Consider the following 53903-nt stretch of genomic DNA (forward strand, 5'->3'; position numbering starts at 1 on the left):
AGTTGGTGGCGCCGATGGACGGCACGTCGGCGCCGGGGTCGCCCGCCGGGTCCATCACCACGAAGGGGATGGAGCGGCTGGTGAGCAGGGCCCGCTGGGACTCGTCGAGGCCGGACAGGACCAGGATCACGCCGTGCGGGCGGCGGGCGGCGACCTGGTCGGCCCAGGTCCGGCCGGGCGTGAGGCGCCCCGCGCTCTCGGAGAGCACCACGCTGAGCCCGGTGTCCCGGGCCACGTTCTCCACGCCCCGGATGACCTCCATCGCCCAGGCGCTCTCCAGCTCGTGGAAGACCAGGTCGATCAGCGGCGAACGGGTCGACTCGGCCCGGCGGCGCCGGTAGCCGTGGGTGCGCAGCAGCTCCTCCACGCGGGCCCGGGTCGAGGGCGCGACGTCGGCGCGGCCGTTGAGCACCTTCGAAACAGTCGGCGCCGACACACCGGCCGCGCGCGCGATCTCGGCGAGGGTCGCGGTCTGCGCGGACCGCTTTGGCGTCCGGGTTTCAGCGGGCTGCGGGGATGTCATGGCGGCGATCGTATCCCTGCGGGGCCGCAGGACGAAGCCCTCGGCGGACCGGGGGCCGGATGGCCGCACCGAGCGCCCGCACCAAAACATTCGGCCAGTACACCAAAACATTCGAGACGCCCGTCCGGGCCCGTCGGCTCAGCCCTCCTCCGTCACCCGTTCGGCCAGCAGGAGGAACGCCTCCACCGTGGCCGGTCGCAGCCGGTGCAGCTGCCAGTCGGGGGACTGCAGGGCGGGGTCGAAGGGTACGTACAGGACCTGCCTGGGATCGACGCGCAGCCGCCGGGCGAACGTCTCCGGCGGCCTCCGGACCGAGGGCCCGCCGAGGTCGGTGGCGACGACGAGGGCCCGCCGCGCCTGCTCCTCCCGGCCGGCGCCGCGGACGATGGTGAGGGTGCGGACGGCCGCGTCCAGGAACCAGTCGGCGGTCCCGCAGCAGAGGATCAGCCGGTCGGTGTGGTCGAGGACCACACCGGCCGAGCGGTCGAGCCGCAGTGGGGACCAGTCGGTGAGGACGAAGGGGTAGTAGTGCGCCGTCTGCGCCAGCACGTGCGCGTACTCCTGCTGGTGGGCCGGGTTGGGGCTGAAGTGGCCACTGCGGTGGGCGACCACTTCGAGGCCGGACGGCAGCCGGGTCGTGCGGGCGCGGATCTCCTCGTATGCCGGCGTGGGCGGCAGGGCCGCCAGGTCGCGTACGACGGCCGGGTTGCGGTCGGTGAGGAAGGCGTCCAGCGAGCCCTCGGAGGCGGATCCGTCGAGAGCCAGGACGGGCTCGCCGCGCGCGGCGGCGAGGACGGAGCCGAGCACCATGGTGGTCGTGGCGCGTCCGCTGTAGTGGTAGGCGCCGATCAGGGTGAGGCGCCTGCTGTGCCGCAGGGGTGCGCTGCGCACCCGCTCCATACGGCTCTGCGCCTCCCGGCGGCCGGTACCGAAGCGCGGCAGCCGCAGCGTCGAGCGTGGCGCGGGGACGGCGGTGGCGGGCGGGGTGAGCGGCACGCGCGTGGCCGGGCCGCCCTGGGCGCCGCGTGAAACGGCCTCGCCGAGCTGGAGGCGGGTGCGGGCGACGTAGCGGGCGAGGACCTCGGCGACCTCGCCCGCCCCGGGCCGCACGGCCGGGTCCGGATCCATGCAGCGCAGTACGAGGCGGCGCAGCTGCTCCCAGGTGTCGCCCTGCCACAGGTGCATGCCCTCGGGCAGTCCCGGCAGGTCCCAGCCGGCCTTGGTGCTGATGACCTGGAGCAGTTCCCCGAGGGCCCGCACGTTGTCCTCGCGGGTGGGTGCGGCGCCCGAGCCCAGGTACGCGCCGTCGACGGCGCAGTCCGACAGGTCGCCCAGGACGACGGTGCGGCGCAGCACGTACACGCTGTCGGCGTCGAGGGTGGCGGGCACGAGGCCGTTGAGGTGGCAGAGGGCGACGGCGTTGGCGAGGTAGCAGGAGACGAGCAGGCCCCGGAGGATGTCGAAGGGGGCGGTGCCGTCGGTGAGGGCCCGGGCGAAGATCTCCGAGAGCCGCAGCGGCGGGGCGTCGGGCGCCGCCGCGTCCGCGATCGGGGTCATGGCCAGCCAGGGCGGCGAGTCCCGGAGCCCGCTGGCGAGCAGCACGGGCGCGTACTGGCCGTCCAGCCGGGACAGCGCCTCGGCCTCCACCGTGACGAGTCCGGCGTTGACGGCGGGCAGGTCGGGGCGCGGTATCCGCAGTACGGCCTCCCGGCCCCGCCGGTCGACGCCCCGGTAGACGATCGTGCGCCGCCCCCGCCGACGGCCGCGCAGCTCGTACCGGCCGATGCGGCGCGGGTCGTCCTCGGTGAGCGGCTGCCAGTCGTCCCGGCCGGTGCCGGGCCCCGGCGAGCCGGGACCGGGGGCGGGGCGCTCGCCGCCGACCGACACCCCGAACCGGGCGAGCAGCCTGCGCTCCACGCTGGTGAACGGCTGCTGGGAGCCGGGCAGGGCGTCGGAACCGTCGGGATGGAGCAGCCAGGCGGGGAAGTCCGGCGAGTTCCCGGCCAGCTCCTCCAGGCGGCGCCCGATCCGGCGGCCGGTGCGCAGGAGTTCGGCCTGCGGGACCGCGTCGAGCAGGACCGCCTTGGAGGTGTCGGTGAAGTCGAAGACCCGGTGCTTGGCGGGCAGCGGCCCCGACACGGGTGCCGGATGCGGGCGGACCAGGCCGCCGAGGAACACCTCCGCCAGGTGCGAGGTGGTGGCCGGCCAGTCCACCGCCGTCTGCACCAGCCGCATCACGGGCACCGACAGCGGGGCGACCGCCGCGAGGTGGGCGGCCAGGCGGTACGCCTCCGGGGTGGCGGCGTCGCGGAAGTGCTGGGCGCTGCTCAGGTCCCGCGCGGGCGCGACGGCGGCGTAGCGGTCGGGGCGGACCAGCAGGGGCAGCTCCACGGTGGTGCCCGGCGAGGCGAGCAGGCGGGACCAGACGCCGAGGGAGGCAGCCGTGGGTTCGAGGACGGGGACCGGGATGTCGTCGAACCGGCTCAGTTCGGGCGGCAGCACCGGGTCGACGACCTGCCACGAGGTGTTGGCGCCGCCGACGCGCCGGGTGGTGGCCTGCCAGCGTTCGGCACTGATGCCGGAGGCCTCCCACATGTCCGGCGGCAGGGTGTGCAGGAGCGCGACGGGACCGCGGGCCGCCCGCTCGGCGAGCAGCGCGTGCATCGCGCCGGACCGCCAGGCGGGGCCCATTCCGTCGCTGACGACCAGCAGCAGGGTGCGGCCGGAGGGGTCGTTGACGGTGCTCAGCGGCAGTTCGGTGCTGCCGGGGCGGAACGGCCGGGCGTGCAGGCGCGGCCGGCCCGGGGTGCGGGTGTCGAGGCCGAGGACGCGGGTGACCGCGAAGGCGCCGAGGCGTTCCAGGAGGGTGCGCAGTTCGGTGCCCAGGCGGTGCCACAGCAGCATCGACAGGCCGTCGTCGACGAGCAGTACGAGGTTGAGCCAGCGTTCGCGCACCGGCCGTACCACCACGTCGGGCAGGTTGGTCTCGGCGAGTGCGGCGGCCGTGCGGTCCTCGTCGATCTCCGTGCGGTGGCGGCTGTCGTGGCGGCGGCGCAGCGGCCTGAGTGACCGTCCGAGCGCCAGTTCGTTGCCGAGCGCCTTCTCCTCCGGGACGCGCACCGGCAGGGCCCGCCGGGGTTCCTGGCCGGTGGTCGCGAACCGGGGCGGGGGCTCGGGGGTGTTGCGGACGCCCGCGTGCAGGGTGCTGGGGCTGGTGAGGTCCGGCAGTTCCGGGTCGCCCGGCTCGGAGGTCCGCTGCGGCGCGGCGGGCCGGTCCGCCGGTTCCGGGGCGTCGGCGGGTTCGGGCGGCTGGGGGCGGGCGGGTGCCTGCCGGTGGAGGGGTGCTTCGGCGCCCGCCGGCAGCCGCCGGGCCAGCCACAGCACGTCGAGGACCTGGTCGGCGTCCAGGTCCACCCGGCAGACGCCGAGCAGCCGCAGCGCCTCGGCCAGCCGCTCTCCCCCGGCCGGCATGGTCACATCGCCCCGGTGAGCTGGTGCAGGACGGCGTCCAGCAGCCCCTCCGCGTCCAGGTCGACGCCGCCGGTGCGCAGGAACACCGCGTTGAGCAGCTGGTCGGTGGCGAGTTCACCGAGGGCGCGGCGGCGCAGGAACGCCTCGATCAGGTCGTCCGCCTCCCGCATCGCCTCCGGGCCGAGGTGGGCGGCGACGATGGTGCGCAGCCGCTCCTCGTCGGGCAGCGGCAGGTCGAGCCGCAGACAGCGGCGCAGGAACGCCGGCGGGAAGTCGCGCTCGCCGTTGCTGGTGATGACGACGACGGGGAACTCGGCACACTGCACGAGCCCCTGGTGCACCCGGACGGTGCCCCGGTGGTCGTGGGTCTGCACCTCGACGTCGGCCATGTCCTCCGGCAGCCGGGTCAGTTCCGGGATGTCGAAGAAGCCCTCCTCGAAGACGGTGAGCAGGTCGTTCGGCAGGTCGACGTCGCCCTTGTCCATCTCGTCGACGAGCAGGCAGCGCGGGCTGGCGGAGGGCACCAGCGCGGTGCCGAGCGGGCCGAGCCGGATGAACGTGCCGACGGGCGGTTCGCGTTCGCCGCGGTCCCGGCTGAGGGTCGTCTCCCGCAGCCGGCCGATGGCGTCGTACTGGTAGAGGGCGTCCTTGACGGTGGAGCGGCTGTTGACCGGCCAGCGCAGCAGTTCGCCCAGGCGCAGCTCGTGGGCGACGGCCCGGGCGAGGGAGGACTTGCCGGTGCCGGCCGGTCCGGTGACCAGCAGCGGACGGCGCAGGTGCAGGGCCGCGTTGACCACGTCGGCGTGCTGGGGCGCGATCACGTAGGGCAGTTCCGGGCGCATCGACCGGGTGGGGACGAAGCGGCGCCACGGCGGCGCCGAGGGCAGCGAGACGGACCGGGGGACGCCGTCGCCGCGGAAGAGGCGCCATTCGGCGTCGGCAGCGGATGTCATGTGCTCTCCTGGGGTTCGGTCAGGTGCAGGCGGGGCACGGTGCGGTCGGCGTCCGCCCAGGCGAGTACCGGGCGGCCGGGGTAGTCGGGTGGGCTGGCCTTGGCTCCGGCGCGGTAGTCGCGTACTCCGTCGGGCATCTCACGGGTGGCGACCTTCGCCATGTGGCGGACGGTGTGGGCGGCCCCGTCGCGGCCGCGGTCCCACACCACCACCGGTATGCCCAGGGCGAGGCAGGTCTGCACGATGCCGTCCCGCGGGCCGGGCGGTACGTCCACACAGACGCGTACGGTGTCGAGCTGGTTGACGAGGCGGGAGTAGATGGTGTCCCGGTCCATCGCCTCGGAGACGACGAAGGTCTTGCCCGAGTCGAGCCGGTCCCAGCGGCTGCGCCAGTGGCCCATGAAGCGCCCGTGCCTGCGCAGGAGTTCGGGGCAGTGCACCACCAGCGGGAACTCCACGCCGAGGACGCCCGGAACCAGCTCTTCCGGGTCCCGTACCGTCCACTCGTCCACGGGCAGGTTGAGGCCCGCCCGGTCGACCAGGACCTCCACGAGGGGCGGCCGTTCGTCCCGGGCGGGCGGGGTGAGGGAGTCGAGCACGCGCAGCACTTCGCCGGCCGCCTCGGCCGCGGAGTACGAGCGCACGCTGTCGGTGGAGACCTGGCGCGGTCCGGCGCCCTCGTCGCACCAGGTCCGCAGCCGGTGACGGCCCTGACCGGCCGGTGTCACCTGGACCAGTACGCGGACGCGGGCGGCGCGGGCGCGCAGGGAGCGCACCCACTCCTGGGCGTCGGCGCGTCGTTCGCCGAGCGCCGCCCGTTCGATGCCGAGCCGGGTCGCCACCCCGTCCGCCCACAGCCGCAGCTCGGCCCGTCGGGCACCGGGGCAGAGCGCGCCGATGTACTCCATCACCCGCAGCAGTGCGGGCACCCTGCGCTCCCCGCTGTCCGCACGGCCGTCGCCGGGCAGCGCCTCCAGCTGGTCGAGGAGGGCCTGAGCGGTGGAGCCGCCGGGCATGGCCGCCAGGTGCGGCAGGGCGGCGCGGACCGCCTCGGGGAACCGCGCGAGCACCTCCGGCTCCATCGTGCGCAGGTGCTTGCGGAGGGCGGTGTGCTCCTGCGGGGACAGCAGCCTGGGGGTACGGGCCAGTCCGCCCGCGGCCAGCACCCGGTCGGCGTCCTGCGGGGCGCCGCGCCGCAGGTTCCCGGCCAGCGCCGCGAGGGCCCGCGGGTGGGTGAGCAGGAACGCGGCGAACTCCTCGGGCGTGGGCGGGGTGACATCGCTGCCGGGCGCGACCCCGCAGGCCCGGGCCAGCCGCTGGGCGCCGGCGACCCGGCTGCTCGCCGAGGGGAAGGTGTCCTCGATCGCCTCCACCAGCAGCAGGAGGGCGGGGTCGTCCGGGTCGAGCTGCTCGGACACCGCGCCCTCCAGCAGGCCCAGCGGGCGCAGCTCGTCCTCGACGCGCTGCCAGGGCACGCCCCAGCTGCGCCGCACCAGGTGCTGGGGGCTGTACGGGAGCGGAGCGCCGCTGTCGGGGTTGCGGGGCGGCATGAAGTGGGCGACGACCAGGCCGACCACGGCCCGCTCGCTCGCGCACCACAGCGGGCCGCCGCTGTAGCCGGGGCCGACCGCCATGCCGGTGGGCGCCCCGTCCAGGTAGGCGCGGGAGCGGCCGGGCGCGTGCACGGTGAGACGGGCGTAGGTGGCCGCCGCGCCGGTGCCGTGCCAGGCGTCCACCTGCTGGCCGGCCGCCATGGCCGTCAGCCGGGGCCCGGCGGGCAGGCCGCCGGGCGGGCCGTCGACCCGGAGTACGGCGAGGTCGCCGAGCCACTCGTCGTCCTGCGGCGGCACCGCACCGCCGGCCGCGGTGCGCGGGGCGATCCAGTGGGCCACCCGGGCCGGGTACCTCACCACGGTGTCCCCGTCGTCAACCTCGACGGCGATCTCGTCCGGGCCGGGTGCGCGCGGCTCCAGCATCGGTCTGTCCAAAGCGGCGTTGACCACGTGCGCGCAGGTCAGCACGGTGTCGCCGCCGAGCACGAAGCCCGCCCCCACGGTCCTGCCGCCCTCGGGCCGCCGTATCGACACGACGTACCGGGAGGGATCGCCGGCCCCGTCCCCCGCGGTTCCGAACCACCCCACGCCTCACTCCCCGGCGGTCGTCGTGCCGGGTTCGGGTGCGGGTCTCCAGCTCGCGGTGACGGTGAGGTGGGCCGTGCCCGTGCCGCCCACGATCCCGAGCTTGAGGTCCTGACCCACCTGGACGCCGAAGGTGACGCTCAGTTCGGTGGGCGGGTCGGGGACGTCCGTGGCCGCGTCGTGGACCTCCTGGATGAGCGGCCCCAACGGGCTCAGCGCGCCGCGCAGCGCCCCGGTCGCGAACTGGGCGACGGAGCCCCTCTTGCGAGCCACCGGCACCGCCCGGCCCATGCCGTCCGGCAGGTCGTCGTCGTCCGGGACCGGCACCGTGCCGTCCGCGGGCGCCAGCAGGAACCGGACCGGCGTACCGTCGTCGAGTTCGAGGTCAGGTGAAGTGGACACCTTCATATTCTCGTCGGCGGGGCCCGGTTGGGCGGCGCCCTCGGCCAACTCGGTTACCCGATCGATGCATTGCGCACCGGATCAGTCACCGACCGACTCGAACCGCCACCGGTGCACCGCCCTCGTGACCAGGTCCCCGTCGGGTTCGGGCAGTTCCGGAAGTTCCGCGTCGTACGGGGCGTCCCACCAGGTGATGACCAGGACCCGGTCCTGCGGGGCGCGCAGGGTCTCGCGGCGGAGCGGGGTGCCGGCGAGCGGCTGGGCGCGGGTCCAGGCCAGCAGGTCCGCGCCCCGGCCGGGCACGGCCCGCGCCTCCCACATCAGGGCGACGGTCACGAGTACAGGTTCTCCTTGCCGACCTCGTGGACGTGGTCGTGCGCGTGGCCGTGGCCGTGGCCGGTCCCCGGCACGTGCGGGTCGGTCACCGGCAGCGACGAGTCCGCGGACAGGTCCCAGTCGGAGGCGGCCCGGCCCCGGGCGACCATCTCGGCGCCGAGGGCGGCCACCATGGCGCCGTTGTCCGTGCAGAGCTTGGGGCGCGGCACCCGCAGCCGGATGCCGGCCGCCTCGCAGCGCTCCTGGGCCAGCGCGCGCAGCCGGGAGTTGGCGGCGACGCCGCCGCCGATCATCAGGTGGTCGACGCCCTCGTCCTTGCAGGCGCGCACCGCCTTGCGGGTCAGCACGTCCACGACCGCCTCCTGGAAGGACGCCGACACGTCCCGCACCGGCACCTCCTCCCCCGCCGCCCGCTTCGCCTCGATCCAGCGGGCCACGGCCGTCTTCAGCCCGGAGAAGGAGAAGTCGTACGCCGGGTCGCGCGGACCGGTCAGCCCGCGCGGGAAGGCGATCGCGTCCGGGTCGCCCTCGCGCGCGTACCGGTCGATGACCGGGCCGCCGGGGAAGCCCAGGTTCAGCACCCGGGCGATCTTGTCGAAGGCCTCGCCGGCGGCGTCGTCGATGGTGGCGCCCATCGGGCGGACGTCGGAGGTGATGTCCGTCGAGAGCAGCAGCGAGGAGTGGCCGCCGGAGACCAGCAGCGCCATCGTCGGCTCGGGCAGCGCGCCGTGCTCCAGCTGGTCGACGCAGATGTGCGAGGCGAGGTGGTTGACGCCGTACAGGGGCTTGCCGAGGGCGTACGCGTACGCCTTGGCCGCCGAGACGCCGACCAGCAGGGCGCCGGCCAGGCCCGGACCGGCGGTGACGGCGATGCCGTCGAGGTCGCGGGCGCTGACCCCGGCCTCCTTGAGGGCGCGGTCGATGGTGGGGACCATCGCCTCCAGGTGGGCGCGGCTGGCCACTTCGGGGACGACGCCGCCGAAGCGGGCGTGCTCGTCGACGCTGGACGCGATGGCGTCGGCCAGCAGGGTGGTGCCGCGGACGACACCGACGCCGGTCTCGTCGCAGGAGGTCTCGATCCCGAGGACGAGCGGCTCGTCGCGTGAGTCAGCCATGGTGGTCGGTTCCTCGTTCGGTTCCCGGTACGGAGGTGGAAGGGTCGGTCAGGCGCATCACCAGGGCGTCCACGTTGCCCGGCTGGTAGTAGCCGCGCCTGAAGCCGATGGGCTCGAAGCCGAACCGCTCGTACAGCCGCTGGGCGCGGGTGTTGTCCACCCGGCACTCCAGCAGCACCTCGGTGCATTCGAAGGCGGTCGCGGCCCGCAGCAGCTCGGTCAGCAGCCGCGCGCCGAGGCCGGTCCCCCAGTGGTCGCGGGCGACGGCGATGGTCTGCACGTCGCCCTGCTCCCCGGAGGTGACGAGACCGGCGTAGCCGACGAGACGGCCGTCCTCCTCGGCGACCAGGTACCGCCGGGTCGCCCCGGGGCCGCGGGCGTGGGCCAGCTCGGACCAGAACATGCCCCGCGACCAGGCGTCCTCCGGGAACAGCTCCCGTTCCATGCGGAGCACGGCGTCGATGTCCCACCAGCGCATCTCGCGCAGCCCGGCGTCCACGGCCGGGGTCACGGGTTCGGTCGCTCCGGTCACTTGGGGGTGACCACCTTGTAGTTCTTGGGGACCTGGGCGTCGGGCCTGCGCAGGTACAGCGGCCGGGGCTCGGACAGCTTCTCGCCCGCGGCCAGCTTCTCGGCGGCCAGGCACGCGAGGGCGGCGGCGGACACGTGCTCGGGCTCGTGCGCCTTCGGGAAGGTGTCCGGGTAGAGCAGTGCGCCCGCGCCGACGGCCGGGACTCCGGCCACCTGCCCGGCGATGTCGGCGGGGCGGTCGACGGCCGGGTCGGTGAGGCGGGTGCGGGAGTCGGCGTAGCGCGCCCAGTAGACCTCCTTGCGGCGGGCGTCGGTCGCCACCACGAAGGGTCCTTGCAGGTCGGCGGCGTAGGCGAGGCCGTCCAGCGTGCACACGCCGTGCACGGGCACCCCGAGCGCGAGCCCGAATGTGTCCGCGGTCATCAGGCCGACGCGCAGCCCCGTGTACGGGCCGGGGCCGATGCCGGCGACGATCCCGGTGACGGCGTCGAGCCGCAGTCCGGCCTCGGCGAGCACCCGGTCGACGGCGGGCAGCAGCAGCTCGCCGTGCCGGCGTGCGTCCACCTGGCTCGACGAGGCGATGACGTCCGTACCGTCGTGCAGCGCGACGGTCACGGCGGGCGTGGCGGTATCCAGAGCGAGCAAGAGCACGCAAACAGCCTACGGCGCCGCGCGCCCCTCGGCGGACGCCCGGTCGGCGGCCCCCGCCTCTCCCCGTGTCGCACAGCGCGGTCACCACGTCACGTACTGCTACCGTCGCCCGGGAACGCAGGCACGACGTACGACGACGAGGTGGTCGCCCGTGGCAAGCAGCAGCGCCGGTTTCGTCACCGGCCTCACCGCGGCCGCCCTCGCGACCATCGGCTTCCTCGCCCACCAGGCGTCGGCCAACGTCCCGGCCGACCTCGGCCGGACCCGGGCCGACAGCACACCCGCCCCGGGCGCCTCCAAGGCACCGCGCGACCGCAGGCACCCCGAGGCACTGCCGACCGGATCCGGCCAGGGTGAACGGGTGGTGTACTCGGTGGACGACGACCGGGTGTGGCTGGTCGGCGCGGGCGGCGAGGTGCGGCGCACCTTCCGGGTCACGCCCAGCTCGGTCGATCCGGCGCCGGGCACCTACGCGGTCACCTCCAGGTCCAACCGGGTCACCGGGTCCGACGGCGTCCCGGTCGAGCACGTCGTGCGCTTCACCAGCACCGAGGGCGTGGTCATCGGGTTCAGCGCGGCGCTCGACGGCTCGACGGCGAAGCCCGATCCGGGCGAGCGCACCGGCGGCATCCGGGAGTCGCGCGCGGACGGCGACGCGATGTGGCGGTTCGCGACGATCGGGCAGCCGGTCGTCGTCGTTCCCTGAGTCGCCCCCTGGGTCGTTTCCTGAGTCGTTTCCTGAGGCGCTCCCCGAGTCGCTCCCCGAGGCGCGGAGCCTTGGGAGGTCAGGCGGCCTCGCGGTGCTCCCGGACGGGCCCGCGGGTCTCCGGCTCGGGTGCGCGCGGCGGCGTCGAGACCGCCGCGGCGGCGGCGCAGGACGCCAGCAGTTCACTCATGGGCACCCCGCCGAGCGCGGGCGGCTGCGGCCTGCGGCGGGTCTGCGGCTCGGTCTGGGACATGGACGCCTCCTGAAGGTCGGGGGCGGCGTGGTTAGGCATGCCTAACCACGAGCTGGGTACCATGTGACCACGCGCAAGACCCGGAACGCAATATTTTCCCGACGCCTTGTCGGAACATCCCGGCGGCGTCCGCCGCGGCGCCGACGGGTGCGGCGCTCAGCCGGCGAGCACGCTCATGTCGGCCTCGGCCCAGCGCGCGCCGACGCCGGTCACCGTCACGTGCCGCACCTCGTCCGTGGCGTCGCCGACGGCGCGGTGGATCCACAGCTGCAACCGGTCGTCGGTCAGCTCCTCGACCTTGCCCTCGCCCCACTCCACGACGATCACCGAGTCGGGCAGGGAGACGTCCAGGTCGAGGTCCTCCATGTCGTCCAGGCCGCCGGAGAGCCGGTAGGCGTCCACATGGACGAGCGGCGGGCCGTCACCGAGCGAGGGGTGCACGCGGGCGATCACGAAGGTCGGGGAGGTGACGGCGCCGCGCACCTCCAAGCCCTCACCGAGCCCCCGGGTCAGCGTCGTCTTGCCCGCGCCCAGCTCCCCGCTGAGCATCACCAGGTCACCGGCGCGCAGCAGCTTGGCGAGCCTGCGGCCCAGTTCCCGCATCTGCTCGGGGGAGGTGACGGTGATCTCGGTCTCGGGGGCGGGCCGGTCCGGCTCAGCCGGGCCCCGCGCTGCTGCTGGTGCTTCCATAGCCGTCCACGGTAGCCGCTGCCGGCACCGCGCCCGCGCGGGCGAGCAGGTCGGCCAGCCGGTCCGTGACCAGCTCCGGGTGCTCCAGCATCACCAGGTGCCCCGCGTCGGGGACCAGCACCAGCTCCGCGTCCGGCAGCAGTCCCGCGATCGCCTCGCTGTGCTCGCTGGGCGTCACCAGGTCGCGCACCCCGGCCAGCACCAGGACCGGCAGGCCGGCGAAGTGGGCGAGGGCCTCGGTCTTGTCGTGGTCGTTGAAGGCCGGGTAGTACTCGGCGACCACGTCGATCGGCGTCGACTCGATCATCCGCTCGGCGAACCGGGCCACGGCCGGGTCGACGTCCCGGGTGGCGAACGAGTACCGCTTGATGATCCCGGCGAACAGGTCCGCCGTCGCCCGCCGCCCCTTCTCCACCAGCTCGGCCCGCTGCCCCAGCGCCTTCAGCACGCCCGGCAGGACCCGCCGGACCGCGTTGACACCGGCCACCGGCAGCCCGAAGTTGACCTCGCCGAGGCGGCCGGAGGAGGTGCCGACCAGGGCGACGCCGACGACCCGCTCGCGGACCAGGTCGGGGAAGGCGTCGGCCAGGGCCATCACGGTCATGCCGCCCATGGAGTGCCCGACCAGCACGATCGGCCCCTCGGGCACGGCCGCGTCGATGACGGCCTTCAGGTCCCGGCCCAGCTCCTCGATGGTGACCGGGCGGCCGTCCCGCGCCTGGGCCACGCCCCGCGCGGACCGGCCGTGGCTGCGCTGGTCCCAGTGCACGGTGCGGACGACGCCCCTCAGAGCGGCCCGCTGGAAGTGCCAGGAGTCCTGGTTGAGGCAGTAGCCGTGGCTGAAGACAACGGTCACCGGAGCGGGCTCCTTGCGGCCGAACAGCCGCCGTCTGCGCCGGGTGAGCGCGGACTCCGCCGCCGGTTCGACGTCGTCGACCTCGTAGTACAGCTCGGTGCCGTCGCCGGCGTACGCCTTGCCGGGGTTGCCGCGCAGTCCGCCGTACGGTCCCGCCGAGTCCAGGGCGAGCCGGGCCTTCTGGCGCATCCCGCGGCCGACCGTCAGCCGCTCTATCGCCACGCCGGCCGCCGCACCCGCCGCGACCACGCCTATGGCGACGCCGGCGATGCCGGTCGCCCGGCGCCAGCCGCCGGCGGCGGCCTCGGTGGCCGCTTCCGTGGCGGAGGCGACGGCCGACGCGACGGCCTCCGCGTTGCTCTCGCTCACGTACACCGCTCCTCTTCGCCGGGCCGCTGTGCGGATACCCACTACTGGTTGCCGATTCACCTGAACGCGCGTCACGCCGTGCGCGGGGCGGCGCGTCCTCCCCTACGGACGGGTCACTCGTTCAAGTAGACGCGCGGCACGCGGGATCCGATCCGGGTGACGATCTCGTACCCGATGGTGCCCGCCGCCTGCGCCCAGTCCTCGGCGGTGGGCTCGCCTCGGTCGCCGGGCCCGAACAGCACTGCCTCGGCGCCCGGTTCCGGCCGGTCGCCGCCGAGGTCGACGACGAACTGGTCCATCGCGATCCGCCCCGCGACGGTGCGCCACTTGCCGTCGACCAGGACGGGGCCGGTGGAGGAGGCGTGGCGCGGGATGCCGTCCGCGTAGCCGAGGGGGACGAGGCCGAGGGTGGTGTCGCCGGGGGTCGTGTAGTGGTGCCCGTAGCTGACGCCGTGGCCGCCGGGGACCTGCTTGACCAGGGCCAGCGCGGCGGTCAGCGTCATCACGGGCCGCAGTCCGAGGTCGGCGGGGGTGCCGATCTCGGGGCTGGGCGAGACGCCGTACATCGCGATGCCGGGCCGCACCAGGTCGAAGTGGGCCTCGGGGAGGGTGAGCGTGGCCGGCGAGTTGGCGATGTGCCGCACGTCGGGGCGTACGCCCTGCCGCTCGGCGTACGCGGTCATCTCCCGGAAGAGGGTGAGCTGGGCGGCGATGGAGGGGTGCCCGGGCTCGTCGGCGCAGGCGAAGTGCGACCAGAGCCCGGTGACCCGGAGCAGGCCCTCGGCCTCGGCGCGCAGGGCCTGCCGGACCAGTTCCGCCCAGTCCGCACCCGGCTGGCAACCGCCCCGGCCGAGCCCGGTGTCGGCCTTGAGCTGCACGAGCGCGGTGCGCCCGGCGAGCCGTGCCGCCGCGGTGACCTCCGTCAGGGCCCACAGGGCGCTGACGGAGACGTCGAGACCGGCTTCCACGGCCTCCCGCCAGGGGCCGCCCGGCGTCCACAGCCAGCACATGATCCGTACGTCGTCCGGCAGTCCGGCCTCCGCGCGCAGCGCGAGCGCCTCCTGCGGGGTGGCCGTGCCCACCCAGGTCGCACCCGCCTCGACGGCCGCGCGGGCGCAGGGTGCCGCGCCGTGGCCGTATCCGTCGGCCTTGACGACGGCCATGAGAGCGGCCCCGGGGGCGCGTTCGCGCAGGGCGCGGACGTTGGCCCGCAGGGCGGCCAGGTCGATCTCGGCCCGGGCCCGCAGTACCGCGTCCCGCCGAGCAGCTGTCTCACTCATCGTGCCCACAGTCTCTCAGAGCCCCCGGCCGTCGCCGTGTGCCCGGCGTCACCGCCGGGCGGCGGCCGGCAGTGGTTAGGGTGCCCGGCATGAGCATCATCGGGGTCGGGATCGACGTGGCCGAGATCGAGCGGTTCGGGACGTCGCTGGAGCGCACTCCGGCCATGGCGGAGCGGCTCTTCCTGGAGAGCGAGCTGCGGCTGCCGAGCGGGGAGCGCCGGGGCGTCGCCTCGCTCGCCGCCCGCTTCGCGGCGAAGGAGGCACTGGCCAAGGCGCTGGGCGCACCGGCCGGCCTGCTCTGGACCGACGCCGAGGTGTACGTCGAGGACAGCGGCCGGCCGCGGCTGCGGGTGACGGGGACGGTGGCGGCACGGGCGGCGGAGCTGGGGGTGGCGTCGTGGCACGTGTCGCTCAGCCATGACGCGGGGGTGGCCTCGGCGGTGGTGATCGCGGAGGGGTAGCGCCCGCCTTTCTCCACGGGTACTCGGGGGCCGCCGCCGGTGCACTCTCCACGGGCGCTCCAGGGCCGCTCCCAGGGCCGTTCTCCACAGGTGCGCCGGCACCGCCCCGGGGGCGGTGCTCCACGGGCCCTCAAAGCCGCCCCCGGGGACACCTCTTCACCGGCGGTCAAGGGCCGCCCCCGGTCGGCTTCTCCAAGGGTCCCCGGGTCCCGCCGCCCCCGGTCGGCCGGACCCGGATGTGCATGCGCTCGCCCTGGGCGCCGTACAGGGCGATCCACTCGACCGGCCGGTCCCCCGCGTTGGCGATGCCGTGCGGGACGCGGGTGTCGAACTCCGCGGTCTCGCCGGCCGTCAGGACCAGGTCGTGGTCGCCGAGGGCGAGGAGCAGGCGGCCGGAGAGGACGTAGAGCCACTCGTGGCCCTCGTGGGACCCCTGTTCTGGGCGCGGGGCGCCCGGGGTCCGCGGGACGGGCGGGGCGGGGAGGATCTGCTTGTACGCGTGCAGCCCGTCGTTCGGGTTCCGGGTGAGCGGGACCCAGGTCTGGCCGTGCCGGGTGAAGGGCCGGGGGTGGACGCGGGGGTCGCCGGTGCTGGAGCCGACCAGTTCGTCCAGGGGCAGGCGGTGAGCCCTGGCCAGCGGCAGCAGGTGCCGCAGTCCGGGCTCCCGGCGCCCCGACTCCAGCCGGGACAGCGTGCTCACGGAGACGCCGGTGGCCGCGGCGAGCTGCGCCAGGGTGAGCCCGCGGGCCTGCCGGATCGCCCGCAGGCGGGTCCCCAGCGAGGTCATGACCTGTGCCGTCTCCTCGTCGCCCATGGGACAACTGTCCCGCATCGCGGGCGGCGGGCTCGTGCGTGTTCCGGGTGTACGGGGAAGACTCGACGGCATGCGGACTGCGTACAGCGTGGAGACGGTCAGGACGGCGGAACGCCAGGAGATGGCACGGCTGCCGGAGGGGGCGTTGATGCAACGGGCCGCCGCCGGGCTCGCCGCCGCCTGCGCCGAGGTGCTCGGGCGGGTGGCGGGCCGGGTCTACGGCAGCCGGGTGGTGCTGCTGGTCGGCAGCGGGGACAACGGCGGTGACGCCCTGTACGCCGGGGCGCGGCTGGCCCGGCGGGGGGCGGGGGTGACGGCGGTGCTGCTGGCGCCGGACCGCGCGCACGGACCGGGGCTGGCCGCGTTGCGCCGGGCGGGTGGCCGGGCGGTGGCGGTCGGGCCGCAGACCGGTGCCGGGTCGGCCGTGGAGCTGGTCACGCGGGCCGACCTGGTCGTCGACGGGATCGTCGGGATCGGCGGCAAGGGCGGGTTGCGGCAGGAGGCGGTGCCGCTCGCGGACGCGGCCGCGCGGTCCCGGGCCGCAGTCGTCGCCGTCGACCTGCCGAGCGGGGTCGACGCGGACACCGGGGAGGTGCGGGGGGCCGCGGTCCGCGCCGACCTGACGGTCACCTTCGGGGCGCACAAGCCGGGGCTGCTGGTCGATCCGGCGCGGGAGTACGCCGGTTCGGTGCGGCTGGTGGACATCGGGCTGCCGCTGCCGGGTGAGGCGGCCGAGCTGGAGGCCCTGCAGCACGCGGACGTGGCCCGGCTGCTGCCGGTGCCGGGCGCGGAGAGCGACAAGTACCGGCGGGGGGTCGTGGGGGTCGCCGCCGGGTCGGACCGTTATCCGGGCGCGGCGGTGCTCGCCGTCGCGGGTGCGCTGCGGGGCGGGGCCGGGGCGGTGCGGTACGTCGGTCCGGCGGGGGACGCGGTGATCGCCCGCTTCCCGGAGACGCTCGTGTCCGAACGGGGCCCGAAGCGGGCGGGGCGGGTGCAGGCGTGGGTGGTCGGACCGGGGGCCGGTGACGACGCGGGGACGGTGGCCGAGGTGCTGGCGGCCGAAGTGCCGGTGCTGATCGACGCGGACGGGCTGCGGCTGGCCGACGCGGACGCGGTGCGGGCACGCACGGCGGCGACGCTGATGACACCGCACGCCGGGGAGGCGGCCGCCCTGCTCGGGGTGGGCCGGGAGGAGGTCGAGGGGGCGCGGCTGGCCTCGGCGCGGGAACTGGCGGCGCGGTACGGGGCGACGGTGCTGCTGAAGGGCTCGACGACGGTGGTGGCGGGGGCGGACGGAGGGCCGGTCCGGGTCAACCCGACGGGCACGTCGTGGCTCGCGACGGCCGGGAGCGGGGACGTGCTCTCCGGGCTCGCGGGCTCCCTGCTGGCAGCGGGGCTGTCGGCCCTGGACGCGGGCAGCACGGCCGCCTACCTGCACGGTCTGGCAGGGCGCTTCGCGGCCGACGGCGCCCCGGCCGGGGCGCACGACGTGGCGGGGGCGATTCCGCGGGCTTGGCGGGATGTGCGGGAGGGCTGAGCAGGGGGAAGGCTGAGCAGGAGGGAAGGGCTGAGCGGGGGGAAGGCTGAGCAGGAGGGAAGGGCTGAGCGGGGGGCTGCGCCGCGACGCCCCGCGTAGGGTGGCCGCATGCCCCCCGGTCAGGACCCCGTGCCCACGGACCTCGGCTCGCTGCCCAAGGTCGAGTTCGCCTTCCCCGGCCCCCTGCGCGACCAGCTCGTCGCGGCGGTCCTGGACGGATCGAAGACCTCCACGACCGGCCTGCTCCTCGACTACGAGCACGAGGACGAGCCGCTGCCGCGGGCCGGTGACCGCGGGGTGGTCGTCGACTCGCACGAGCGCCCGGTGGCCGTCGTCGAGGTGACCGAGGTACGCGTGGTCCCGCTCGGCGAGGTGGATCTCGCCCACGCGGCGGACGAGGGCGAGGGGTACACCAGCGTGGCCGAGTGGCGGGCGGGCCACGAGGAGTTCTGGCACGGCGAGGAGATGCGCGCGGCCCTGGACGACCCGGAGTTCACCGTGGACGACACGACGCCGGCGGTGCTCGAACGCTTCCGGGTCGTCAGCGTGCTGCCCGCCCCCGCCCGCTGAGGCGCCGCTCCGTCACTCGACCGTCACCGACTTCGCCAGGTTCCGCGGCTGGTCCACCTCGTTGCCCCGGGCCGTCGCCAGCTCGCACGCGAAGACCTGCAACGGCACCGTCGCCACCAGCGGCTGGAGCAGGGTCGGCGTGGCCGGGACGCGGACCAGGTGGTCGGCGTACGGGACGACCGCCTCGTCGCCCTCCTCGGCGATCACGATGGTGCGGGCGCCCCGGGCCCTGATCTCCTGGATGTTCGACACGATCTTGTCGTGCAGGACGGAGCGGCCGCGTGGCGAGGGCACGACCACGACGACCGGCAGGTCCTCCTCGATCAGCGCGATCGGCCCGTGCTTCAGCTCCCCCGCCGCGAAGCCCTCGGCGTGCATGTACGCCAACTCCTTGAGCTTCAGCGCGCCTTCGAGGGCGACCGGGTGCCCGACGTGCCGGCCCAGGAACAGCACCGTGTTCTTGTGGGCGAGGGAGCGCGCCAGCTCGCGCACGGGCTCCATGGTCTCCAGCACCCGTTCGACCGCGCCGGAGATCCGCGCGAGGTCGCGGACGACGTCGCGGATCTCGTCGCCGTACTTGGTGCCCCGCACCTGCCCGAGGTAGAGGGCGACCAGGTAGCAGGCGACCAGCTGGGTGAGGAACGCCTTGGTGGAGGCGACGGCGACCTCGGGTCCCGCGTGCGTGTAGAGCACCGCGTCGGACTCTCGCGGGATGGTGGAGCCGTTGGTGTTGCAGATGGCCAGCACCTTGGCGCCCTGCTCGCGGGCGTGGCGCAGGGCCATGAGGGTGTCCATGGTCTCGCCGGACTGGGAGATCGCGACGACCAGCGTCTGCTGGTCGAGGATCGGGTCGCGGTAGCGGAACTCGCTGGCCAGCTCCACCTCGCAGGGGACCCGCGTCCAGTGCTCGATGGCGTACTTGGCGATCAGCCCGGCGTGGAAGGCCGTACCGCAGGCGACGATGACGACCTTGCCGACCTCGCGCAGCACCCCCGGCGGGATGCGCACCTCGTCCAGGCTCAGCGTGCCGGACCCGTCGATGCGGCCCAGCAGGGTGTCGGCGACCGCCTGGGGCTGCTCGGCGATCTCCTTGAGCATGAAGGAGGCGTAGCCGGCCTTCTCGGCGGCCGAGGCGTCCCAGTCGACGTGGTACGAGCGGACCTCGGCGGGGCTGCCGTCGAAGCCGGTGACCGTCACACCGTCCCGGCGCACTTCGACGACCTGGTCCTGCCCCAGCTCGAGGGCGTCCCGGGTGTGCGCGATGAAGGCCGCCACGTCCGAGGCGAGGAAGGCCTCGCCCTCCCCCACTCCCACCACCAGCGGCGAGTTGCGGCGGGCGCCGACGACCACGTCCGGCGCGTCCGCGTGCACCGCGACCAGGGTGAACGCGCCCTCCAGCCGCCGGCACACCAGCCGCATCGCCTCGGCGAGGTCGGCGCAGGCGGAGAACTCCTCGGCGAGCAGGTGGGCGACGACCTCGGTGTCGGTCTCGGAGGGCAGTTCGTGGCCGCGCTCGGCCAGCTCGGCCCGCAGGGCCGCGAAGTTCTCGATGATGCCGTTGTGCACCACGGCCACCCGGCCCGCGTTGTCGAGGTGCGGGTGGGCGTTGGTGTCGGTGGGGCCGCCGTGGGTGGCCCAGCGGGTGTGGCCGATGCCGGTCACGGCGGACGGCAGCGGGTGTTCGGACAGTTCCTTGTCGAGGTTGACGAGCTTGCCGGCCCGCTTCGCGGTGGCGAGGCCGCCGTCCGCGAGCACGGCCACGCCCGCCGAGTCGTATCCCCGGTACTCGAGCCGCTTCAGTCCGGCCATCACGACATCGAGCGCCGACTGCGACCCCACGTATCCCACGATTCCGCACATGCCCGGCAGCCTACGATCAGATTCGATCGCGAACCGGCCTTGTCGTGCCCGAAATCGGAAATTCCCACCGGGGTACGAACGCCCCGGCGGCCCGGATTCAGCCCAGCTTGGCGAGCTGCGCGTCGCTGATCTCCGTGGGGAACGGGAAGTCCTTGCCGGTGCCGGCGGAGGCCAGGTTGAGGACGGTGAAGGTGGCCACGGTGGAGCCCTTGCGGGTGACGGACACCTTGACCGGGAACTCGTCGCCGTCCTCCCCGACCATCGTCATCGTCATGGCGACGGACTCGTCCGCCCCGCCGGCCGGCTCTCCCTGCACCACCTTGGCGATCTTGGCCGGTTCACCCATTGCGGTGAAGGTGAAGCCGCCGGCGCATGTGTCGGCCGCCTCCTTCACGTCCTTCAGCACCGCCTCGGCACCGCCGTCGTCGTAGGTCGCCAGCGTCACCAGCGCCTTGTCCAGGTCGAACGCGTCACCGATGGCCTCCTCGGTGCCCGCGTCGCCGGACGGCTTCTTCGGACCCTCGGTCCAGCTCCGCTTGACGGCCGCCGCCGGCTCTCCCAGGGGGACGCCGGTCTCGGCGAAGGCGAGCGGCTCGCACTCCGCCTTGTCGCCCTTCACCTTGTCCTTGGCCACGTCGTCCGCCGCCGACACCTTGGTGACCTTGCCGTTCTTGACGTCCGCCTGCGCCAGGGCCGCCTTCTCCAGCTCGGCCGCGGTGAGCGCCGGGGCCGCGGCACTCGCGCCGCCGCCCTTGCCGTCGCCGGCCGCCTTGCCGCCGTCCCCCTCGCCCTTGCCGTCGTCGGAAGAGCCGCAGGCGGTGACGAGCAGGGCCAGGGCGGCGGCGGAGGCCGCGAGGGCGGTGCGGCGGATGACGGTCAGTGTCACGTCGGGGCTCTTTCTTCCAAAGGGCGAAGACTCCACAGCCTCCGCACAAACGTGCGAGAACTGTAGACACAGCGAACTCACAGATGATCAGGACGGCGCCATCCGGTACCCGACCGTGACGCCCACGTGATCTTGGCTGTGGCAGCCCCGCGCGGGCGTGACACAGCCCACCTGCCACCCGGTTCGAACTCCGTTAACAATGGACTGTGATCTCTCCGGTCCCCTCGATACCGCGGAGCGCCCACCGGCACCGGCCGGAGGCGACTCCCTACGTCGACCTCACCCGCCCCGAGTGGAGCGCGCTGCGCGAGAAGACGCCGCTGCCGCTGACCGCCGAGGAGGTGGAGAAGCTGCGCGGCCTCGGCGACGTCATCGACCTCGACGAGGTGCGGGACATCTACCTCCCGCTGTCCCGGCTCCTCAACCTCTACGTCGGCGCCACCGACGGCCTGCGCGGCGCCCTCAACACCTTCCTCGGCGCGCAGGGTTCCCAGTCCGGCACCCCGTTCGTCATAGGGGTCGCCGGATCGGTCGCGGTCGGCAAGTCCACCGTCGCCCGCCTGCTCCAGGCGCTGCTGTCCCGCTGGCCCGAGCACCCGCGTGTGGAACTGGTCACGACCGACGGCTTCCTGCTGCCGACACGGGAGCTGGAGCAACGCGGCCTGATGTCCCGCAAGGGCTTCCCCGAGTCGTACGACCGCCGCGCCCTGACCCGCTTCGTCGCCGACATCAAGGCGGGCAAGGCGGAGGTCACGGCACCCGTGTACTCCCACCTCATCTACGACATCGTCCCGGACCAGAAGCTCGTCGTCCGCCGCCCCGACATCCTGATCGTCGAGGGCCTCAACGTGCTCCAGCCCGCGCTGCCCGGCAAGGACGGCCGCACCAGGGTCGGGCTCGCCGACTACTTCGACTTCAGCGTGTACGTCGACGCCCGCGCTGAGGACATCGAGCGCTGGTACCTCAGCCGCTTCCGGAAGCTGCGCGAGACCGCCTTCCAGAACCCGTCCTCGTACTTCCGCAAGTACACCCAGGTGTCGGAGGAGGAGGCCCTCGACTACGCCCGCACCACCTGGCGCACCATCAACAAGCCCAACCTGGTGGAGAACGTGGCCCCCACGCGGGGCCGGGCCACCCTCGTCCTGCGCAAGGGCCCCGACCACAAGGTGCAGCGCCTCAGTCTGCGCAAGCTGTGACGCGGGACGGGGGCGACGGTAGAAATACCGGATGCTGCATCTGCGCCTGATCACCCCGGCCGACCGGACCGACGAGGTGGTCCGCCTGATCGACCGTACCGTCGGCACCACTCATCTCGTCGTCCTGCCGGGTGTCGCCCGCGAGCCCGAGGGGGACGTCGTCATGTGCGACGTAGCGCGCGAGGCGGGTGACGAACTCATCGGCGACCTGCGGGCGTTGGGCATCGACACGGACGGCTCCATCGCCGCGGAGAACATCGACCTGTGCCTCTCCGAGCGGGCCGACAAGGCCGAGAAGGAAGCCCCGGGCGAGCCGGCCGACGCGGTGCTGTGGGAGCAGTTGGAGGAGGCGACGCACGAGGAGTCGACCCTCTCCGTCACCTACGTCGCCTTCATCACGCTGGCCACGATGATCGCGGCCTGCGGTGTGGTGCTGGACAACGCGATCCTGATCGTGGGCGCGATGGCGGTCGGCCCCGAGTTCGGCCCCCTCGCGGGGATCTGCACGGCCATCGTCCAGCGGGCCCCGCGGCTGGCCCTGCGCTCACTGACCGCCCTGCTGGTGGGCTTCGCGGTGGCGATGACGGTGACGGTGGGCTTCAGCTGGATGATGGACGCGTTCAACCTGTTCAGCGTGGCCGGGCTGGAGGGCGACCGCCCCAACACCGAGTTCGTCTACGCCCCCGACTGGTTCTCCTTCGTGGTGGCGCTCCTGGCCGGGGCCGCGGGGACGCTCTCCCTGACATCCTCCAAGTCGGGCGCCCTGGTGGGCGTCGCCATCTCGGTGACGACGGTCCCGGCGGCCGCGAACGCGGCCGTGGCCTTCTTCTACGAAGACGGCTACCAGGCCCGGCACTCGAGCGAGCAGCTCCTGCTCAACCTGGCCGCCATCATCCTGGCCGGCACCCTGACCCTGCTCACCCAGAAGGCCCTGTGGGCAACCCAGCGACGCCGGTCAGGGAAGCCCACCTAGGGGCGCGGGGAACTGCGCGACAAGCCACGACGAACCCGCGGCCCGCGACGGACAGAACCCCCACCCCGGACCCGGCCCCGCGAACTACCCCAACGCGGACTTGACGGAATCCGCCAGCCGCCCGGCAACAGACCGAGCCTGCTCGATGTCCGCCGCCTCGACCATGACCCGCACCAACGGCTCGGTCCCCGAGGACCGCAACAGCACCCGCCCGGTACTACCCAGCTCCCGCTCGGCCTCGGAAACCGCCGTGGCCAGCTCCGCAGAGGTCGTCACCCGCGACTTGTCCACGTCCGGCACATTGATCAGCACCTGCGGCAGCCGCTCCATGACCCCCGCGAGGTCCCGCAGCGTACGCCCCGTCTGCGCGACCCGCGCCGCCAGCATCAGCCCGGTCAGCGTGCCGTCACCGGTGGTGGCGTGGTCGAGGATGATGACGTGCCCGGACTGCTCGCCGCCGAGGGCGTAGCCGTGCTCCTTCATCTCCTCCAGGACGTACCGGTCACCGACGCCGGTCTGCACGAACCGGATGCCCTCGCGCTCCATGGCGAGCTTGAAGCCCAGGTTGGACATGACCGTCGCGACGACCGTGTCCGAGCGCAGCGCCTCCCGCTCCCGCATGGCCAGCGCGAGCACGGCGAGGATCTGGTCGCCGTCCACCTCCGCGCCGGTGTGGTCCACGGCCAGGCAGCGGTCGGCGTCACCGTCGTGGGCGATGCCGAGGTGCGCGCCGTGCTCGACGACGGCGGCCTTGAGCAGGTCGAGGTGGGTGGAGCCGCAGCCGTCGTTGATGTTGAGGCCGTCGGGCACCGCGCCGATGGTGACCAGTTCGGCACCGGCCCGCGCGAACGCCTCCGGCGAGACCCGGGAGGCCGCGCCGTGCGCCTCGTCGAGGACGATCTTCAGACCGTCGAGCCGGTTCGGGAGGACGCCGACGAGGTGCGCGACGTACTGGTCGAGCCCTTCGTCGTAGTCCCGCACCCGGCCCACGCCGGCGCCGGTCGGGCGGTCCCAGGGGGCACCGGTGCGGTGCTCGGCGTAGACGGACTCGATCCGGTCCTCCAGCTCGTCGGCGAGCTTGTGGCCGCCGCGGGCGAAGAACTTGATGCCGTTGTCGGGCATGGCGTTGTGGCTGGCGGACAGCATCACGCCGAGGTCGGCGCCGAGCGCGCCGGTGAGGTGGGCCACCGCGGGCGTCGGCAGCACCCCGACCCGGAGCACGTCCACGCCGGCGCTGGCCAGACCCGCGACGACGGCGGCTTCCAGGAACTCGCCGGAGGCGCGCGGATCCCGGCCGACCACCGCGGTCGCCCGGTGTCCGGCGAAGGTGCCCGCCTCGGCCAGTACGTGCGCCGCGGCCACGGAGAGTCCGAGCGCCAGCTCGGCCGTCAGATCCGCGTTGGCGACGCCGCGCACGCCGTCCGTGCCGAAGAGTCGTCCCACTTGTCCTCCTGAGGAAACGTCAATTCCGTACACAAGCATTTCAGCTTCTGAACGCTTGAACGTCTTGTGCCGTTATACGCCCAACGACGGGGATAAACGAACGCCCCGGCAGCACAGTGGCGTGCCGCCGGGGCGTTCGGAGTACAGCCGGTGCGACTTAGCGCTTGCTGTACTGCGGAGCCTTGCGGGCCTTCTTCAGACCGGCCTTCTTGCGCTCGACCGCACGGTCGTCGCGCTTGAGGAAGCCGGCCTTCTTGAGCGGACCGCGGTTGTTGTCGACGTCGGCCTCGTTCAGGGCGCGGGCGACACCGAGACGGAGCGCGCCGGCCTGGCCGGAGACACCGCCACCGGCGATGCGGGCGACGACGTCGTAACGGTCGTCCAGCTCGAGCACCTTGAAGGGCTCGTTGACCTCCTGCTGGTGCACCTTGTTGGGGAAGTAGTCCTCAAGGGTGCGGCCGTTGATCTTCCACTTGCCGGTGCCCGGGACGATCCGGACGCGGGCGATGGCGTTCTTGCGACGGCCCAGGCCGGCGGCCGGCTGGGGCTCGCCGAAGGCGGAGGCCATGGACTCCGAGGTGTACTCACCCTCGACGGGGACCTCGGACTCGGTGGTGTAGCTGTCGATGTCGATCTCTTCGAGCGGCTGCTCGGCAGTGGTCTCGGCCACGATGCTCCTCAGATTCTCTTCAGTCTTAGGGGGTGGCCGGAACTACTGCGCGACCTGGGTGATCTCGAACGGCTGCGGCTGCTGCGCGCCGTGCGGGTGCTGGTCACCCTTGTAGACCTTCAGCTTCGAGAGCATCTGACGGCCCAGGGAGTTCTTGGGGAGCATGCCCTTGACGGCCTTCTCCACCGCCTTCTCCGGGTTCTTGTCCAGGAGCTCGTCGTAGCGCACGGAGCGCAGACCGCCCGGGTAGCCGGAGTGGCGGTACGCCATCTTCTGGGTCCGCTTGTTGCCGGAGAGGTGCACCTTGTCGGCGTTGATGATGATGACGAAGTCACCGGTGTCGACGTGGGGCGCGTAGATCGGCTTGTGCTTGCCGCGCAGGATGGAGGCCGCAGTGGTGGCCAGACGACCCAGGACGACGTCCTGAGCGTCGATGACGTGCCACTGGCGCGTCACATCGCCGGGCTTGGGGCTGTACGTACGCACGGTTCGTAGCCTTCGCTTCTTCAGTGAGTGGTCCTGACATGGTCACCGAAGACGATCACGACAGCCCTGACCGCACCGCGGTGACGCATACCGCGTGCTGGTCGCTGGTCATCGGTCCCGGTGGACCGGTGTAAGGGCCCCTCACGTGAGAATGAGCAAGCCAATACACATACGACTGTGCAGAATACCCGGGCGGCCACGGCCGGGTCAAAACGGGGTCGCCGGGGCCCGCGCGGGCTCCGGCGACCGCCCGGACGGCACCTGGCCGCCGGCGTCGGGCGCACCGGCCCGGCTCTGCCGCGCCACCGTCACCGCGAGCACGCACAGGGTGAACGCGTCCCGGAAGGCCCGGCGCCGCTCCGAATCCAGCCAAGGCCAGGTCAGCCCCGGTACCTGAGGCACCAGGGAGATCCAGAACCACACCCCGCGGGCCACCGATCCACCGTACGGCAGCCCGGCGAGCAGCAGCGGCACGGCGACCAGGAGGTAGTGGTCGTAGGACGGCCGGGAGACGAGGAACGCCGAGAGCATCAGTCCGGCGCCGGTCTCCGCGAGCCGCAGCGGCCCGGGGTCCCCGCGGCGCCAGCGCCGGTACGCGCAGAGCACCCCGGCGCAGGCCGCCGCCACCGCGAGCCCCTGCGCGAGCCCCTGCGGCACCCCCAGCCGGGGCAGCACGGCCGCCGGGGAGGCCTCGTAGAGCCGCACGAAGCCGTCGTCGCCGCGCAGCAGGAAAGGCAGGGTGCGGGTGAAGAAGCCGGCCGGGTCGGGCATCGCCAGCGCCGCCGCGCCGGAGGCCAGCGTGGGCACCAGGACGGCCGCCGCCAGTGCCCGCCACCGCCCGGCGAACAGGAAGAGCAGCAGGACGGGCGCGAGCAGCGGCTTGAGCGCGACCGCCGCGCCGACGACCGCGCCCGCCGCCGTCCACCGGCCCCGGCTCGCCAGCAGCAGGGACAGCGGGAGCGCCACGGTCGCCGTCACCGTCCAGTTGCCGAGCAGCACCAGGTGCCCGAACGGCGCGAAGCCCACCGCGAGCCCGGTCAGCCCGAGGACCGCGAGCCTGCTGCCGAGCGGCACGCGGTGCAGCCGCAGCGCACAGGCCCAGGCCAGCGCCAGCAGGACGGTCACCGCGCCCGGGACCAGCACCCGCAGCACGGCCCCGGGCAGCAGCGCCTGCGGGACGGCGGCGAGGACCGCGCTCGGAAAATAGAGGAAGTGCGGATCGTCGTACGGGGAGCCGCCGTCCAGCCAGGTGCGGGCGGCCCGCACGACGATCGCGTTGTCCATCCCGCCGTCCGAGGTCACACGTGCCGCGTGTGCCGCGCAGGCCGCCAGCACGGTCACGAGAACCGCCCACAGGTGTCCTCCCGCAGGCCGCACCAACCACCCGGAGATGTCGCTTTTGCCCGTCCGCATGCACGGAACGCTAGGCGCTGCGGGCCCCGGGGACGCGCACCAGCACGCCGCTCGGCCCGTCTAAGATGCGCCCCATGAGCTTTGGGCAGGGGGGACCTCAGTCACAGTGGGATCCCTGGACACCGCAGTCGCAGCAGCAGCAACAGCAGCCCTGGAACAGTGGTGAAAGCGACAACACCCCGGACTGGGCGGCCCTCGCCGAGGCCTCCGAGGCCCGTGCCAAGCGCCGCCGGCTGTTCCTCATCGGCGGGGGCGCGCTGGCCACGGTGGCGATAGCCAGTGCCGTCGCCGTCGCCGTGGTCTCGGCGAACGGCTCCGGCCAGGCCTCCGACAGCCCGTCCTCGCAGCTCCCCGGGACGGCCGACATCCCGAGCGCGACGGCCACCGCCCCCTCCTTCGCGCCGACCAGCGCCCCGCCGCCGCTGGACCCGAAGGACTTCGTCTCCAGCGCCAAGAAGGACAAGGCCCCGCTCAGCCCGGACCTGCTCTTCCCCGGCACTCAGCTGACCATGGGCGAGACGGTCTACAAGAAGGGCCCGACGGCCGACACCCGCACCTGCGGCTCCGCCGCCCAGGGCAGCCTGCCGAAGGTCCTGAACGACAACGACTGCACCCGCCTGATCCGCGTCACGTACACCCAGGGCGGCACCGCCGTGACGGTCGGCGTGGCCGTCTTCGACACCGAGGCGCAGGCCGCCAAGGCCAAGAAGCAGGCCGACAAGAAGAGCATCGTGCGCTCGCTGTCCGGCGGCGGGGTCAAGTCCTTCTGCACCGGCGCGGTCTGCCGCTCCACCACCAACTCCTACGGCCGCTACGCCTACTTCACCGTCGCGGGCTCCACCAGCGGCAAGGACGTCACGGAGAAGTCCACGGAGGTGTTCCGGGCCGGCGACGACCTCGCCGAGTTCGCCTTCCGGCAGATCCGCGGGCGCGGCGAGGCCCAGGCGTCGGCGGCGGCGGAGGGCTGATCAGCAGCAGCCGGCGCCGGGCAGGGACCGCTTGTTGCGGGCCTCCTTGTTCCGCGCGGCGAGCAGCTCGTCCGCCGGGTAGCCGACCTCCTCCAGCGTCAGCCCGTGCGGCCGTACGACGTGCACGGCCGAGTCGCGGACCCCGGCGGCCAGCACCTTCGCCGGCCAGTCGGGCGTCCGGTGGCCGTCGCCGACGAACAGCAGGGCCCCGATGAGGGAGCGCACCATGTTGTGGCAGAAGGCGTCGGCCCGCACGGTGGCGGTGATGATCCCGTCCTCCCCGCGCACCAGGCTCAGCTCCTGCAGCGTCCGGATGGTGGTGGCCCCCTCCCGCCTCTTGCAGTAGGCGGCGAAGTCGTGCTCGCCCAGCAGTCCGCGGGCGGCCTCGTTCATGGCGTCCACGTCGAGCGGCCAGTCGTGCCACAGGACGTGGCCGCGCAGCAGCGGGTCGACGCCGCCCGGATTGTCGGTGACCCGGTAGGCGTAGCGCCGCCACACCGCGGAGAACCGGGCGTTGAAGCCGCTGGGCGCCTCACGCAGGGCCCAGACCCGCACGTCCCTCGGCAGCCGCCCCGCGAGCCGCTTGAGCAGCTTCCCGTGGTGCTCGGCCCACACCTCGCGCGGCAGGTCGACATGAGCCACCTGGCCCCGGGCGTGCACCCCGGCGTCGGTGCGGCCCGCTACGGTCAGCTCGTACGTCTCCCGGGACCGCGTCACGGTCCGCAGCGCGTCCTCGATCTCCCCCTGCACGGTCCGCCGCCCACCGGCCTGCTTGGCCCACCCGGAGAACTCGCTCCCGTCGTAGGAGAGATCCAACCGCACCCGGACGTACCCGGCCTCAACTTCGTCACTCACCCAGAGATCCTCTCAGGTACACAAAAAAGCGGGCCCGCCCCTCGAAAGGAACGGACCCGCGGCAGAACGCTTACGCGTCCTTCGACTCCTCGGCGGCGTCGTCGGCCTTGGTCGTGTCGACCTTGGTCTCGGCGGCCTCGGTGGTCTCGGCGTCCTTGGCGGCACGCTTGGTGGCGGCCTCGGCCTCGCCGGTCGCCTCCTGCGCCACGGTCAGTGCCTCGACCAGCTCGATGACGGCCATGGGCGCGTTGTCGCCACGGCGGTTACCGATCTTGGTGATGCGCGTGTAACCACCGGGGCGGTTCTCGTAGCGCGGGCCGATCTCGGTGAAGAGCGTGTGGACGACGCTCTTGTCCGTGATCACCTGGAGCACCTGACGGCGGTTGTGAAGGTCGCCCTTCTTCGCCTTGGTGACCAGACGCTCGGCGTACGGGCGCAGGCGGCGGGCCTTCGCCTCGGTGGTCGTGATCTTGCCGTGCTCGAAGAGCGACTTCGCGAGGTTCGCGAGGAGCAGCTTCTCGTGCGCGGCGCTGCCGCCCAGACGGGCACCCTTGGTGGGCTTCGGCATGGTGTTTCTCCTAGGTGTCTGCCCCGGCCGTATCAGGTACCGAGGTCAGTATCCGAGCAGGCGGCCGCCTGTCGGAGATCCGGACAGGGCCCCTAAGGGGCCCGTCCGGAAGGGGCGCGGGGAACTGCGCGACCAGCCACAGCGCACCCGCACCCGAGTACGGACCGAAAGGCCCGAGCTCTTAGTACTGCTCGGTCTCCACGAAACCGGCATCCGCGTCGTCGTCGGCGCCGAAGGCGTCCGCGGCGGCGGTCGGGTCGAATCCGGGAGGCGAGTCCTTCAGCGCAAGCCCCATACCCGCGAGCTTGGCCTTGACCTCGTCGATGGACTTCGCACCGAAGTTGCGGATGTCCAGGAGGTCGGCCTCGGAGCGAGCCACGAGCTCACCCACGGAGTGGATGCCCTCGCGCTTGAGGCAGTTGTACGACCGAACGGTGAGCTCCAGCTCCTCGATCGGCAGCGCCAGATCGGCGGCGAGCGCGGCGTCCGTCGGGGACGGACCCATGTCGATGCCCTCGGCGTCGATGTTCAGCTCGCGGGCGAGACCGAACAGCTCGACCAGGGTCTTGCCGGCCGACGCCATGGCGTCACGCGGACGCATGGCCTGCTTGGTCTCGACGTCGACGATCAGCTTGTCGAAGTCGGTGCGCTGCTCGACACGCGTGGCCTCGACCTTGTACGTGACCTTGAGAACCGGCGAGTAGATCGAGTCGACCGGGATGCGCCCGATCTCCTGACCGACCTGCTTGTTCTGCACGGCGGAGACGTAGCCGCGACCGCGCTCGACGGTCAGCTCCATCTCCAGCTTGCCCTTGCCGTTGAGCGTGGCGAGGACGAGGTCGGGGTTGTGCACCTCGACACCGGCCGGGGGCGCGATGTCGGCGGCGGTGACCAGACCCGGGCCCTGCTTGCGCAGGTACATCACAACGGGCTCGTCGTGCTCGGACGACACGACCAGCTGCTTGATGTTGAGGATCAGGTCGGTGACGTCCTCCTTGACGCCCGGCACGGTGGTGAACTCGTGCAGGACACCGTCGATCCGGATGCTGGTGACAGCAGCGCCGGGGATCGAGGAGAGGAGCGTACGACGCAGGGAGTTGCCGAGGGTGTAGCCGAAGCCCGGCTCCAGCGGCTCGATGACGAACCGGGAGCGGAACTCGTCGACGACCTCTTCGGTCAACGAGGGACGCTGAGCGATCAGCATGTGGTGATCCTTCAGTCAGGGGCGCCCGCTATTTGACGCCCGACCAGTACTGCAAGGGTACGGGCGATACGACCCGAAGGAGCCGTACCGCCCGAAAACCCTGGTGAAGCGGGTGAAGCGATGAAGCGATGTCGCGGCGGAACGCGATCAGACGCGACGGCGCTTCGGGGGACGGCAGCCGTTGTGCGGGGTGGGCGTGACGTCCTGGATCGAGCCGACCTCGAGGCCGGTCGCCTGCAGGGAGCGGATGGCGGTCTCACGACCGGAACCCGGGCCCTTGACGAACACGTCGACCTTGCGCATGCCGTGCTCCTGGGCGCGGCGGGCAGCCGACTCGGCGGCCATCTGCGCGGCGAACGGCGTGGACTTCCGGGAGCCCTTGAAGCCGACGTGGCCGGCGGAGGCCCAGGAGATCACGTTGCCGGTCGGGTCCGTGATGGACACGATCGTGTTGTTGAACGTGCTCTTGATGTGCGCGTGGCCGTGAGCGACGTTCTTCTTTTCCTTGCGGCGCACCTTCTTGGTCGCGCCCTGACGTCCCTTGGGGGGCATGTCGTTCTCCTACGGGAGGTGGTCGGTCCTACAGCGAAGACCGCTGGACGGCGAAGTCCGCTGCGGACTACTTCTTGCCCGGCTTCTTCTTGCCGGCGATGGCGCGACGCGGGCCCTTGCGGGTGCGGGCGTTCGTGCTGGTGCGCTGACCGCGGACGGGCAGGCCACGGCGGTGACGCAGACCCTGGTAGGTACCGATCTCGACCTTGCGGCGGATGTCGGCCTGGACCTCGCGGCGAAGGTCACCCTCGGTCTTGATGTTGTTGTCGACGTACTCGCGGATCGCGACGAGCTGCTCCTCGGAGAGATCCCGAACACGGGTGTTCGGGTCCACGCCGGTGGCGGCGAGCGTCTGCTGCGAGAGGGTCCGGCCAATGCCGAACACGTAGGTGAGGGCGATCTCGACGCGCTTTTCGCGCGGGATGTCAACACCGGAAACGCGTGCCATTCAATGGCTCCAGTTGATTGTCGGAGGTCTTCCACAGAACCGGTCCCCGGCCGCCGTATGAGGTACGAGTCGGGTCCCCGGCCTCCGAACCGGGGGTGTCGGACGCCTGGGCGCCCGGGTTCTGCGTATGAACATGTTCAGCTCGCGTCGCGCGAAGTCCTGCGAATCGCGGAGGGACGGTCGTGCGTCAGCCCTGGCGCTGCTTGTGGCGCGGGTTGTCGCAGATGACCATGACCCGACCGTGACGGCGGATCACCCTGCACTTGTCGCAGATCTTCTTGACGCTCGGCTTGACCTTCATGGGTGTGAGGTTCTCCGGGTCAGTTGCCGGCGGTCCCCGGGCCTGACGGCCTGGGACGTGGGCAAGATCTACTTGTACCGGTAGACGATCCGGCCACGCGTCAGGTCGTACGGAGACAGCTCCACCACGACCCGGTCGTCAGGGAGGATGCGGATGTAGTGCATGCGCATCTTGCCGCTGATGTGTGCCAGGACCTGGTGGCCGTTCTGGAGCTCGACCTTGAACATGGCGTTCGGAAGAGACTCGACGACAGTGCCCTCGATCTCGATGGCACCTTGCTTCTTGGCCACGCTTCGCCCTTCGAATCGACTACCTTGATCGACTCTCTTCGCACCGTACGAGCGCATGCAGACATGCGGGTGCACGAGAGCCGACGAGTCAGTCTACGTCAGCAGCCCCGGAAAGGCGAAACGGGGAAGTCTGCCCCGGATGCGAGATCGTTATGCAAGAGGGTCGGGCGCAGCCGTGACGCCCAGCTCCTCTCTCGCGGGCTCGGCGCCAGGGCGCCTCACAAGCTTCGAGCGGCTGCGCCGGCCTCCGACCGGCGGTCATGGCTCGGGCCGGCGTCACGCCAGCGGGTCCGGCGCAGCCGTGACACCCAGCTCCGCCAGCTTCGCCCTGCCCCCGACCGATCCCCTCACGCCCCTCTCGCGGGCTCGGCGCCAGGGCGCCTCACAAGCTTCGAGCGGCTGCGCCGGCCTCCGACCGGCGGTCATGGCTCGGGCCGGCGTCACGCCAGCGGGTCCGGCGCAGCCGTGACACCCAGCTCCGCCAGCTTCGCCTTGCCCCCGTCCGGGGACGTCAGGACCAGTGGGCCCTGGTCGGTCAGGGCGACCGAGTGCTCCCAGTGCGAGGACCACGTGCCGTCCGTCGTGATGACCGTCCAGTCGTCCGACAGGACCTCCGTGCGGGGGGTGCCGAGGGAGACCATCGGCTCGATGGCGAGGCAGAAGCCGGGAACCAGCTTCGGGCCCTTGCCGCGTCGCCGGTCGACGTAGTTCAGCAGGTGCGGGTCCATGTGCATCTCGGTGCCGATGCCGTGGCCGCCGTACTCCTCGATGATCCCGTACTTCCCGCCGCCGGGCTTCGGCTGGCGGCGGATGTACGTCTCGATGGCCCGGGAGACGTCCACGAGCCGGTTGCCCTGCTTCATGGCCGCGATGCCCGCCCACATCGACTCCTCGGTCACCCGGGACAGCTCGACCAGCTCCGGGGAGTGGCCGGAGCCGACGAAGGCCGTGTAGGCCGCGTCGCCGTGCCAGCCGTCGATGATCGCGCCGCAGTCGATGGAGATGACGTCGCCGTCCTTGAGGACCACGTCGTCGGAGGGGATGCCGTGGACGACGACCTCGTTCACCGAGGTGCAGATGGTCGCGGGGAAGCCGCCGTAGCCCAGGAAGTTCGGCTTGGCGTCGTGCTCCGCGAGCACCTTGCGGGCGACCTGGTCCAGGTCCTTGGTCGTGGCGCCGGGCACGGCGGCCTCGCGGGTGGCCGCGTGGATGGCGGCGACGACCAGCCCCGCCTCACGCATCTTGGCGATCTGCTCGGGGCTCTTGATCTGCACCATGGGGACTGCGGCCTTTCTGGACCGGAGGGGACTGGACGCTTCCAACGATACGGGGGTGGACCGGCCCCACCCCACCTCACAGCTCAGCCGCGGCCCCCAGGGCTGGGGACCGCGGCTGCAGCCTGTGCTGAGAACTACTGGTCGCGCTTGAGCGCCTCCAGCGCACGGCCCGTGACCTCGTCCACGGGGCCGGTCGCCGCGATCGTGACGACAAGGCCCTGCGCCTTGTAGTAGTCGATGATCGGCTCGGTCTGCGTGTGGTAGACCTCCAGCCGCTTGCGGACCGTCTCCTCGGAGTCGTCGTCCCGCTGGTACAGCTCACCGCCGCAGACGTCGCAGACGCCTTCCTTCTTCGGCGGGGTGTACGTCACGTGGAAGACGTGGGACGAGTTGTTCCGGCAGACGCGCCGGCCGGCGATCCGCTTCACGACCTCGGCCTCGGGGGCCTCCAGGTCGAGCACGGCGTCGAGCTTCATGTCCTCGGTCTCGAGCAGCTCGTCCAGCGCCTCGGCCTGAGAGACGTTGCGCGGGAAGCCGTCCAGCAGGAAGCCGCCCTCGGCGTCCGGCTGCTCCATGCGGTCCTTCGCCATGGCGATGGTGACCTCGTCCGGCACGAGATTGCCGGCGTCCATGTACGACTTGGCGAGCTTGCCCAGTTCGGTCTGCTGGCTGATGTTGGCGCGGAACAGGTCGCCCGTGGAGATGTGCGGAATGTGCAGCGTCTCGGCAAGGCGGGTTGCCTGCGTTCCCTTTCCGGCGCCAGGAGGCCCGACGAGGACGATTCGCATCAGCGGAGGAACCCTTCGTAATTGCGCTGCTGGAGCTGGCTCTCGATCTGCTTCACCGTCTCGAGACCGACACCCACGATGATCAGGATGCTGGTACCGCCGAACGGGAAGTTCTGGCTTGCCCCGAAACCAGCCAACGCCATTGTCGGGACGAGAGCGATCAGGCCCAAGTACAGCGAACCCGGCCAGGTGATCCGGTTGAGTACGTAGCTCAGATACTCAGCGGTCGGTCGGCCAGCCCGGATGCCCGGGATGAAGCCACCATACTTCTTCATGTTGTCCGCGACTTCCTCGGGGTTGAACGAGATGGCCACGTAGAAGAAGGCGAAGAAGACGATCAGGAAGAAGTACAGGACGATGTGCGCCACCGCCGCGGGATCGGCGAGGTTCTTCTGGATCCAGACGGCCCAGCCGGCCGTGGAGCCGGAGAACTGCACGATCAGCGCCGGGATGTAGAGCAGCGACGAGGCGAAGATGACGGGGATGATGCCCGCCTGGTTCACCTTGAGCGGGATGTAGGTCGACGTACCGCCGTAGGAACGGCGGCCGATCATGCGCTTCGCGTACTGCACCGGGATGCGACGCTGGGCCTGCTCCACGAAGACGACCAGGCCGATCATGACCAGGCCGACCGCGACGACGGTGCCGAACTCGATCCAGCCGTCCGCCAGGTCACCCTGCTTCTTGATGGCCCACAGGGCGGACGGGAAGGTCGCGGCGATCGAGATGAACATCAGGATCGACATGCCGTTGCCGATGCCGCGGTCGGTGATCAGCTCGCCGAGCCACATGACGACGGCCGTACCGGCGGTCATGCAGACCACCATGACGATCGTGGTGAAGATCGCCTGGTCCGGGACGATCTGACCGGCGACGGTGCAGCCGGAGAAGAGGGCGCCGCTGCGGGCGGTGGCCACCAGGCCGGTGCCCTGCAGGATGGCGAGCGCGATGGTCAGGTAACGGGTGTACTGCGTGATCTTCGCCGTACCGGCCTGCCCCTCCTTCTTGAGGGCTTCCAGGCGCGGGATCACCACGGTCAGCAGCTGCAGAATGATGCTGGCCGTGATGTACGGCATGATGCCGAGCGCGAAGACCGTGATCTGCAGCAGGGCGCCACCGCTGAACATGTTGACCAGGCCGAAGATGCCCTGGCTGCCGGACGCCTGGTCCACGCACTCCTGGACGTTCTTGTAGTCGACGCCTGGAATGGGAATGTGGGTACCGAGCCGGTAGACCACGATGATGCCGAGCGTGAAGAGCAGCTTCTTGCGCAGGTCGGGCGTCTTGAACGCCCGGGCGAACGCGGTGAGCACGGTGCCTCCTGCGACCCCCGCGCTACTGCGTCAAGGGTGACGGTCTTGAGGTTCGACTGACGACTTAGTGAGTAACGGTCAACTGCCGCTCAGAGTGCCTCATGTGACGCACCCGTGAAAGAGGGCAGCGCAGGCCACCTTACCGGCGGGAGCACTTCCCTTGGAACGACCAACCGGGGATACCCCTTTTGTGGGGTATCCCCGGTGGGATCGCTCAAGTCATCGAGACGCCTGAAGGGTTCAGACGAGCTCGGTGACGGTGCCGCCGGCGGCGGTGATCTTCTCCTTGGCGGAGCCGGAGACGGCGTCGACCGTCACCTGCAGCGCCACGGAGATCTCGCCCTGGCCGAGGACCTTGACGAGGCTGTTCTTGCGAACGGCACCCTTGGCCACCAGACCCTCGACGGTGACCTCGCCACCCTCGGGGTAGAGCGCGGCCAGCTTGTCGAGGTTCACGACCTGGAACTCGGTCTTGAACGGGTTCTTGAAGCCCTTCAGCTTCGGGAGACGCATGTGGAGGGGCATCTGGCCACCCTCGAAGCGCTCCGGAACCTGGTAACGGGCCTTCGTGCCCTTGGTACCACGACCAGCCGTCTTACCCTTCGACGCCTCACCGCGACCCACACGGGTCTTGGCGGTCTTGGCGCCCGGGGCGGGACGGAGGTTGTGGATCTTGAGCGGGTTCTGCTCCGCCATGATCAGTCGACCTCCTCGACCGACACGAGGTGGCGGACGGTCTGCACCATGCCGCGGAACTCGGGGCGGTCCTCCTTGACGACCTGCGTGTTGATCCCCTTGAGACCAAGGGAACGCAGGGTGTCACGGTGGTTCTGCTTGCTGCCGATGTAGGACTTGACCTGCGTAATCTTGAGCTGCGCCATGATTACGCACCCGCCCCGGCACGCGCACGGAGCAGAGCCGCGGGGGCCACGTCCTCGAGCGGCAGACCACGGCGGGCCGCGATCTCCTCGGGACGCTGGAGACCCTTCAGGGCCTCCACGGTCGCGTGCACGATGTTGATCTGGTTGTCGGAGCCGAGCGACTTCGACAGCACGTCGTGGATACCGGCGCACTCGAGCACGGCGCGCACCGGACCACCGGCGATCACACCGGTACCCGGGGACGCGGGCTTGAGCAGCACGACGCCGGCAGCCTTCTCACCCTGGATGGGGTGCGGGATGGTGCCCTGGATGCGGGGGACCTTGAAGAAGTGCTTCTTGGCCTCCTCAACGCCCTTGGCGATGGCGGCCGGCACCTCCTTGGCCTTGCCGTATCCGACACCCACGGTGCCGTCACCGTCGCCCACCACGACCAGCGCGGTGAAGCTGAAGCGACGACCACCCTTCACAACCTTGGCGACGCGGTTGATCGCGACGACGCGCTCAACGTAAGCGGTCTTCTCGGCGGCAGCTGCGCCGCCGTCACGGCCCTTCCGGTCCCGCCGCTCGCCGCCACCGGCACCGCCACCGCGGCGCTGGGGTCCAGCCATTGGAATTACCTCTCTCTGTTTCCGCTAGCGATACGGAACCGGCTCAGAACTTCAGTCCGGCTTCGCGGGCGGCGTCGGCCAGAGCGGCGATGCGCCCGGCGTACTGGTTACCACCACGGTCGAACACGACGGCCTCGACACCCGCGGCCTTGGCGCGCTCGGCAACCAGGGCGCCGACCTGCTTGGCCTGCGCGGACTTGTCGGCCTCGCCACCACGGATCGAGGTGTCCAGGGTCGACGCCGAGGCCACGGTGTGGCCCTTGATGTCGTCGATCACCTGGGCCACGATGTGGCGGTTGGAGCGAGTAACGACCAGACGGGGACGCTCCGCCGTACCCGAGAGATTCTTGCGAATCCGGATGTGACGGCGCTTGATCGCGGCGCGCTTGTAGGCGTCGCCCTTGAGGATCTTCTGCCCGTATGCCATGGCTTACTTACCCGCCTTTCCGACCTTGCGGCGGATGACTTCGCCCTCGTACTTGACGCCCTTGGCCTTGTACGGGTCGGGCTTGCGCAGCTTGCGGATGTTGGCCGCAACCTCGCCGACCTTCTGCTTGTCGATGCCCTCGACCGAGAAACGGGTCGGGGACTCCACCTTGAAGGTGATGCCCTCGGGGGCCTCGACCAGGATCGGGTGGCTGTAGCCGAGGGAGAACTCCAGGTTCGAACCCTTGGCGAGCACGCGGTAACCGACACCGCTGATCTCGAGCTTCTTCACGTAACCCTGGGTCACGCCGGTGATCATGTTCGCCACCAGCGTGCGGGACAGGCCGTGCAGGGCCTTGCTCTGACGCTCTTCGTTGGGGCGGGTGACGTTCAGAACGCCGTCCTCACCCTTGGCGATGTCGATCGGTGCCACGACGGTGTGAGTCAGCGAGCCCTTCGGGCCCTTGACCGAGACCGTACGGCCGTCGATGGTGACGTCCACGCCGGCGGGAACCGCGATGGGGAGCTTGCCGATGCGCGACATAGCTGTTTCCTCCGTTCCCTTCCGCTACCAGACGTAGGCGAGGACTTCCCCACCCACGCCCTTCTTGCCGGCCTGCTTGTCGGTGAGGAGCCCGTGCGACGTGGAGATGATCGCCACGCCGAGGCCGCCCAGCACCTTCGGCAGGTTGGTGGACTTCGCGTACACCCGGAGACCGGGCTTGGAGATCCGCTTGATGCCCGCGATGGAGCGCTCACGGTTCGGGCCGAACTTCAGCTCGAGGACGAGGTTCTTGCCGACCTCGGCGTCCTCGGTCTTCCAGCCCGTGATGAAGCCCTCCTGCTGGAGGATCTCCGCGATGTGAGACTTGATCTTGGACGCCGGCATCGACACGGAGTCGTGGTACGCCGAGTTCGCGTTCCGCAGACGCGTAAGCATGTCTGCGATCGGATCAGTCATGGTCATGAATTGGCCTTCGGCCTCTCTCGCCGGGGTTTCCTGGTGCGCCATCCCTCTCCCCGATCCGAGACGGGACGGGTGCGGCGCGGTGGACCTACGGCGTAGTAAGTCGTTTGGGGCGTGGCAGACGCCCAACCCCACAAGCCTAAGGCATGCGAGGGTGGGCCTCTGCCGACCCAGTTGCTTACCGAGAGCCTGAGTAACCCGGGACTACCGGACTACCAGGAGCTCTTGGTCACGCCCGGCAGCTCGCCACGGTGAGCCATCTCACGAAGGCACACGCGGCACAGGCCGAACTTGCGGTACACGGAGTGCGGGCGGCCACAGCGCTGGCAGCGGGTGTAGCCACGCACACCGAACTTGGGCTTGCGAGCAGCCTTAGCGATCAGAGCCTTCTTCGCCATCTCGCTCACGCCTCCTTGAAGGGGAAGCCGAGGTGACGAAGGAGCGCGCGGCCCTCAGCGTCGTTGGTCGCCGTGGTCACCACGGTGATGTCCATACCCCGGACGCGGTCGATCTTGTCCTGGTCGATCTCGTGGAACATGACCTGCTCCGTGAGACCGAAGGTGTAGTTGCCACGGCCGTCGAACTGCTTGGGGGACAGACCACGGAAGTCGCGGATGCGCGGCAGCGCGAGCGACAGGGTGCGGTCCAGGAACTCCCACATGCGGTCGCCACGGAGCGTGACGTGGGCACCGATCGGCTGGCCCTCACGCAGCTTGAACTGCGCGATGGACTTGCGGGCCTTGGTGACGGCCGGCTTCTGACCGGTGATCGTGGTGAGGTCCTTGATGGCACCCTCGATCAGCTTGGAGTCGCGGGCGGCGTCGCCCACACCCATGTTGACCACGATCTTGACGAGGCCGGGGACCTGCATGACGTTCTCGTAGGAGAACTCCTCACGCAGCTTGCCCGAGATCTCCTCGCGGTACTTCGTCTTCAGACGCGGAGTGGTGGTGGTAGCCATCAGATGTCCTCACCCGTCCGCTTGGCAACGCGGATCTTGTTGCCCTCGTCGTCGAAGCGGTAACCGACGCGCGTGACGACCTTGTTGCCGTCCTTCTCCACGACCAGCTGGACGTTGGAGACGTGGATCGGGGCCTCGGTGGTCACGATGCCGCCGGCCTGCGAACCGCGAGCGGTCGGCCCGGCCTTGGTGTGCTTCTTGACCCGGTTGACACCCTCGACCAGGACGCGGTCCTCGCGGGGGAAGGCCGCGATGACCTTGCCCTGCTTGCCCTTGTCCTTACCGGTGATGACCTGGACCAGGTCGCCCTTCTTGATCTTCATGCTCACAGCACCTCCGGCGCGAGGGAGATGATCTTCATGAACTTCTTCTCGCGCAGCTCACGGCCCACCGGGCCGAAGATACGGGTGCCGCGAGGGTCGCCGTCGTTCTTCAGAATGACGGCGGCGTTCTCGTCGAAGCGGATGTACGAGCCGTCCGGACGGCGGCGCTCCTTGACGGTGCGAACGATGACCGCCTTGATGACGTCACCCTTCTTCACGTTGCCGCCGGGGATCGCGTCCTTGACGGTGGCGACGATGACGTCACCGATGCCCGCGTAGCGGCGACCGGAGCCACCGAGTACACGGATGCAAAGGATTTCCTTCGCACCAGTGTTGTCGGCGACGCGCAGTCGCGACTCCTGCTGGATCACGTCTATCTCCTGATTGTCTGCCGGTTCCCCGGGGGCCGCTCACGTCCCGCGTGAACGGACCCCGGAGCCTGGCGGAACTGACCTGCGAGGGATGCCCCGCAGGAAATTACTTGGCCTTCTCGAGGACCTCGACGACGCGCCAGCGCTTCGTCGCGGACAGCGGCCGGGTCTCCATGAGGAGGACGCGGTCGCCGACACCCGCGGCGTTCTGCTCGTCGTGAGCCTTGAGCTTGCTGGTACGGCGGATGACCTTGCCGTACAGCGCGTGGGTCACGCGGTCCTCGACGGCGACGACGACGGTCTTGTCCATCTTGTCGCTGACGACCAGACCCTGACGGGTCTTGCGGAAGCCGCGGGCGGCCTTCGTCTCTTCAGTCACGTTGCTCTCGCTCATCAGGCGCTCTCCACCGTCTCGATGCCCAGCTCGCGCTCACGCATCAGGGTGTAGATCCGCGCGATGTCCTTACGGACGGCCTTGAGCCGGCCGTGGTTCTCGAGCTGGCCCGTCGCCGCCTGGAAGCGGAGGTTGAACAGCTCTTCCTTGGCCTCGCGGAGCTTCGCCAGAAGCTCCTCGTTGCCCAGCTCGCGCAGCTCGGACGCCTTGGTACCGGCCGACATCACGCTTCACCTGCCTCGCGCTTGACGATCCGGCACTTCATCGGCAGCTTGTGGGCCGCACGGGTCAGCGCCTCACGGGCGATCTTCTCGTTGGGGTAGGACAGCTCGAACATGACCCGGCCCGGGTGCACGTTCGCGATCCACCACTCCGGGGAACCCTTACCGGAACCCATGCGGGTCTCGGCCGGCTTCTTCGTGAGCGGGCGGTCCGGGTAGATGTTGATCCAGACCTTGCCGCCACGCTTGATGTGGCGGGTCATCGCGATACGGGCCGCCTCGATCTGGCGGTTGGTCACGTACGCGGGCGTGAGGGCCTGGATGCCGTACTCGCCGAACGCAACCTGCGTACCGCCCTTGGCCATGCCGCGGCGCTTCGGGTGGTGCTGCTTGCGGTGCTTGACCCTACGGGGGATCAGCATTTCGGTCAGGCCTCCGTTCCGGTGCTCTCAGCCGGAGCGGCAGCGGCGGGCGCGTCGGCCTTGGGAGCCTCGGCGGCCGGAGCCGACTGCTGCTGCGGCTTGCGCCCACGACGCTCGCCACCGCGGCCACCGCGGGCCGGGCGGTCGCTGCCGCCACGGGCCGGACGGTTACCGGCGCGGGCGGCCGCGTTCTCGGCGCGGACCTCGGCGATGTTCTTGACGTCGCCCTTGTAGATCCAGACCTTCACACCGATGCGGCCGAAGGTCGTCTTGGCCTCGAAGAAGCCGTAGTCCACGTTCGCGCGGAGCGTGTGCAGGGGCACACGGCCCTCGCGGTAGAACTCCGAGCGCGACATCTCGGCGCCACCGAGGCGGCCACCGCACTGGATCTTGATGCCCTTGGCGCCGGCCTTCATCGTGCCCTGCATGCTCTTGCGCATGGCGCGACGGAAGGAGACGCGGGAGGACAGCTGCTCGGCGACGGCCTGGGCCACCAGCTGAGCGTCCGTCTCGGGGCTCTTGACCTCGAGGATGTTCAGCTGGACCTGCTTGCCGGTCAGCTTCTCCAGGTCACCGCGGATGCGGTCGGCCTCGGCGCCGCGGCGGCCGATGACGATGCCGGGACGGGCGGTGTGGATGTCCACACGCACGCGGTCACGGGTGCGCTCGATCTCCACCTTCGAGATGCCGGCGCGCTCCATGCCGGACGTCATCATCCGACGGATGGCGACGTCTTCCTTGACGTAGTCCTTGTACAGCTTGTCGGCGTACCAACGCGACTTGAAGTCGGTCGTGACACCGAGCCGGAACCCGTGCGGGTTTACCTTCTGGCCCATTACCGGGTTCCTTCCTTGCTGCTGACGACCACGGTGATGTGGCTGGTCCGCTTGCGGATCCGGTAGGCACGTCCCTGGGCGCGCGGCCGGAACCGCTTCAGGGTCGGGCCCTCGTCGACGTAGGCCTCGGAGATGAAGAGGCTGTCGGCGTCGGTGTGGTCGTAGTTGTGCGCGGCGTTGGCGATGGCGCTGTCCAGCACCTTGCCGACCGGCACGCTCGCGGCCTGCGGGGCGAAACGCAGGACCGCCTGAGCCTCCGTGGCATCCATGCCACGGATGAGGTCCACCACGCGGCGGGCCTTCATGGGCGTGACGCGGATGTACCGCGCCTGGGCCCTGGCTTCCATGGTTGTCCCTTCAGTGTTTGTCATGATCATTCACACCCCGCTGACTAGCGGCGCTTCGACTTCCGGTCGTCCTTGACGTGACCCCGGAAGGTGCGCGTCGGCGAGAACTCGCCGAGCTTGTGGCCGACCATGGACTCGGTGACAAACACCGGGATGTGGGTCTTGCCGTTGTGCACCGCGATCGTGTGGCCGAGCATCGCCGGGACGATCATCGAGCGACGGGACCAGGTCTTGATGACGTTCTTGGAACCGGCTTCGTTCTGCGTGTCCACCTTCTTGATCAGGTGGTCGTCGACGAAGGGTCCCTTCTTCAAGCTACGAGGCATCTCAACCCGTCCTTAGCGCTTCTTGTTCGTCTTGCGGCGGCGGACGATGTACTTGTTCGACGCCTTCTTGGGCGAACGAGTACGGCCTTCCTTCTTGCCCCACGGGGACACCGGGTGGCGACCACCCGAGGTACGGCCTTCGCCACCACCGTGCGGGTGGTCCACCGGGTTCATGACCACACCACGCACGGTCGGGCGAACGCCCAGCCAGCGCTTACGGCCCGCCTTGCCCCAGTTGATGTTGGACTGCTCGGCGTTGCCGACCTCGCCGACGGTGGCGCGGCAGCGCACGTCGACCAGGCGGATCTCTCCGGACGGCATGCGCAGGTGGGCCATCTGGCCCTCCTTCGCGAGCAGCTGCACGGAGGCACCGGCGGAACGGGCGAACTTGGCACCGCCACCGGGACGGAGCTCGATCGCGTGGATCGTGGTACCGACCGGGATGTTGCGGAGCGCCAGGTTGTTGCCCGGCTTGATGTCGGCCCCGGGACCGTTCTCGACGCGGTCACCCTGCTGCAGGTTGCGCGGGGCGAGGATGTAGCGCTTCTCGCCGTCGGCGTAGTGCAGCAGCGCGATGCGCGCGGTGCGGTTGGGGTCGTACTCGATGTGCGCGACCTTCGCCGGCACGCCGTCCTTGTCGTGCCGACGGAAGTCGATCACTCGGTAGGCGCGCTTGTGTCCGCCACCCTGGTGGCGAACGGTCACACGACCGGCGTTGTTACGGCCGCCCTTGCTGTGCAGCGGGCGGACCAGCGACTTCTCCGGCGTGGACCGCGTGACCTCGACGAAGTCGGCGACGCTGGAGCCACGACGGCCCGGCGTAGTCGGCTTGTACTTGCGGATTCCCATTTCTCAGTCCTCGTCCGATATCGGACGATCCGACCCGCTTACGCGGTCGGACCGCCGAAGATGTCGATACGGTCGCCCTCGGCGAGGGTCACGATCGCGCGCTTGCTGTCGGCACGCTTGCCGAAGCCCGTGCGGGTGCGCTTGCGCTTGCCCTGGCGGTTGATCGTGTTGACCCCGGTGACCTTGACCGAGAAGACCGCCTGGACGGCTTCCTTGATCTGGGTCTTGTTGGAGCCCGGCGCGACGATGAACGTGTACTTGTTCTCGTCGAGGAGCGCGTAGCTCTTCTCCGACACGACCGGCTTCAGCAGCACGTCACGGGGGTCCGTGAACGCCTTGCTGGCGGGGGTCACGACGGTGTTCTTGCCCTCGGCCTCGTGGCGACGCGCCTTGGCGACGCGCGCGGCCTTGGCGGCCTTGGCCGCCTTGGGGGCGATGCTCGGGTGACGCGTAGCCATCAGGCTTCGCTCCCTTCGGTGTCATTGGCCTTCGGGCCGGACACGAAGGACTCGAAGGCGGCCTGGGTGAAGACCACGTCGTCCGAGACGAGAACGTCGTACGTGTTCAGCTGGCCCGGCTCCAGGATGTGGATCTGGGGCAGGTTGCGGGCGGACAGCCACGCGGCCTCGTCGGTGCGGTCGACGACCAGGAGCAGGTTCTTGCGCTCCGAGATCTTGCCGAACAGCGTCCGGGCGGCCTTCGTGGACGGGTTGTCGCCCTCGATGACGCCGGTGACGACGTGGATGCGGTTGTGGCGGGCCCGGTCGGTGAGGGCGTGGCGCAGGGCCGCGGCCTTCATCTTCTTCGGGGTCCGCTGCGAGTAGTCACGCGGCTGCGGGCCGTGGACGACGCCACCGCCGGCGAACTGCGGCGCACGGGTCGAACCCTGGCGGGCGCGGCCGGTGCCCTTCTGGCGGTACGGCTTCTTGCCGCCACCACGGACCTCGCCGCGACGCTTGGTCTTGTGCGTGCCCTGGCGGGCAGCGGCGTTCTGCGCGACGACGACCTGGTGGATCAGCGGGATGCTGATCTTCTCCACGCCGAAGATCTCCGCGGGGAGCTCGACGCTTCCGGTCTTCTCGCCGGCAGGCGAAAGGATGTCAACAGTGCTCATCGGTTACCTCAGGCCCCCTTGGCCGCGGTGCGGACCAGGACGAGGCCGCCGTTCGGACCGGGAATGGCGCCCTTGATGAGCAGCAGACCCTTCTCCGCGTCAACGGCGTGGACGGTCAGGTTCTGGGTGGTGACCCGCTCGTTGCCCATGCGGCCGGCCATGCGGAGGCCCTTGAACACGCGGCCCGGGGTGGCGCAGCCACCGATGGAACCGGGAGAGCGGTGCTTGCGCTGGGTGCCGTGTCCGGCGCCGAGGCCCTTGAAGTTGTGACGCTTCATGACACCGGCGAAGCCCTTGCCCTTGCTCTTGCCGGTGACGTCGACCTTCACGCCGGACTCGAAGACCTCGGCGGTGACTTCCTGACCGAGCGTGTACTCGGCGGCGTCGGCCGTACGGATCTCGACGAGGTGGCGGCGGGGGGTGACGTCGGCCTTGGAGAAGTGGCCCTTGAGGGGCTTGTTCACCTTGCGCGGGTCGATCTCGCCGAACGCGATCTGGACGGACTCGTAGCCGTCGACGTCGTTCGTGCGGACCTGGGTGACGACGTTGGGGCCGGCCTTGACGACGGTGACCGGAACAACGCGGTTGTTCTCGTCCCACACCTGCGTCATGCCGAGCTTCTCGCCCAGGATGCCCTTGATCTGCTTGGTCATCTTCAGATCACCGCCCTCAGAGCTTGATCTCGATGTCGACACCGGCCGGGAGGTCGAGTCGCATCAGAGAGTCAACGGTCTTGGGGGTCGGGTCGAGGATGTCGATCAGGCGCTTGTGCGTGCGCATCTCGAAGTGCTCGCGCGAGTCCTTGTACTTGTGCGGCGACTTGATGACGCAGTACACGTTCTTCTCAGTGGGCAGCGGCACCGGGCCCGCGACCGACGCACCAGTGCGGGTCACCGTCTCGACGATCTTCTTCGCCGAGGAGTCGATGACCTCGTGGTCGTAGGCCTTGAGCCGGATGCGGATCTTCTGTCCCGCCATGGCTACTCAGTAGTCCTGTCTCTCGTAACGCTCTGGACCCGGCGGTCCTTGTGTCTCCACTCCCCACCTCCGACCCACGCGGTCGGGCGTGTCGCACTCTCGCTGACACAGATGTCCCTTGTTCGAACATCCCTGCACTGGGAGGTGCGGGCCCTTCCGGAACCGCGGACCGGGGGCGAGAGGCCCACCGGGCGCCTGGCCGGTACCCCGCTGACACTTCCCGGAAGATTCCCGTACGTCCGCCCCTGAACAGGAGCGACGAGTACTGTGGGACTCGCTTCCGGTCCTCCCGGCGGGAGGCGCGCAGCATCGGCACTCGACCGAGCAACCCCGCTAGTCTGCCATACGGGGCGGGGGGCTGGCCAATCGGGCCGGAGAGAATACCCCGGGGGTGGCGGGGGTCAAACCCAACGACCTCGCCACCACGGTGGCGCCGTCAGTACGCGTCGAGCAACTGATCCAGAACCTGATCATATGCACGGAATCCGGCCTTCCCATCCTCTGGCGCGTCCGATTCAGGCCGGAGGACGCCCGGAAGATGCGCGACCCGCCACATACGGAAGACCAGGCCAGGAGTATTCCTGCCACTCGGGTCCGCCAGGGTGCAGGCGATTGTCAACACCTCGACGATCTGCTCCGCACCACGGGGGGCCTCCGTGTCCGCCGCGATGGCTGCGGTGACGAGGGCCTGGAGCAGGAGCGTGAGCTGCAGGTCCGCCGCCATGCGGCACATGCGTCGCACCAGCGCAGGCTCCTCCAGCTTCTCCAGAGGCTGAGGGACACCCGTGACACCCGCCGACCACAGGAGCAGAAAGGCCGCCGGCACTTCGTGGTCGCGGAGCCTCCCGAGCTCGTCGACGATGGCCATGCCCGCGTCACTGAACTGACAGACGGACCGAATACCGCTGAGCAGGCGCCCCACGTCATCGGAGCGGTCGGCCAGGAAGTGGCCGACTGATACGTCCGAGAGACACCAGGAGCCGGTCACGTTCACGGCCCCCACCTCCACGACACCACCGAGCGGGCCGAAGACTCCACGAGCGAGCATGCTCTCCGACATGGGAACGATCGAACCTGCCACTACCAGACTCCTCGCATAAATCTAGAACTGTCCCATCATGTGCTGAATTACCGCATCTCTTTGCGGAAGAACGCGTGGGGACCCTGCGTTCAGAATGTCGACCCCGTCTTGAGTGTCCACAAAATACTCCGGCTGACGCCCGGCGGGCCCACTGTGCTCGCGCAACACCGAGTCAGCGAACGATCTCGGCACTTCGGTCCGCACCACGACTCCCTCGGGACCGGCGTACTGTGTGGCAGCCCTGTTGAAGTCGTCAGTCAGATATACGCCGGCATCCGGTGTATATTCCCGCTGCATATCGTGAGAGCGACCCAACGAGAATTGTCCTCCGCTCCAGTCCCGTGACCCGTGATAAAGAACGACGGTTTCCTCGTCGCACGACATGAGACCAAAGGGGTCGATCTGTCGCCAAGGGTTGGTCACGTAGGCGTAGGGGTCCGGAGCGGGCGCCAGTCCGAGAGGGTCGATCGATGTGTAGCGACCGCTCTCGGGATCGTAGTGACGGTGATAGTTGTAGTGCAGTCCTGTCTCAGGATCCTGGTACTGCCCAGGGAAGCGAAGTGGGGTATACGCGGGACTCTGTCGGGGCCAAGCCGTAGCACCCCATATCGTTCGCCGGGCTCTCCACGTCACCTCGCCTTGCGGATCAACGAGTTGAGTGGGAGTTCCCACCAGATCGGTGACGATCGCGAAGAAGCGCGCATCGATTTCTTCCTGCGTGGCCGAGCCGGTCAGTCGTTCGGTCTGGGCGATGGGCCGGAGTCCGGAATGATCCCAGGTGAGGGTAATCGAATTCGGCAGATCCGGCTCGTTGGTGGTCTGTTCTGCAAGAGTCGAGCCATCCCAGGTGAAGTCGGTTCGCTCCACGGCTGAATGGCCGTCGTCGCTCAGCCGCTCCTTTGCAATGCGGCGGCCGAGAGGGTCGTAGGTGTAGTGCCATACTGCGCCATCCGGTGTGGTGACGGACGTCAGTCGATCCTCGGCATCCCAGAGGTACTGCCAGACGGCTGGCTTCCGGGACAGACGCTTCTTACGACGTTCGATGACCCGTCCGGCGGAGTCGTAGACGTAGCGCACTCCTCCCGCCCGGCCCAGGCGGCCGCCGGAGTAGGAGCGGCTCCCTTGCACTTCGTCCAGGCCCGGATACCCGGACCATGACGCAGAAGTGAGGTGTCCGGCCACGTCATAGGCGTAACCCTCAGAGCGCCCTTCCCCCTCCAGTCTCCGAACTCGCCCCATTGAGTCCGTATCCACAGCAACGGAACCATCGATGGCATCAGAAATCTGGCTCGGACCCCGGTCCACTCCGTACTGATATGCACGGCTCTGTACCTGCCGGTTCGCAGTCGTCCACCGCTCTGCGACAGGCCGACCGCTCGCGTCCCAGGTCCGGTCGACTCGCAGGGAGGAATCGATGAGTCGGCTGATTTCCTGCCCGGCGGGATCGTGACCGAATTCGATGGCGTGACCTGAGGTATCCAGACGAGCCGTCCGTCCGACGGCGTCATACCCGTACCGAGCGCGGGCCCCGGACGGCGTCACTCGCTCGACACGTCGGCCGGCGGCGTCGTAACTCGACACCAACGAACGGTCGTTTACCCGCTCGGCAATGATCCGTCCTGCGTGATCCCGCTCCAACCGGAGGTCACAGCCCCGCCCTACGGCGCGGACCAAGCGTCCCATCGCATCGTAGACATACTCGACGGGCTCCGTATCGACCGTCTTGGAGCGGAGCCGGCCCATCATGTCGTACGTGTAGCCGACTTCCTGACTCGCCGGATTCACCCGCCTCGACAACCGGCCGACCGCGTCCCGCTCATACGTGGTCTGCTGCTCGTCGAAGTCCTTTTCGGCAACGAGCCGACCCGCTGCGTCGTAGTGGTATTCCCAATGCAGGTCGAGGGGGTTGGTCACCCGCGTGAGGCGCAGCGCTGCATCGTAGGCGAACTCGTAGCGGCCCCCATCAGGCTCTGTCTGCGCCGTGAGCAGGTCGAAGGGACCGTATTGGAAGGAAGTGAGGGCACCGCCCGGCTTCAGGTGTGAGGTGCAGTTTCCTTCAGCATCGTAGGTCCACTCCTCCTCGACACCGTCCGGGTCCAGGACACGGCTTATTCGGCCTTCGACCGTCCACCACAGCCTGGTCGTGCTTCCCAACGGATCCGTGACACCACTGAGACGGCCGAAAGAGTCGTAGGTGCGGGCAGTCCGCTCCCCCAAGGCATTGGTGATCTCGCACCGTAGGCCGGCGGAATTGCAGCGGACGGCCGTCGTCACCTCAAGTGGGTCGGTCATCGATGTGACCGAACCGCGATCGTCGTAGGCGAACCGAGTTCGAGCACCGTCCGGTGCGATAGAGGAAACCCGATTGCCTCGCTCGTCGTAGGCGTGTCGCCAACGCGTCCCATCCGGCAGATCGACGCGGATCGGCAGGTGTAGCGCGTTGTACTCCACAGTGACCATGCCGCCGTCCGGCAGCGAGACACGCGTGGGCCGACCGACTGTGTCGTTCTCGTAGCGCGTGGTGTGCCCAAGGGCGTCCGTACGTGACAGTAGGTGGTGGTGGTCGTCGTACTCGGCTCGAGTGCAGTGGCCAAGGGGGTCGATCTCAGCGATGACCTGACTGTCCTCGTTGACAACGAACCGAGTGACCGCCTGGTCGGTCGTCGTGTAACTGGTGACGCGACATCCCGGCCAAGCGGATATCGCCTCGTCGTATGTGAACGTACCGGCGACGTGTCCGGCTTCGCCGGTTTGTGAGACACATCGACCGTGATCGTCGTAGACATACGCGTACCGGTGGCCGTTGCGGTCGGTCCACGACGTCACGCGCAGGCGCTCGTCGTAGGTGAAGGTGAGAGCCAAGCCTGATGAGTTGACGACGTCCGTGAGGTTGCCGTCGGTGTAGCAGTAGCGCCTGACAACGGTGCTGGAACAGTCCTCTGCGCCGACCAGCTGCAGAGCCGTGACGCGACCCTCGACGGTGGTCAACGTGAGGTGATAACCGCCCGAGTGCCGGATTCCGACTGGAGCGCCGGAGCCGTCGTAATCAAAGGTGATGCTGTTGGCATTGCGGTCAGTGATGCTGATGATGCAGGCGATGCCGTCGGGCCGCGGCGCGAAGCGGCGGCTGAGGCCGGTCAGGAGATCATCTACTCGGTACGTCCCGTCAGCCTCCCGTTTCAGGGGCATGCGGGGGCCCGCTTCGGGCAGCCAAGGGCCCTCTGCCGAGTCTTCGACACGGTAGACGAGGATCATGCCGTCCTCTGTGACGAAGTAGATGCTGTCCTCGTCCATCTCCAGACGCTGGTCCAAAGTTGAGGACCAACTGGGGCCGAACCACCATCCGCATCCGTAGTCGGACGCAGCTCTGCGAGTGAACGTCAATGGCAGAGTTCCGGGCAGGGACACGTCGGTTTCGACCAGGAACATCTCGCCGGTAGCGACGTCGACCGGGTCGCCACAACCCTTGATCTTGCTTTTGAGCCGGTTGTAGGCGCCCTTGGCGCCATCGGCGACCGCTGTCTTGGCGTTCTTGGCGACCCCACGGGCGCTGAGAGCCATGCCCTTCAGGCCCGTCTTGCCCAGCGCCTTCGCGCCCTTGGCGAGTCCGCCGAGGGTGGTCAGGCCCTTCATGCCGGGTATGCAGTCCAACGCGGCTAGCCCCACGTCCCACAGGGAGGCTTGGCCCTTGCTGTACTTGTAGAGCGTGTCCGCGAGCACGACCAAGGCGGCGACCAGCACGATCGCGCCCAGGATCGGGCCGCCGATGATCATCGCGACGATCCCGACGACCGCGACGACGACCTTGCAGACCGCGACGATCGTGTCCCAGTTGTCGGAGAACCAGTCGCCGACGTCCTCCCACCACGAACGGTTCTGGATACCCGCGTCGGACGCCTCGTCGATCTTGTTCTTCGCGTCCCGGGCCGCGTCCTCACGCATCTTGCGCGCGTCCTCGGCCATCTTCTTCGCCGCGTCCAGCGCGCTCTGCGCCGAATCGACCGCCGACTGCGCGTTCGTCTGCGCCGTCTTCGCGTGCTGCGCGTCACGGGTGGCCGCGCGGACCTTCGCCTCGTCCGGCTTGTCCCCGTCCGACTTGCTGCCCGTCGGATCGTCCTTGTACTTGTCCGCCTCCTTCGACGCCCGCGTCACCCACGAGTCCGCCGAGGACAGCTTCGACTGCGCGGAAGTGAGGTCCTGACGGGCCTCCCGCGCCTTGACGAGGGCCCGGTCGGCCAAGGCCTGGGCGCGCTCCAGCTTCGGCCAGAAGTCCGCGAGCGCGTCGCCGCACATCCCGTACGACTTCTCGAGCTTCTTCAGGTTCTTCGGGACGCCGGAGAACTCCTCCTTGAAGACCGTCGCCGACTTGCCCGCCCACTCCGCGAGCGTGCCCTCCCCCGCCATGCCCTTCACCAGGCGCAGCGCCTCGGACACGTCGTCCGCGAAGTCGTGCAACGTCTTCGCGAGCGTGCGGACGCGTTGCGGGTCGCCCGGGGTCGGGTCCTTGTCCAGGTCCAGGACATGCCAGTCACTCGGCCTGTGGCCCACCATCACGCAACCCCCGTCGACGCACGCACATCAGCAACAACCGTATGCACACGTGAACTTACAAGACACGTGCGTTCGAAGACAGTGCTGGCTTCAGTGCCTGGAGCGGCGTCGGCGCAGGGCCTCACGTGCGTCGATGAGCGCGTACGACGCCTCCAACCGCCACGTCTCCAGCTTGTCCAGAACGCCTGACGCGATCTTCCATCCCTTCAGCCACAGCGGCAGGTGCCGGAACGGCACGAAGGTCATGGTGTCGTCGACGGCGTTCACGGCGATGCTTCTGCGGCCGGGGCCCGCCGCCCGCAGCGCGGCGTACAACTCTGGCGTCAACTCGCCGTTCAGCCGGGCCGCGATGCCCGCCGCGGTGTACGCGAAGCCGCGCTGGGCGACGTCCGGCAACCGCATCGCCCGGATGATCCGAGGGGACGCCTCCTCCAGCGGGCAGTTGAAGGCCAACCCGATCACGGCAGTTCCCAGGTGGCGCTCTCCACGTTCGTAGGCCGCATCCCATACGGCGGGGTTGTCGATACCGAGTAGGCCCTCGCCAGAGTCCCAGTCCAGCTCGGCTGTCACAACCGTGCGCGTCCTTTCAGTGGGCCCCGGGTCGGATTCTCTTGGTACCTGCTCCATTGCCCGGTCCGGGGAAGCGGCGCGCGGCTTCGTGAGGTGCGAACCCGCCGCGCTCACGCAGGATCGACCGTCGGGACCGCGCGGTCCGGTCGCCACCCGGCTCCGCGCAGCAAGGTGTCCGTGCGGGCGGACCAACGCCGTGTCTTGAGGCGGGGCTCAGCCCACGAACCGGAACGAGGAAGTGATCGCGTCGAAGATGTCGAAGAAGGAGTCCGCCAGGTCGAGGACCTGGCTGCTGCCCGCCACCAGGGCGACCTTGCCCTCCTGGCCGGGGACCGGGATGTACGTCTGCATGAGGACCGCGCGGACCGTGCGGTTCAGGGCGTCGTCCGGGACCGGGATGTCCTCCACGCCCTGGGTGCGGGCGGCCGGGCCCACGCCGGGGATGTCGACCGTGGTCACCTTGCGCCAGGAGTCGCCGGGCTTCCTGGCCTCCTTGACCGCCAACTGGCCCGCTATGGCGGCCGGGTCGTTGGGGAGGGGGTCGCCGGAGGACGTGCGGCCGCCGATCAGCGACACCGTCACCGAGCCCGTGATCGGGGTGTCGCCGCCGAAGCTCTCCGCCATGCAGCCGCAGTACAGGGCGCCCGACTTCCACGCGTCCGAGGCCGCCTTCTGGAGGAAGGTGATGTACGCGGAGCGGGACGGGGCCAGCTCCGGGTACCGCCGGACGCGGTCGTCGACCATGCGGCGGATCGAGTCGTCCCGGGACTCCGGGCGGACGTCGAACTCCCACCAGGACTCCGGCACCTTGATCCGGAACCCGCCTCGCTCGACGGTCAGTGCCTCCGTGTAACGGGCCATGACGTGACCGGCCTCCCCGTGCGTCGTTCGATGATCCGTGCCGTCATCGTCCCACCGTTCGAGCGGCCGACAGGGCCAGGGGGCGCTCGCGGCAGATAATCACTCACCCGTTTGGGGGAAAATCTGTCGTGGCCGCTGTAGACATTCGGCGGCTTCCGGGGTTAATCTTCTGCTGTAGCCAAGAAGTCAGGGAGAAAAGGAGGAGGACGCCATCAGGATCGCCCGGTGGAGAACGTTCTCACCGGGTACCGCAGGCCCCGGAACGGAAGGTGGTCCCACGGTCACGCATCCGCGATCCCTCATCCGCCCGCCCCTCGACGGGGCCCGGGACGGAAGCAGAAGGCCGGCAGTGAAGTAGCCAGCCGGCAGATGGTGTTACAAATCCCTCGGGGCCTTGGTGCCGTACGGCACCAAGGCCCCTCGACCGTTTACGCAGGCCCCGAACCCGTCAAGCAGAGGTGCAGATGACCGCAGACACACCGCTCGACCCCATCGACGACGACGACTACCCCGCGTACACCATGGGCCGCGCGGCCGAGATGCTCGGCACCACGCCCGCCTTCCTGCGGGCCCTCGGAGAGGCCAGGTTGATCACTCCCCTGCGCTCCGAGGGCGGCCACCGCCGCTACTCCCGGTACCAGCTGCGGATCGCCGCCCGCGCCCGCGAGATGGTCGACCAGGGAACCGCCATCGAGGCGGCCTGCCGCATCATCATCCTCGAGGACCAGCTCGAGGAGGCCCAGCGCATCAACGCCGAGCTGCGGCGGGGCGGCGTCGGGGCCGCCGGGAACCCGTCAGGGAGGGCTCGTCCCGCCCGGTAATCCCACCGAGCGGTCCGCTCCGGCGATGCGGCGGATAAAATCCGTGGTCATGCCGAAGCCTGACGAGCTGCTCATGGACATCGCCGCCCTCGTGGAGTCCGGACAGAGCAGCCGGATGTCCCTGACCGTGGTCACCCACGGCGCTGTCATCACCGGTCGCCTGGCCCCCGAGAGGGTCTGGAGGCGCCGGGTGTCGGAAGTACTGACCGACTCAGCCGACCTGCGCGACTTCTCCGCCGTCTTCGACGCTCACGCGGAGAAGGACGGGCCACCCACGCACCTGCACTTCCATGTCGCCCGGATCCTCCAGGGCACCATGGGAATCCCGGAAACGGGCGGGATGTACCGCGTGGCGATCGAGGACGTCAGCGCCTGGACCGTGGGTGATTTCAGCTACTCCGATCACTGAACCCCCCAGCGCTCGGCGGGGGTGATCTCCTCAGATGACGCCCTGCGCCAGCATCGCGTCCGCCACCCTCTCGAAGCCCGCGATGTTGGCGCCGGTGACGTAGTCGCCGGGGGCTCCGTAGCGGGTGGCGGTTGCGTGGCAGGTGGTGTGGATGTCGGTCATGATGGCCGCGAGTTCGTCCTCGACACGGGTCGCCGGCCAGGACGTACGGGCGTGGTTCTGGGCCATCTCCAGGGCGCTGACCGCGACGCCGCCCGCGTTGGCCGCCTTGCCGGGGCCGAAGGCGACACCGGCCTGCTGGAGGAGGTGGACCGCGTCCGGGGTGGTCGGCATGTTGGCGCCCTCGGAGACCGCCTTCACGCCGTTGCGGATCAGGGCCGTCGCGTCCTCGGCGTCGAGTTCGTTCTGCGTGGCCGACGGGAGGGCGACGTCCGCCGGG

Annotated in this window: 65 protein-coding genes (2 of these 65 cut by a window edge); 9 read left to right on the forward strand and 56 right to left on the reverse strand. The window is 70.4% G+C overall.

Going from position 1 to position 53903, the window contains the following annotated elements; all coding sequences use genetic code 11:
• The 9 genes from ACFW01_RS00475 to tsaB all read right to left on the reverse strand — a co-directional run.
• Positions 1-523, reverse strand: partial view of a LacI family DNA-binding transcriptional regulator gene (locus ACFW01_RS00475; protein WP_234955344.1) — the 5' end (the start) only. 530 nt of this gene lie to the left of the window's left edge; the window shows 523 of its 1053 coding nt (coding positions 1-523); its start codon is at positions 521-523; its stop codon lies off the left edge, out of view.
• A 138-nt stretch (positions 524-661) separates the two neighbouring features.
• Positions 662-3994, reverse strand: coding sequence for an SAV_2336 N-terminal domain-related protein (locus ACFW01_RS00480; RefSeq protein ID WP_384501885.1), 3333 nt, complete (start codon positions 3992-3994; stop codon positions 662-664).
• Between the two features lie 2 nt (positions 3995-3996).
• Positions 3997-4947, reverse strand: coding sequence for a MoxR family ATPase (locus ACFW01_RS00485; protein WP_122615788.1), 951 nt, complete (start codon positions 4945-4947; stop codon positions 3997-3999).
• The gene (locus ACFW01_RS00490) at positions 4944-7088 is read right to left on the reverse strand and encodes a trypsin-like peptidase domain-containing protein (protein WP_384501887.1); all 2145 of its coding nucleotides are present in this window, start codon (positions 7086-7088) and stop codon (positions 4944-4946) included. The genes ACFW01_RS00485 and ACFW01_RS00490 overlap by 4 nt, the downstream gene beginning before the upstream one ends.
• Positions 7089-7091: 3 nt before the next feature.
• The gene (locus tag ACFW01_RS00495; RefSeq protein ID WP_384501889.1) at positions 7092-7487 is read right to left on the reverse strand and encodes a CU044_2847 family protein; all 396 of its coding nucleotides are present in this window, start codon (positions 7485-7487) and stop codon (positions 7092-7094) included.
• A gap of 81 nt (positions 7488-7568) precedes the next feature.
• Entirely contained in the window at positions 7569-7823 is a 255-nt protein-coding gene (locus ACFW01_RS00500; RefSeq protein ID WP_161327674.1) for a hypothetical protein, read from the reverse strand.
• Positions 7820-8938: a tRNA (adenosine(37)-N6)-threonylcarbamoyltransferase complex transferase subunit TsaD gene (gene tsaD, locus ACFW01_RS00505; RefSeq protein ID WP_384501891.1), complete on the reverse strand. Its 1119-nt coding sequence runs from the start codon at positions 8936-8938 to the stop codon at positions 7820-7822. Before tsaD ends, ACFW01_RS00500 begins: the two co-directional genes overlap by 4 nt.
• Complete coding sequence (gene rimI / locus ACFW01_RS00510) at positions 8931-9416, reverse strand: ribosomal protein S18-alanine N-acetyltransferase (protein ID WP_234955448.1); 486 nt, start codon at positions 9414-9416, stop codon at positions 8931-8933. Before rimI ends, tsaD begins: the two co-directional genes overlap by 8 nt.
• A 50-nt stretch (positions 9417-9466) precedes the next feature.
• Entirely contained in the window at positions 9467-10120 is a 654-nt protein-coding gene (gene tsaB / locus ACFW01_RS00515; protein WP_234955349.1) for a tRNA (adenosine(37)-N6)-threonylcarbamoyltransferase complex dimerization subunit type 1 TsaB, read from the reverse strand.
• A 151-nt stretch (positions 10121-10271) separates the two neighbouring features.
• On the opposite strand from tsaB, the gene ACFW01_RS00520 reads away from it, so the two are divergent.
• The gene (locus ACFW01_RS00520; RefSeq protein ID WP_234955350.1) at positions 10272-10826 is read left to right on the forward strand and encodes a hypothetical protein; all 555 of its coding nucleotides are present in this window, start codon (positions 10272-10274) and stop codon (positions 10824-10826) included.
• Positions 10827-10905: 79 nt separating this feature from the next.
• Here the strand turns inward: ACFW01_RS00520 and ACFW01_RS00525 are convergent, their stop codons facing one another.
• From ACFW01_RS00525 to alr, 4 genes are all read right to left on the reverse strand, one after another.
• A complete protein-coding gene (locus tag ACFW01_RS00525; protein WP_234955351.1) occupies positions 10906-11079 on the reverse strand; it encodes a hypothetical protein in 174 nt (57 codons plus the stop codon).
• A 156-nt stretch (positions 11080-11235) separates the two neighbouring features.
• Entirely contained in the window at positions 11236-11769 is a 534-nt protein-coding gene (gene tsaE, locus ACFW01_RS00530; protein WP_384501894.1) for a tRNA (adenosine(37)-N6)-threonylcarbamoyltransferase complex ATPase subunit type 1 TsaE, read from the reverse strand.
• Positions 11735-12994, reverse strand: coding sequence for an alpha/beta fold hydrolase (locus ACFW01_RS00535; RefSeq protein ID WP_234955355.1), 1260 nt, complete (start codon positions 12992-12994; stop codon positions 11735-11737). Before ACFW01_RS00535 ends, tsaE begins: the two co-directional genes overlap by 35 nt.
• Before the next feature lie 113 nt (positions 12995-13107).
• Positions 13108-14274 carry an alanine racemase gene (gene alr, locus ACFW01_RS00540; protein WP_234955357.1) on the reverse strand — a complete coding sequence of 389 codons (1167 nt, stop codon included), beginning with the start codon at positions 14272-14274 and terminating at the stop codon, positions 13108-13110.
• A gap of 89 nt (positions 14275-14363) precedes the next feature.
• On the opposite strand from alr, the gene ACFW01_RS00545 reads away from it, so the two are divergent.
• Positions 14364-14735, forward strand: a complete 372-nt coding sequence (locus tag ACFW01_RS00545; protein WP_234955359.1) for a holo-ACP synthase — start codon at positions 14364-14366, stop codon at positions 14733-14735.
• 166 nt (positions 14736-14901) lie between these two features.
• Here ACFW01_RS00545 and ACFW01_RS00550 read toward each other — a convergent pair whose 3' ends face one another.
• Positions 14902-15549 (reverse strand): XRE family transcriptional regulator, encoded by a 648-nt coding sequence (locus ACFW01_RS00550; protein ID WP_234955361.1) that lies wholly within the window; start codon positions 15547-15549, stop codon positions 14902-14904.
• 70 nt (positions 15550-15619) lie between these two features.
• Here ACFW01_RS00550 and ACFW01_RS00555 point away from each other — a divergent pair, with 70 nt between their 5' ends.
• Positions 15620-17086: an NAD(P)H-hydrate dehydratase gene (locus tag ACFW01_RS00555; protein WP_234955363.1), complete on the forward strand. Its 1467-nt coding sequence runs from the start codon at positions 15620-15622 to the stop codon at positions 17084-17086.
• Between the two features lie 108 nt (positions 17087-17194).
• Positions 17195-17656: an ASCH domain-containing protein gene (locus tag ACFW01_RS00560; RefSeq protein ID WP_234955364.1), complete on the forward strand. Its 462-nt coding sequence runs from the start codon at positions 17195-17197 to the stop codon at positions 17654-17656.
• Between the two features lie 12 nt (positions 17657-17668).
• Here ACFW01_RS00560 and glmS read toward each other — a convergent pair whose 3' ends face one another.
• Together glmS and ACFW01_RS00570 are read right to left on the reverse strand one after the other, a co-directional pair.
• Positions 17669-19516 (reverse strand): glutamine--fructose-6-phosphate transaminase (isomerizing), encoded by a 1848-nt coding sequence (gene glmS / locus ACFW01_RS00565; RefSeq protein WP_234955366.1) that lies wholly within the window; start codon positions 19514-19516, stop codon positions 17669-17671.
• A 97-nt stretch (positions 19517-19613) separates the two neighbouring features.
• Positions 19614-20402: a hypothetical protein gene (locus ACFW01_RS00570; RefSeq protein ID WP_384501899.1), complete on the reverse strand. Its 789-nt coding sequence runs from the start codon at positions 20400-20402 to the stop codon at positions 19614-19616.
• A gap of 206 nt (positions 20403-20608) precedes the next feature.
• Between ACFW01_RS00570 and coaA the strand changes: the two genes are divergently transcribed.
• Positions 20609-21598, forward strand: a complete 990-nt coding sequence (gene coaA, locus ACFW01_RS00575) for a type I pantothenate kinase (protein WP_234955370.1) — start codon at positions 20609-20611, stop codon at positions 21596-21598.
• 31 nt (positions 21599-21629) lie between these two features.
• Positions 21630-22571, forward strand: coding sequence for a DUF389 domain-containing protein (locus tag ACFW01_RS00580; protein ID WP_234955372.1), 942 nt, complete (start codon positions 21630-21632; stop codon positions 22569-22571).
• A gap of 84 nt (positions 22572-22655) precedes the next feature.
• Here ACFW01_RS00580 and glmM read toward each other — a convergent pair whose 3' ends face one another.
• The 4 genes from glmM to ACFW01_RS00600 all read right to left on the reverse strand — a co-directional run bounded on the left by glmM (position 22656) and on the right by ACFW01_RS00600 (position 26583).
• Complete coding sequence (glmM, locus tag ACFW01_RS00585; protein WP_234955374.1) at positions 22656-24014, reverse strand: phosphoglucosamine mutase; 1359 nt, start codon at positions 24012-24014, stop codon at positions 22656-22658.
• Between the two features lie 157 nt (positions 24015-24171).
• On the reverse strand, positions 24172-24684 hold the full coding sequence (rpsI, locus tag ACFW01_RS00590; RefSeq protein WP_073725049.1) for a 30S ribosomal protein S9: 513 nt from the start codon (positions 24682-24684) through the stop codon (positions 24172-24174).
• A 42-nt stretch (positions 24685-24726) separates the two neighbouring features.
• Positions 24727-25170 carry a 50S ribosomal protein L13 gene (gene rplM / locus ACFW01_RS00595; protein WP_122615770.1) on the reverse strand — a complete coding sequence of 148 codons (444 nt, stop codon included), beginning with the start codon at positions 25168-25170 and terminating at the stop codon, positions 24727-24729.
• A gap of 207 nt (positions 25171-25377) precedes the next feature.
• On the reverse strand, positions 25378-26583 hold the full coding sequence (locus ACFW01_RS00600; protein ID WP_384501902.1) for a glycosyltransferase 87 family protein: 1206 nt from the start codon (positions 26581-26583) through the stop codon (positions 25378-25380).
• 74 nt (positions 26584-26657) lie between these two features.
• Between ACFW01_RS00600 and ACFW01_RS00605 the strand changes: the two genes are divergently transcribed.
• Positions 26658-27551 carry a hypothetical protein gene (locus ACFW01_RS00605; protein WP_384501904.1) on the forward strand — a complete coding sequence of 298 codons (894 nt, stop codon included), beginning with the start codon at positions 26658-26660 and terminating at the stop codon, positions 27549-27551.
• Here ACFW01_RS00605 and truA read toward each other — a convergent pair whose 3' ends face one another.
• From truA to ACFW01_RS00780, 35 genes are all read right to left on the reverse strand, one after another.
• A complete protein-coding gene (truA, locus tag ACFW01_RS00610; RefSeq protein WP_384501906.1) occupies positions 27552-28406 on the reverse strand; it encodes a tRNA pseudouridine(38-40) synthase TruA in 855 nt (284 codons plus the stop codon). It lies immediately after the preceding gene.
• Positions 28407-28476: 70 nt separating this feature from the next.
• Entirely contained in the window at positions 28477-28974 is a 498-nt protein-coding gene (gene rplQ / locus ACFW01_RS00615; protein WP_384501908.1) for a 50S ribosomal protein L17, read from the reverse strand.
• A gap of 181 nt (positions 28975-29155) precedes the next feature.
• Entirely contained in the window at positions 29156-30178 is a 1023-nt protein-coding gene (locus tag ACFW01_RS00620) for a DNA-directed RNA polymerase subunit alpha (protein ID WP_003966937.1), read from the reverse strand.
• Positions 30179-30325: 147 nt separating this feature from the next.
• Positions 30326-30730: a 30S ribosomal protein S11 gene (gene rpsK, locus ACFW01_RS00625; protein ID WP_007443997.1), complete on the reverse strand. Its 405-nt coding sequence runs from the start codon at positions 30728-30730 to the stop codon at positions 30326-30328.
• A gap of 67 nt (positions 30731-30797) precedes the next feature.
• The gene (gene rpsM / locus ACFW01_RS00630; RefSeq protein WP_003974244.1) at positions 30798-31178 is read right to left on the reverse strand and encodes a 30S ribosomal protein S13; all 381 of its coding nucleotides are present in this window, start codon (positions 31176-31178) and stop codon (positions 30798-30800) included.
• A 187-nt stretch (positions 31179-31365) separates the two neighbouring features.
• Complete coding sequence (gene rpmJ, locus ACFW01_RS00635; protein ID WP_003974245.1) at positions 31366-31479, reverse strand: 50S ribosomal protein L36; 114 nt, start codon at positions 31477-31479, stop codon at positions 31366-31368.
• Between the two features lie 68 nt (positions 31480-31547).
• On the reverse strand, positions 31548-31769 hold the full coding sequence (gene infA, locus ACFW01_RS00640) for a translation initiation factor IF-1 (protein ID WP_003948620.1): 222 nt from the start codon (positions 31767-31769) through the stop codon (positions 31548-31550).
• A gap of 440 nt (positions 31770-32209) precedes the next feature.
• Positions 32210-33046, reverse strand: coding sequence for a type I methionyl aminopeptidase (gene map, locus ACFW01_RS00645; protein ID WP_234955384.1), 837 nt, complete (start codon positions 33044-33046; stop codon positions 32210-32212).
• Between the two features lie 134 nt (positions 33047-33180).
• On the reverse strand, positions 33181-33834 hold the full coding sequence (locus ACFW01_RS00650) for an adenylate kinase (protein ID WP_384501912.1): 654 nt from the start codon (positions 33832-33834) through the stop codon (positions 33181-33183).
• A complete protein-coding gene (gene secY, locus ACFW01_RS00655; protein WP_234955387.1) occupies positions 33834-35147 on the reverse strand; it encodes a preprotein translocase subunit SecY in 1314 nt (437 codons plus the stop codon). The genes ACFW01_RS00650 and secY overlap by 1 nt, the downstream gene beginning before the upstream one ends.
• Positions 35148-35387: 240 nt before the next feature.
• Positions 35388-35843, reverse strand: coding sequence for a 50S ribosomal protein L15 (gene rplO / locus ACFW01_RS00660; RefSeq protein WP_023547373.1), 456 nt, complete (start codon positions 35841-35843; stop codon positions 35388-35390).
• A gap of 2 nt (positions 35844-35845) precedes the next feature.
• The gene (gene rpmD, locus ACFW01_RS00665; RefSeq protein WP_114534099.1) at positions 35846-36028 is read right to left on the reverse strand and encodes a 50S ribosomal protein L30; all 183 of its coding nucleotides are present in this window, start codon (positions 36026-36028) and stop codon (positions 35846-35848) included.
• A gap of 2 nt (positions 36029-36030) precedes the next feature.
• The gene (gene rpsE, locus ACFW01_RS00670; protein WP_004927232.1) at positions 36031-36636 is read right to left on the reverse strand and encodes a 30S ribosomal protein S5; all 606 of its coding nucleotides are present in this window, start codon (positions 36634-36636) and stop codon (positions 36031-36033) included.
• Between the two features lie 43 nt (positions 36637-36679).
• Complete coding sequence (rplR, locus tag ACFW01_RS00675) at positions 36680-37063, reverse strand: 50S ribosomal protein L18 (RefSeq protein ID WP_064729360.1); 384 nt, start codon at positions 37061-37063, stop codon at positions 36680-36682.
• A gap of 3 nt (positions 37064-37066) precedes the next feature.
• A complete protein-coding gene (rplF, locus tag ACFW01_RS00680; protein ID WP_055418362.1) occupies positions 37067-37606 on the reverse strand; it encodes a 50S ribosomal protein L6 in 540 nt (179 codons plus the stop codon).
• 24 nt (positions 37607-37630) lie between these two features.
• Positions 37631-38029 (reverse strand): 30S ribosomal protein S8, encoded by a 399-nt coding sequence (gene rpsH / locus ACFW01_RS00685; RefSeq protein ID WP_064729359.1) that lies wholly within the window; start codon positions 38027-38029, stop codon positions 37631-37633.
• 212 nt (positions 38030-38241) lie between these two features.
• Positions 38242-38427 carry a type Z 30S ribosomal protein S14 gene (locus ACFW01_RS00690; protein WP_003948630.1) on the reverse strand — a complete coding sequence of 62 codons (186 nt, stop codon included), beginning with the start codon at positions 38425-38427 and terminating at the stop codon, positions 38242-38244.
• Positions 38428-38432: 5 nt separating this feature from the next.
• Complete coding sequence (gene rplE / locus ACFW01_RS00695; protein WP_122615762.1) at positions 38433-38990, reverse strand: 50S ribosomal protein L5; 558 nt, start codon at positions 38988-38990, stop codon at positions 38433-38435.
• Entirely contained in the window at positions 38990-39313 is a 324-nt protein-coding gene (rplX, locus tag ACFW01_RS00700) for a 50S ribosomal protein L24 (RefSeq protein WP_003992365.1), read from the reverse strand. Before rplX ends, rplE begins: the two co-directional genes overlap by 1 nt.
• A 2-nt stretch (positions 39314-39315) precedes the next feature.
• Positions 39316-39684, reverse strand: a complete 369-nt coding sequence (gene rplN / locus ACFW01_RS00705; protein ID WP_003992364.1) for a 50S ribosomal protein L14 — start codon at positions 39682-39684, stop codon at positions 39316-39318.
• Between the two features lie 106 nt (positions 39685-39790).
• Entirely contained in the window at positions 39791-40078 is a 288-nt protein-coding gene (gene rpsQ, locus ACFW01_RS00710; RefSeq protein ID WP_122615760.1) for a 30S ribosomal protein S17, read from the reverse strand.
• On the reverse strand, positions 40078-40302 hold the full coding sequence (gene rpmC / locus ACFW01_RS00715; protein ID WP_003974259.1) for a 50S ribosomal protein L29: 225 nt from the start codon (positions 40300-40302) through the stop codon (positions 40078-40080). Before rpmC ends, rpsQ begins: the two co-directional genes overlap by 1 nt.
• A complete protein-coding gene (gene rplP, locus ACFW01_RS00720; protein WP_003974260.1) occupies positions 40302-40721 on the reverse strand; it encodes a 50S ribosomal protein L16 in 420 nt (139 codons plus the stop codon). Before rplP ends, rpmC begins: the two co-directional genes overlap by 1 nt.
• Positions 40722-40726: 5 nt before the next feature.
• Positions 40727-41557 carry a 30S ribosomal protein S3 gene (rpsC, locus tag ACFW01_RS00725; RefSeq protein ID WP_122615759.1) on the reverse strand — a complete coding sequence of 277 codons (831 nt, stop codon included), beginning with the start codon at positions 41555-41557 and terminating at the stop codon, positions 40727-40729.
• On the reverse strand, positions 41557-41904 hold the full coding sequence (gene rplV, locus ACFW01_RS00730) for a 50S ribosomal protein L22 (protein ID WP_003974262.1): 348 nt from the start codon (positions 41902-41904) through the stop codon (positions 41557-41559). Before rplV ends, rpsC begins: the two co-directional genes overlap by 1 nt.
• A gap of 44 nt (positions 41905-41948) precedes the next feature.
• Entirely contained in the window at positions 41949-42230 is a 282-nt protein-coding gene (gene rpsS / locus ACFW01_RS00735; protein WP_055418366.1) for a 30S ribosomal protein S19, read from the reverse strand.
• A 12-nt stretch (positions 42231-42242) separates the two neighbouring features.
• Entirely contained in the window at positions 42243-43079 is an 837-nt protein-coding gene (gene rplB / locus ACFW01_RS00740) for a 50S ribosomal protein L2 (protein WP_019329639.1), read from the reverse strand.
• A 38-nt stretch (positions 43080-43117) separates the two neighbouring features.
• On the reverse strand, positions 43118-43537 hold the full coding sequence (gene rplW / locus ACFW01_RS00745) for a 50S ribosomal protein L23 (protein ID WP_122615758.1): 420 nt from the start codon (positions 43535-43537) through the stop codon (positions 43118-43120).
• Positions 43537-44193: a 50S ribosomal protein L4 gene (gene rplD, locus ACFW01_RS00750; protein ID WP_234955390.1), complete on the reverse strand. Its 657-nt coding sequence runs from the start codon at positions 44191-44193 to the stop codon at positions 43537-43539. The genes rplW and rplD overlap by 1 nt, the downstream gene beginning before the upstream one ends.
• An 8-nt stretch (positions 44194-44201) precedes the next feature.
• Positions 44202-44846, reverse strand: a complete 645-nt coding sequence (gene rplC / locus ACFW01_RS00755) for a 50S ribosomal protein L3 (protein ID WP_234955391.1) — start codon at positions 44844-44846, stop codon at positions 44202-44204.
• A 16-nt stretch (positions 44847-44862) separates the two neighbouring features.
• Positions 44863-45171 carry a 30S ribosomal protein S10 gene (gene rpsJ / locus ACFW01_RS00760; protein ID WP_003948644.1) on the reverse strand — a complete coding sequence of 103 codons (309 nt, stop codon included), beginning with the start codon at positions 45169-45171 and terminating at the stop codon, positions 44863-44865.
• A gap of 436 nt (positions 45172-45607) precedes the next feature.
• Positions 45608-46231: a hypothetical protein gene (locus ACFW01_RS00765; RefSeq protein ID WP_234955392.1), complete on the reverse strand. Its 624-nt coding sequence runs from the start codon at positions 46229-46231 to the stop codon at positions 45608-45610.
• Positions 46232-46273: 42 nt separating this feature from the next.
• Positions 46274-50803, reverse strand: a complete 4530-nt coding sequence (locus tag ACFW01_RS00770; protein ID WP_384502125.1) for a DUF6531 domain-containing protein — start codon at positions 50801-50803, stop codon at positions 46274-46276.
• 90 nt (positions 50804-50893) lie between these two features.
• Positions 50894-51265, reverse strand: a complete 372-nt coding sequence (locus ACFW01_RS00775) for a hypothetical protein (protein ID WP_234957933.1) — start codon at positions 51263-51265, stop codon at positions 50894-50896.
• 321 nt (positions 51266-51586) lie between these two features.
• Positions 51587-52234: a hypothetical protein gene (locus ACFW01_RS00780; RefSeq protein WP_064729350.1), complete on the reverse strand. Its 648-nt coding sequence runs from the start codon at positions 52232-52234 to the stop codon at positions 51587-51589.
• A gap of 464 nt (positions 52235-52698) precedes the next feature.
• On the opposite strand from ACFW01_RS00780, the gene ACFW01_RS00785 reads away from it, so the two are divergent.
• Together ACFW01_RS00785 and ACFW01_RS00790 are read left to right on the forward strand one after the other, a co-directional pair.
• The gene (locus ACFW01_RS00785; RefSeq protein WP_384501922.1) at positions 52699-53055 is read left to right on the forward strand and encodes a MerR family transcriptional regulator; all 357 of its coding nucleotides are present in this window, start codon (positions 52699-52701) and stop codon (positions 53053-53055) included.
• A gap of 49 nt (positions 53056-53104) precedes the next feature.
• A complete protein-coding gene (locus ACFW01_RS00790; protein WP_384501924.1) occupies positions 53105-53464 on the forward strand; it encodes a hypothetical protein in 360 nt (119 codons plus the stop codon).
• Positions 53465-53494: 30 nt separating this feature from the next.
• Here the strand turns inward: ACFW01_RS00790 and gdhA are convergent, their stop codons facing one another.
• Positions 53495-53903, reverse strand: the 3' end of a protein-coding gene (gene gdhA, locus ACFW01_RS00795; RefSeq protein ID WP_234957936.1) for an NADP-specific glutamate dehydrogenase. 953 nt of this gene lie beyond the right edge of the window; the window shows 409 of its 1362 coding nt (coding positions 954-1362); its start codon lies off the right edge, out of view; the stop codon is at positions 53495-53497.

The organism is Streptomyces sp. NPDC058985, from assembly GCF_042740985.1.
GTDB lineage: Bacteria > Actinomycetota > Actinomycetes > Streptomycetales > Streptomycetaceae > Streptomyces.

Coding starts and splice junctions, on each gene's coding strand:
- ACFW01_RS00480 (WP_384501885.1), bottom strand. CDS start 3,994: ATGCCGGCCGGGGGAGAGCGGCTGGCCGAGGCGCTGCGGCTGCTCGGC.
- ACFW01_RS00485 (WP_122615788.1), bottom strand. CDS start 4,947: ATGACATCCGCTGCCGACGCCGAATGGCGCCTCTTCCGCGGCGACGGC.
- tsaD (WP_384501891.1), bottom strand. CDS start 8,938: ATGGCTGACTCACGCGACGAGCCGCTCGTCCTCGGGATCGAGACCTCC.
- rimI (WP_234955448.1), bottom strand. CDS start 9,416: ATGCGCTGGTGGGACATCGACGCCGTGCTCCGCATGGAACGGGAGCTG.
- ACFW01_RS00525 (WP_234955351.1), bottom strand. CDS start 11,079: ATGTCCCAGACCGAGCCGCAGACCCGCCGCAGGCCGCAGCCGCCCGCG.
- tsaE (WP_384501894.1), bottom strand. CDS start 11,769: ATGGAAGCACCAGCAGCAGCGCGGGGCCCGGCTGAGCCGGACCGGCCC.
- alr (WP_234955357.1), bottom strand. CDS start 14,274: ATGAGTGAGACAGCTGCTCGGCGGGACGCGGTACTGCGGGCCCGGGCC.
- ACFW01_RS00545 (WP_234955359.1), top strand. CDS start 14,364: ATGAGCATCATCGGGGTCGGGATCGACGTGGCCGAGATCGAGCGGTTC.
- ACFW01_RS00550 (WP_234955361.1), bottom strand. CDS start 15,549: ATGGGCGACGAGGAGACGGCACAGGTCATGACCTCGCTGGGGACCCGC.
- ACFW01_RS00555 (WP_234955363.1), top strand. CDS start 15,620: ATGCGGACTGCGTACAGCGTGGAGACGGTCAGGACGGCGGAACGCCAG.
- ACFW01_RS00560 (WP_234955364.1), top strand. CDS start 17,195: ATGCCCCCCGGTCAGGACCCCGTGCCCACGGACCTCGGCTCGCTGCCC.
- glmS (WP_234955366.1), bottom strand. CDS start 19,516: ATGTGCGGAATCGTGGGATACGTGGGGTCGCAGTCGGCGCTCGATGTC.
- ACFW01_RS00580 (WP_234955372.1), top strand. CDS start 21,630: ATGCTGCATCTGCGCCTGATCACCCCGGCCGACCGGACCGACGAGGTG.
- ACFW01_RS00600 (WP_384501902.1), bottom strand. CDS start 26,583: ATGCGGACGGGCAAAAGCGACATCTCCGGGTGGTTGGTGCGGCCTGCG.
- ACFW01_RS00605 (WP_384501904.1), top strand. CDS start 26,658: ATGAGCTTTGGGCAGGGGGGACCTCAGTCACAGTGGGATCCCTGGACA.
- rplQ (WP_384501908.1), bottom strand. CDS start 28,974: ATGCCGAAGCCCACCAAGGGTGCCCGTCTGGGCGGCAGCGCCGCGCAC.
- ACFW01_RS00620 (WP_003966937.1), bottom strand. CDS start 30,178: ATGCTGATCGCTCAGCGTCCCTCGTTGACCGAAGAGGTCGTCGACGAG.
- rpsK (WP_007443997.1), bottom strand. CDS start 30,730: ATGCCCCCCAAGGGACGTCAGGGCGCGACCAAGAAGGTGCGCCGCAAG.
- rpsM (WP_003974244.1), bottom strand. CDS start 31,178: ATGGCACGCGTTTCCGGTGTTGACATCCCGCGCGAAAAGCGCGTCGAG.
- rpmJ (WP_003974245.1), bottom strand. CDS start 31,479: ATGAAGGTCAAGCCGAGCGTCAAGAAGATCTGCGACAAGTGCAGGGTG.
- map (WP_234955384.1), bottom strand. CDS start 33,046: ATGGTGCAGATCAAGAGCCCCGAGCAGATCGCCAAGATGCGTGAGGCG.
- ACFW01_RS00650 (WP_384501912.1), bottom strand. CDS start 33,834: ATGCGAATCGTCCTCGTCGGGCCTCCTGGCGCCGGAAAGGGAACGCAG.
- rplO (WP_023547373.1), bottom strand. CDS start 35,843: ATGGCGGAGCAGAACCCGCTCAAGATCCACAACCTCCGTCCCGCCCCG.
- rpmD (WP_114534099.1), bottom strand. CDS start 36,028: ATGGCGCAGCTCAAGATTACGCAGGTCAAGTCCTACATCGGCAGCAAG.
- rpsE (WP_004927232.1), bottom strand. CDS start 36,636: ATGGCTGGACCCCAGCGCCGCGGTGGCGGTGCCGGTGGCGGCGAGCGG.
- rplR (WP_064729360.1), bottom strand. CDS start 37,063: ATGGCATACGGGCAGAAGATCCTCAAGGGCGACGCCTACAAGCGCGCC.
- rplF (WP_055418362.1), bottom strand. CDS start 37,606: ATGTCGCGCATCGGCAAGCTCCCCATCGCGGTTCCCGCCGGCGTGGAC.
- rpsH (WP_064729359.1), bottom strand. CDS start 38,029: ATGACCATGACTGATCCGATCGCAGACATGCTTACGCGTCTGCGGAAC.
- ACFW01_RS00690 (WP_003948630.1), bottom strand. CDS start 38,427: ATGGCGAAGAAGGCTCTGATCGCTAAGGCTGCTCGCAAGCCCAAGTTC.
- rplE (WP_122615762.1), bottom strand. CDS start 38,990: ATGGCTACCACCACCACTCCGCGTCTGAAGACGAAGTACCGCGAGGAG.
- rplX (WP_003992365.1), bottom strand. CDS start 39,313: ATGAAGATCAAGAAGGGCGACCTGGTCCAGGTCATCACCGGTAAGGAC.
- rpsQ (WP_122615760.1), bottom strand. CDS start 40,078: ATGAGCGAGAGCAACGTGACTGAAGAGACGAAGGCCGCCCGCGGCTTC.
- rpmC (WP_003974259.1), bottom strand. CDS start 40,302: ATGTCGGCCGGTACCAAGGCGTCCGAGCTGCGCGAGCTGGGCAACGAG.
- rplP (WP_003974260.1), bottom strand. CDS start 40,721: ATGCTGATCCCCCGTAGGGTCAAGCACCGCAAGCAGCACCACCCGAAG.
- rpsC (WP_122615759.1), bottom strand. CDS start 41,557: ATGGGCCAGAAGGTAAACCCGCACGGGTTCCGGCTCGGTGTCACGACC.
- rplV (WP_003974262.1), bottom strand. CDS start 41,904: ATGGAAGCCAGGGCCCAGGCGCGGTACATCCGCGTCACGCCCATGAAG.
- rpsS (WP_055418366.1), bottom strand. CDS start 42,230: ATGCCTCGTAGCTTGAAGAAGGGACCCTTCGTCGACGACCACCTGATC.
- rplB (WP_019329639.1), bottom strand. CDS start 43,079: ATGGGAATCCGCAAGTACAAGCCGACTACGCCGGGCCGTCGTGGCTCC.
- rplW (WP_122615758.1), bottom strand. CDS start 43,537: ATGGCTACGCGTCACCCGAGCATCGCCCCCAAGGCGGCCAAGGCCGCC.
- rplD (WP_234955390.1), bottom strand. CDS start 44,193: ATGAGCACTGTTGACATCCTTTCGCCTGCCGGCGAGAAGACCGGAAGC.
- rplC (WP_234955391.1), bottom strand. CDS start 44,846: ATGACCAAGCAGATCAAGGGCATCCTGGGCGAGAAGCTCGGCATGACG.
- rpsJ (WP_003948644.1), bottom strand. CDS start 45,171: ATGGCGGGACAGAAGATCCGCATCCGGCTCAAGGCCTACGACCACGAG.
- ACFW01_RS00765 (WP_234955392.1), bottom strand. CDS start 46,231: ATGTCGGAGAGCATGCTCGCTCGTGGAGTCTTCGGCCCGCTCGGTGGT.
- ACFW01_RS00770 (WP_384502125.1), bottom strand. CDS start 50,803: ATGGTGGGCCACAGGCCGAGTGACTGGCATGTCCTGGACCTGGACAAG.
- ACFW01_RS00780 (WP_064729350.1), bottom strand. CDS start 52,234: ATGGCCCGTTACACGGAGGCACTGACCGTCGAGCGAGGCGGGTTCCGG.
- ACFW01_RS00785 (WP_384501922.1), top strand. CDS start 52,699: ATGACCGCAGACACACCGCTCGACCCCATCGACGACGACGACTACCCC.
- ACFW01_RS00790 (WP_384501924.1), top strand. CDS start 53,105: ATGCCGAAGCCTGACGAGCTGCTCATGGACATCGCCGCCCTCGTGGAG.